This is a genomic window from Argonema antarcticum A004/B2, from assembly GCF_023333585.1.
Taxonomy (GTDB): domain Bacteria; phylum Cyanobacteriota; class Cyanobacteriia; order Cyanobacteriales; family Aerosakkonemataceae; genus Argonema; species Argonema antarcticum.
The window spans coordinates 71,373-127,657 of sequence record NZ_JAIQZN010000008.1; the positions used below are offsets into that span (position 1 = coordinate 71,373).

Annotated in this window: 64 protein-coding genes (1 of these 64 only partly in view); 30 read left to right on the forward strand and 34 right to left on the reverse strand. The window is 44.7% G+C overall.

The genetic code is table 11. From position 1 onward, the window contains the following. On the forward strand, positions 1–5,834 hold a 5,834-nt coding region (locus LAY57_RS05445), incomplete at its 5' end, for a Calx-beta domain-containing protein (protein ID WP_275993631.1). 102 nt (positions 5,835–5,936) lie between these two features. Here the strand turns inward: LAY57_RS05445 and LAY57_RS05450 are convergent. The 3 genes from LAY57_RS05450 to LAY57_RS05460 all read right to left on the reverse strand — a co-directional run bounded on the left by LAY57_RS05450 (position 5,937) and on the right by LAY57_RS05460 (position 7,723). Continuing rightward, positions 5,937–6,083 (reverse strand): YkvA family protein, encoded by a 147-nt coding sequence (locus tag LAY57_RS05450; RefSeq protein ID WP_249065309.1) that lies wholly within the window; start codon positions 6,081–6,083, stop codon positions 5,937–5,939. A gap of 80 nt (positions 6,084–6,163) precedes the next feature. Next, the gene (metK, locus tag LAY57_RS05455; RefSeq protein ID WP_249065310.1) at positions 6,164–7,426 is read right to left on the reverse strand and encodes a methionine adenosyltransferase; all 1,263 of its coding nucleotides are present in this window, start codon (positions 7,424–7,426) and stop codon (positions 6,164–6,166) included. 93 nt (positions 7,427–7,519) lie between these two features. Continuing rightward, positions 7,520–7,723, reverse strand: a complete 204-nt coding sequence (locus LAY57_RS05460) for a hypothetical protein (protein ID WP_249065311.1) — start codon at positions 7,721–7,723, stop codon at positions 7,520–7,522. Positions 7,724–7,942: 219 nt separating this feature from the next. On the opposite strand from LAY57_RS05460, the gene cbiT reads away from it, so the two are divergent. Beyond that, positions 7,943–8,545 carry a precorrin-6Y C5,15-methyltransferase subunit CbiT gene (gene cbiT, locus LAY57_RS05465; RefSeq protein WP_249065312.1) on the forward strand — a complete coding sequence of 201 codons (603 nt, stop codon included), beginning with the start codon at positions 7,943–7,945 and terminating at the stop codon, positions 8,543–8,545. A 65-nt stretch (positions 8,546–8,610) separates the two neighbouring features. Further along, positions 8,611–9,483 carry a phosphatidate cytidylyltransferase gene (locus tag LAY57_RS05470; protein ID WP_249065313.1) on the forward strand — a complete coding sequence of 291 codons (873 nt, stop codon included), beginning with the start codon at positions 8,611–8,613 and terminating at the stop codon, positions 9,481–9,483. Between the two features lie 83 nt (positions 9,484–9,566). Here the strand turns inward: LAY57_RS05470 and LAY57_RS05475 are convergent, their stop codons facing one another. Then, entirely contained in the window at positions 9,567–10,445 is an 879-nt protein-coding gene (locus tag LAY57_RS05475) for an LmeA family phospholipid-binding protein (RefSeq protein WP_249065314.1), read from the reverse strand. A gap of 601 nt (positions 10,446–11,046) precedes the next feature. Between LAY57_RS05475 and LAY57_RS05480 the strand changes: the two genes are divergently transcribed. From LAY57_RS05480 to LAY57_RS05490, 3 genes are all read left to right on the forward strand, one after another. Continuing rightward, a complete protein-coding gene (locus LAY57_RS05480; protein ID WP_249065315.1) occupies positions 11,047–12,615 on the forward strand; it encodes a reverse transcriptase domain-containing protein in 1,569 nt (522 codons plus the stop codon). 82 nt (positions 12,616–12,697) lie between these two features. Next, positions 12,698–13,477 (forward strand): pseudouridine synthase, encoded by a 780-nt coding sequence (locus LAY57_RS05485; protein WP_249065316.1) that lies wholly within the window; start codon positions 12,698–12,700, stop codon positions 13,475–13,477. Positions 13,478–13,598: 121 nt separating this feature from the next. After that, entirely contained in the window at positions 13,599–14,414 is an 816-nt protein-coding gene (locus LAY57_RS05490) for a helix-turn-helix domain-containing protein (protein ID WP_249065317.1), read from the forward strand. On the opposite strand, the gene malQ is transcribed toward LAY57_RS05490, so the two are convergent. Next, on the reverse strand, positions 14,411–16,015 hold the full coding sequence (malQ, locus tag LAY57_RS05495; RefSeq protein ID WP_275993633.1) for a 4-alpha-glucanotransferase: 1,605 nt from the start codon (positions 16,013–16,015) through the stop codon (positions 14,411–14,413). The two genes, LAY57_RS05490 and malQ, sit on opposite strands and share 4 nt — an antisense overlap. A gap of 49 nt (positions 16,016–16,064) precedes the next feature. Between malQ and LAY57_RS05500 the strand changes: the two genes are divergently transcribed. Beyond that, on the forward strand, positions 16,065–16,496 hold the full coding sequence (locus LAY57_RS05500; RefSeq protein ID WP_249065319.1) for an NUDIX domain-containing protein: 432 nt from the start codon (positions 16,065–16,067) through the stop codon (positions 16,494–16,496). 53 nt (positions 16,497–16,549) lie between these two features. Here LAY57_RS05500 and LAY57_RS05505 read toward each other — a convergent pair whose 3' ends face one another. Continuing rightward, complete coding sequence (locus tag LAY57_RS05505; RefSeq protein WP_249065320.1) at positions 16,550–18,970, reverse strand: diguanylate cyclase domain-containing protein; 2,421 nt, start codon at positions 18,968–18,970, stop codon at positions 16,550–16,552. Positions 18,971–19,278: 308 nt separating this feature from the next. Continuing rightward, positions 19,279–20,394, reverse strand: coding sequence for an EAL domain-containing protein (locus LAY57_RS05510; protein ID WP_249065321.1), 1,116 nt, complete (start codon positions 20,392–20,394; stop codon positions 19,279–19,281). Between the two features lie 94 nt (positions 20,395–20,488). Here LAY57_RS05510 and LAY57_RS05515 point away from each other — a divergent pair, with 94 nt between their 5' ends. After that, positions 20,489–20,641, forward strand: coding sequence for a Rid family hydrolase (locus tag LAY57_RS05515; protein ID WP_249065322.1), 153 nt, complete (start codon positions 20,489–20,491; stop codon positions 20,639–20,641). A gap of 151 nt (positions 20,642–20,792) precedes the next feature. Here the strand turns inward: LAY57_RS05515 and LAY57_RS05520 are convergent, their stop codons facing one another. Continuing rightward, positions 20,793–21,410, reverse strand: a complete 618-nt coding sequence (locus LAY57_RS05520; RefSeq protein WP_249065323.1) for a Uma2 family endonuclease — start codon at positions 21,408–21,410, stop codon at positions 20,793–20,795. Positions 21,411–21,728: 318 nt separating this feature from the next. On the opposite strand from LAY57_RS05520, the gene LAY57_RS05525 reads away from it, so the two are divergent. Both LAY57_RS05525 and LAY57_RS35720 read left to right on the forward strand, forming a co-directional pair. Further along, positions 21,729–22,667 (forward strand): pentapeptide repeat-containing protein, encoded by a 939-nt coding sequence (locus tag LAY57_RS05525; RefSeq protein ID WP_249065324.1) that lies wholly within the window; start codon positions 21,729–21,731, stop codon positions 22,665–22,667. 24 nt (positions 22,668–22,691) lie between these two features. Beyond that, positions 22,692–23,996, forward strand: a complete 1,305-nt coding sequence (locus tag LAY57_RS35720) for a Rid family detoxifying hydrolase (RefSeq protein WP_275993634.1) — start codon at positions 22,692–22,694, stop codon at positions 23,994–23,996. A gap of 295 nt (positions 23,997–24,291) precedes the next feature. Here the strand turns inward: LAY57_RS35720 and LAY57_RS05540 are convergent, their stop codons facing one another. The 4 genes from LAY57_RS05540 to LAY57_RS05555 all read right to left on the reverse strand — a co-directional run bounded on the left by LAY57_RS05540 (position 24,292) and on the right by LAY57_RS05555 (position 31,539). Then, positions 24,292–24,882 (reverse strand): pentapeptide repeat-containing protein, encoded by a 591-nt coding sequence (locus LAY57_RS05540; RefSeq protein ID WP_249065325.1) that lies wholly within the window; start codon positions 24,880–24,882, stop codon positions 24,292–24,294. Between the two features lie 211 nt (positions 24,883–25,093). Continuing rightward, positions 25,094–28,342 (reverse strand): efflux RND transporter permease subunit, encoded by a 3,249-nt coding sequence (locus LAY57_RS05545; protein ID WP_249065326.1) that lies wholly within the window; start codon positions 28,340–28,342, stop codon positions 25,094–25,096. Then, complete coding sequence (locus LAY57_RS05550) at positions 28,342–29,784, reverse strand: efflux RND transporter periplasmic adaptor subunit (RefSeq protein WP_249065327.1); 1,443 nt, start codon at positions 29,782–29,784, stop codon at positions 28,342–28,344. The genes LAY57_RS05545 and LAY57_RS05550 overlap by 1 nt, the downstream gene beginning before the upstream one ends. A 384-nt stretch (positions 29,785–30,168) precedes the next feature. After that, positions 30,169–31,539: an ATP-binding protein gene (locus LAY57_RS05555; RefSeq protein WP_249065328.1), complete on the reverse strand. Its 1,371-nt coding sequence runs from the start codon at positions 31,537–31,539 to the stop codon at positions 30,169–30,171. A 152-nt stretch (positions 31,540–31,691) separates the two neighbouring features. Here LAY57_RS05555 and LAY57_RS05560 point away from each other — a divergent pair, with 152 nt between their 5' ends. The 5 genes from LAY57_RS05560 (at position 31,692) to LAY57_RS05580 (ending at position 33,785) form a co-directional block, all read left to right on the forward strand. Then, positions 31,692–32,093, forward strand: coding sequence for a hypothetical protein (locus tag LAY57_RS05560; RefSeq protein ID WP_249065329.1), 402 nt, complete (start codon positions 31,692–31,694; stop codon positions 32,091–32,093). Positions 32,094–32,176: 83 nt separating this feature from the next. Beyond that, on the forward strand, positions 32,177–32,359 hold the full coding sequence (locus LAY57_RS05565) for a hypothetical protein (protein WP_249065330.1): 183 nt from the start codon (positions 32,177–32,179) through the stop codon (positions 32,357–32,359). Between the two features lie 145 nt (positions 32,360–32,504). After that, a complete protein-coding gene (locus LAY57_RS05570) occupies positions 32,505–33,212 on the forward strand; it encodes a GUN4 domain-containing protein (protein WP_249065331.1) in 708 nt (235 codons plus the stop codon). Between the two features lie 46 nt (positions 33,213–33,258). Then, positions 33,259–33,417, forward strand: a complete 159-nt coding sequence (locus LAY57_RS05575; protein WP_249065332.1) for a hypothetical protein — start codon at positions 33,259–33,261, stop codon at positions 33,415–33,417. Positions 33,418–33,467: 50 nt separating this feature from the next. Next, positions 33,468–33,785, forward strand: coding sequence for a hypothetical protein (locus LAY57_RS05580; RefSeq protein WP_249065333.1), 318 nt, complete (start codon positions 33,468–33,470; stop codon positions 33,783–33,785). Position 33,786: 1 nt separating this feature from the next. Here LAY57_RS05580 and LAY57_RS05585 read toward each other — a convergent pair whose 3' ends face one another. The 4 genes from LAY57_RS05585 to LAY57_RS05600 form a co-directional block, all read right to left on the reverse strand. Further along, positions 33,787–34,233 carry a hypothetical protein gene (locus tag LAY57_RS05585; protein WP_249065334.1) on the reverse strand — a complete coding sequence of 149 codons (447 nt, stop codon included), beginning with the start codon at positions 34,231–34,233 and terminating at the stop codon, positions 33,787–33,789. 182 nt (positions 34,234–34,415) lie between these two features. Continuing rightward, positions 34,416–34,703, reverse strand: a complete 288-nt coding sequence (locus LAY57_RS05590) for a hypothetical protein (protein ID WP_249065335.1) — start codon at positions 34,701–34,703, stop codon at positions 34,416–34,418. After that, positions 34,700–34,888 (reverse strand): hypothetical protein, encoded by a 189-nt coding sequence (locus LAY57_RS05595; RefSeq protein ID WP_249065336.1) that lies wholly within the window; start codon positions 34,886–34,888, stop codon positions 34,700–34,702. Before LAY57_RS05595 ends, LAY57_RS05590 begins: the two co-directional genes overlap by 4 nt. Positions 34,889–35,189: 301 nt before the next feature. After that, on the reverse strand, positions 35,190–35,471 hold the full coding sequence (locus tag LAY57_RS05600; RefSeq protein WP_249065337.1) for a hypothetical protein: 282 nt from the start codon (positions 35,469–35,471) through the stop codon (positions 35,190–35,192). Between the two features lie 367 nt (positions 35,472–35,838). Between LAY57_RS05600 and LAY57_RS05605 the strand changes: the two genes are divergently transcribed. Beyond that, positions 35,839–36,201 (forward strand): peptidoglycan-binding domain-containing protein, encoded by a 363-nt coding sequence (locus LAY57_RS05605; protein WP_249065338.1) that lies wholly within the window; start codon positions 35,839–35,841, stop codon positions 36,199–36,201. Positions 36,202–36,273: 72 nt separating this feature from the next. Here LAY57_RS05605 and LAY57_RS05610 read toward each other — a convergent pair whose 3' ends face one another. The 4 genes from LAY57_RS05610 to rpmI form a co-directional block, all read right to left on the reverse strand. After that, on the reverse strand, positions 36,274–36,804 hold the full coding sequence (locus LAY57_RS05610) for a tetratricopeptide repeat protein (protein WP_249065339.1): 531 nt from the start codon (positions 36,802–36,804) through the stop codon (positions 36,274–36,276). A 27-nt stretch (positions 36,805–36,831) separates the two neighbouring features. Beyond that, a complete protein-coding gene (locus LAY57_RS05615; protein ID WP_338022357.1) occupies positions 36,832–37,734 on the reverse strand; it encodes a transporter substrate-binding domain-containing protein in 903 nt (300 codons plus the stop codon). Beyond that, positions 37,731–38,084, reverse strand: a complete 354-nt coding sequence (rplT, locus tag LAY57_RS05620; protein WP_249065340.1) for a 50S ribosomal protein L20 — start codon at positions 38,082–38,084, stop codon at positions 37,731–37,733. Before rplT ends, LAY57_RS05615 begins: the two co-directional genes overlap by 4 nt. A 63-nt stretch (positions 38,085–38,147) precedes the next feature. After that, the gene (gene rpmI / locus LAY57_RS05625; protein ID WP_249065341.1) at positions 38,148–38,345 is read right to left on the reverse strand and encodes a 50S ribosomal protein L35; all 198 of its coding nucleotides are present in this window, start codon (positions 38,343–38,345) and stop codon (positions 38,148–38,150) included. A 102-nt stretch (positions 38,346–38,447) separates the two neighbouring features. On the opposite strand from rpmI, the gene LAY57_RS05630 reads away from it, so the two are divergent. The 3 genes from LAY57_RS05630 to LAY57_RS05640 all read left to right on the forward strand — a co-directional run bounded on the left by LAY57_RS05630 (position 38,448) and on the right by LAY57_RS05640 (position 40,240). Continuing rightward, positions 38,448–39,431, forward strand: coding sequence for a hypothetical protein (locus LAY57_RS05630; RefSeq protein ID WP_249065342.1), 984 nt, complete (start codon positions 38,448–38,450; stop codon positions 39,429–39,431). A gap of 114 nt (positions 39,432–39,545) precedes the next feature. Then, positions 39,546–39,869, forward strand: coding sequence for a hypothetical protein (locus LAY57_RS05635; protein WP_249065343.1), 324 nt, complete (start codon positions 39,546–39,548; stop codon positions 39,867–39,869). Continuing rightward, on the forward strand, positions 39,866–40,240 hold the full coding sequence (locus LAY57_RS05640; RefSeq protein ID WP_249065344.1) for an HNH endonuclease: 375 nt from the start codon (positions 39,866–39,868) through the stop codon (positions 40,238–40,240). The genes LAY57_RS05635 and LAY57_RS05640 overlap by 4 nt, the downstream gene beginning before the upstream one ends. 35 nt (positions 40,241–40,275) lie before the next feature. Here LAY57_RS05640 and LAY57_RS05645 read toward each other — a convergent pair whose 3' ends face one another. Then, positions 40,276–40,950, reverse strand: coding sequence for a cysteine hydrolase family protein (locus LAY57_RS05645; RefSeq protein WP_249065345.1), 675 nt, complete (start codon positions 40,948–40,950; stop codon positions 40,276–40,278). 4 nt (positions 40,951–40,954) lie between these two features. On the opposite strand from LAY57_RS05645, the gene LAY57_RS05650 reads away from it, so the two are divergent. From LAY57_RS05650 to LAY57_RS05675, 6 genes are all read left to right on the forward strand, one after another. Next, positions 40,955–41,350, forward strand: a complete 396-nt coding sequence (locus LAY57_RS05650; protein WP_249065346.1) for an allophanate hydrolase-related protein — start codon at positions 40,955–40,957, stop codon at positions 41,348–41,350. A gap of 142 nt (positions 41,351–41,492) precedes the next feature. Next, positions 41,493–42,701, forward strand: coding sequence for a BMP family ABC transporter substrate-binding protein (locus LAY57_RS05655; RefSeq protein WP_249065347.1), 1,209 nt, complete (start codon positions 41,493–41,495; stop codon positions 42,699–42,701). A gap of 138 nt (positions 42,702–42,839) precedes the next feature. Next, positions 42,840–43,931 (forward strand): ABC transporter permease, encoded by a 1,092-nt coding sequence (locus LAY57_RS05660; RefSeq protein ID WP_249065348.1) that lies wholly within the window; start codon positions 42,840–42,842, stop codon positions 43,929–43,931. 103 nt (positions 43,932–44,034) lie between these two features. Then, on the forward strand, positions 44,035–44,985 hold the full coding sequence (locus LAY57_RS05665; RefSeq protein ID WP_249065349.1) for an ABC transporter permease: 951 nt from the start codon (positions 44,035–44,037) through the stop codon (positions 44,983–44,985). A gap of 595 nt (positions 44,986–45,580) precedes the next feature. Next, positions 45,581–45,799, forward strand: coding sequence for a hypothetical protein (locus tag LAY57_RS05670; protein ID WP_249065350.1), 219 nt, complete (start codon positions 45,581–45,583; stop codon positions 45,797–45,799). 95 nt (positions 45,800–45,894) lie between these two features. Beyond that, positions 45,895–46,062, forward strand: a complete 168-nt coding sequence (locus tag LAY57_RS05675) for a hypothetical protein (protein ID WP_249065351.1) — start codon at positions 45,895–45,897, stop codon at positions 46,060–46,062. 5 nt (positions 46,063–46,067) lie between these two features. On the opposite strand, the gene LAY57_RS05680 is transcribed toward LAY57_RS05675, so the two are convergent. Both LAY57_RS05680 and LAY57_RS05685 read right to left on the reverse strand, forming a co-directional pair. Beyond that, complete coding sequence (locus LAY57_RS05680) at positions 46,068–46,247, reverse strand: hypothetical protein (protein ID WP_249065352.1); 180 nt, start codon at positions 46,245–46,247, stop codon at positions 46,068–46,070. 42 nt (positions 46,248–46,289) lie between these two features. Next, positions 46,290–46,535 (reverse strand): hypothetical protein, encoded by a 246-nt coding sequence (locus LAY57_RS05685; RefSeq protein WP_249065353.1) that lies wholly within the window; start codon positions 46,533–46,535, stop codon positions 46,290–46,292. 244 nt (positions 46,536–46,779) lie between these two features. Between LAY57_RS05685 and LAY57_RS05690 the strand changes: the two genes are divergently transcribed. Both LAY57_RS05690 and LAY57_RS05695 read left to right on the forward strand, forming a co-directional pair. Beyond that, entirely contained in the window at positions 46,780–47,043 is a 264-nt protein-coding gene (locus tag LAY57_RS05690) for an AbrB/MazE/SpoVT family DNA-binding domain-containing protein (protein ID WP_249065354.1), read from the forward strand. Next, positions 47,030–47,545, forward strand: a complete 516-nt coding sequence (locus tag LAY57_RS05695; protein ID WP_249065355.1) for a UPF0175 family protein — start codon at positions 47,030–47,032, stop codon at positions 47,543–47,545. The genes LAY57_RS05690 and LAY57_RS05695 overlap by 14 nt, the downstream gene beginning before the upstream one ends. 54 nt (positions 47,546–47,599) lie before the next feature. Here LAY57_RS05695 and LAY57_RS05700 read toward each other — a convergent pair whose 3' ends face one another. The 6 genes from LAY57_RS05700 to LAY57_RS05725 form a co-directional block, all read right to left on the reverse strand. After that, positions 47,600–48,007 carry a hypothetical protein gene (locus tag LAY57_RS05700; RefSeq protein ID WP_249065356.1) on the reverse strand — a complete coding sequence of 136 codons (408 nt, stop codon included), beginning with the start codon at positions 48,005–48,007 and terminating at the stop codon, positions 47,600–47,602. 9 nt (positions 48,008–48,016) lie between these two features. Beyond that, positions 48,017–48,226, reverse strand: a complete 210-nt coding sequence (locus tag LAY57_RS05705; RefSeq protein ID WP_249065357.1) for a hypothetical protein — start codon at positions 48,224–48,226, stop codon at positions 48,017–48,019. A gap of 96 nt (positions 48,227–48,322) precedes the next feature. Next, entirely contained in the window at positions 48,323–48,535 is a 213-nt protein-coding gene (locus LAY57_RS05710; RefSeq protein ID WP_249065358.1) for a transferase hexapeptide repeat containing protein, read from the reverse strand. Between the two features lie 94 nt (positions 48,536–48,629). Further along, complete coding sequence (locus LAY57_RS05715; RefSeq protein WP_249065359.1) at positions 48,630–49,109, reverse strand: hypothetical protein; 480 nt, start codon at positions 49,107–49,109, stop codon at positions 48,630–48,632. Between the two features lie 30 nt (positions 49,110–49,139). Continuing rightward, positions 49,140–49,490 carry a hypothetical protein gene (locus LAY57_RS05720; protein ID WP_249065360.1) on the reverse strand — a complete coding sequence of 117 codons (351 nt, stop codon included), beginning with the start codon at positions 49,488–49,490 and terminating at the stop codon, positions 49,140–49,142. A 564-nt stretch (positions 49,491–50,054) separates the two neighbouring features. After that, complete coding sequence (locus LAY57_RS05725; protein WP_249065361.1) at positions 50,055–50,297, reverse strand: hypothetical protein; 243 nt, start codon at positions 50,295–50,297, stop codon at positions 50,055–50,057. A 178-nt stretch (positions 50,298–50,475) separates the two neighbouring features. Here LAY57_RS05725 and LAY57_RS05730 point away from each other — a divergent pair, with 178 nt between their 5' ends. From LAY57_RS05730 to LAY57_RS05740, 3 genes are all read left to right on the forward strand, one after another. Next, positions 50,476–50,997 carry a helix-turn-helix domain-containing protein gene (locus LAY57_RS05730; RefSeq protein WP_249065362.1) on the forward strand — a complete coding sequence of 174 codons (522 nt, stop codon included), beginning with the start codon at positions 50,476–50,478 and terminating at the stop codon, positions 50,995–50,997. After that, positions 50,987–51,325 (forward strand): hypothetical protein, encoded by a 339-nt coding sequence (locus tag LAY57_RS36130; protein WP_338022358.1) that lies wholly within the window; start codon positions 50,987–50,989, stop codon positions 51,323–51,325. The genes LAY57_RS05730 and LAY57_RS36130 overlap by 11 nt, the downstream gene beginning before the upstream one ends. Positions 51,326–51,523: 198 nt before the next feature. After that, on the forward strand, positions 51,524–51,718 hold the full coding sequence (locus LAY57_RS05740; RefSeq protein WP_249065363.1) for a hypothetical protein: 195 nt from the start codon (positions 51,524–51,526) through the stop codon (positions 51,716–51,718). Between the two features lie 14 nt (positions 51,719–51,732). On the opposite strand, the gene LAY57_RS05745 is transcribed toward LAY57_RS05740, so the two are convergent. The 5 genes from LAY57_RS05745 to LAY57_RS05765 all read right to left on the reverse strand — a co-directional run. Beyond that, the gene (locus LAY57_RS05745; protein WP_249065364.1) at positions 51,733–51,957 is read right to left on the reverse strand and encodes a hypothetical protein; all 225 of its coding nucleotides are present in this window, start codon (positions 51,955–51,957) and stop codon (positions 51,733–51,735) included. 68 nt (positions 51,958–52,025) lie between these two features. Further along, positions 52,026–53,648: a GAF domain-containing sensor histidine kinase gene (locus tag LAY57_RS05750; RefSeq protein ID WP_249065365.1), complete on the reverse strand. Its 1,623-nt coding sequence runs from the start codon at positions 53,646–53,648 to the stop codon at positions 52,026–52,028. A 6-nt stretch (positions 53,649–53,654) separates the two neighbouring features. Then, positions 53,655–54,041 carry a hypothetical protein gene (locus tag LAY57_RS05755; RefSeq protein WP_249065366.1) on the reverse strand — a complete coding sequence of 129 codons (387 nt, stop codon included), beginning with the start codon at positions 54,039–54,041 and terminating at the stop codon, positions 53,655–53,657. Positions 54,042–54,691: 650 nt separating this feature from the next. After that, on the reverse strand, positions 54,692–55,375 hold the full coding sequence (gene biuH / locus LAY57_RS05760; RefSeq protein ID WP_249065367.1) for a biuret amidohydrolase: 684 nt from the start codon (positions 55,373–55,375) through the stop codon (positions 54,692–54,694). 75 nt (positions 55,376–55,450) lie between these two features. Further along, positions 55,451–56,285: the 3' portion of a hybrid sensor histidine kinase/response regulator gene (locus LAY57_RS05765; protein WP_249065368.1), read on the reverse strand. The gene runs 554 nt beyond the window's last position; only the last 835 of its 1,389 coding nucleotides appear in the window; the start codon falls outside the window, past its right edge — the gene reads right to left on this strand; the stop codon is at positions 55,451–55,453.

The following is a 56,285-nucleotide window of genomic DNA, read 5'->3' on the forward strand; positions in this document are numbered from 1 at the left end:
ACTCCAACGACGTCAGCGTGCTATTAGGGACAGGGACGGGCAATTTTGGCGCTGCTACCAACTTTGCTGTGGGGGCTTATCCCGCTTCCGTCACCGTAGGAGACTTCAACGGCGATGGGAAAACCGACATCGCGGCGGCGAACCGTAGCTCCAACAACGTCAGCGTGCTGCTCAATAACAACCAACCCACTGCAACGCTCACCATCATTGATAATGACCCAGTAAGCGTTGAGTTTTCTGCGGCTACCTATCAAGTTAATGAAAATGGTACGGTAGTTGGTGTTGCAGTTACTATCAATCGCACTGGCGATGCACTCAGTCCCGGTAGTGTAGATGTGCAGTTTACTGATGGAACTGCTACGGGTGGAACTGATTTTACTAATACCACTCAAACTATCAACTTTCTTAGCAACGAAACAACTAAAACTGTTGTCGTTCCCATCACTGACGATAACTTAGTGGAAGGGAATGAAAATCTTACCCTGACTTTAATTAATCCTTCGGCCAATTTCGTTTTAGGTACGCAGAAAACTTCAACTCTAACTATTGTCGATAACGATAACCTCACCGCCACCATCGCCGCTGGTGCTACACCCACCGAAAGTGGCCCCACCAACGGCACATTTGTCATTACCTTAGATAGCCCAGCCCCAGCAGGTGGTTTAACCGTCAACTTCGCCCTCGCCGGAACCGCTACCACCACCACTGACTACAGCATCGCCGCCGGAAGCAACATTAGCGCCGTCACCGCCACCAGTTTTACTATTGCCGCCGGAACTACTAGCGCAGTACTAAATGTTGCTCCCGTTGACGATAATATAGTTGACGCTAACGAAACAGTCGGAATTACTCTAGCAGCAGGTACAGGTTATAACGTCGGTGCAGCAAATAACGCCAGTCTTACCATCACCGACAACGACCCGATAATTAATATCACAGCGGGTACAGATCCCAGCGAATCCGGCCCGACTAACGGCACATTTAATATTACTCTTAACGGTGCTACTCCATCCCCAATTACCGTCAACTTCAACACCACTGGCAGCGTTGCCACTCTTACCACCGACTACACATTTGACTTAGCCAGTAGCACTAATATTACTGCGATTACCGCTACCAGCTTCACCATCGCAGCGGGAGTCACCAGCGCCATCTTAGTCGCAAAACCCGTAGACGATGCCGTAATTGAGGCAGGTGGGGAAACAGTAAAAGTCAACCTCGACCTTGGAACTGGTTACAGTCTCGGTGTTGGGAATACTGCTGTGGCTCAGTTTACCCCCGCTACCAACTTTTCTGTGGGGACTCAACCCTTTTCCGTCACCGTGGGAGACTTCAACTCTGACGGGAAATCCGACATCGCCACAGCGAACGTTGGCACCAGCAACGTCTCAGTGCTGTTGGGTAATGGGACAGGCAGTTTTGCCCCTGCTACCAACTTTGCCGTGGGGACTGAACCCCGTTCCGTCATCGTAGGAGACTTCAACGGCGACGGCAAATCCGACATCGCCACAGCGAACCGTACCACCAACAACGTCTCAGTGCTGTTAGGGACGGGGACGGGCGGTTTTGGCGCTGCTACCAACTTTGCCGTGGGGTTTGGTTCCCGTTCCGTCACCGTAGGAGACTTCAACTCTGATGGGAAATCCGACATCGCCACAGCGAACGACTTCGCCAAAAACGTCTCAGTCCTGTTGGGGGATGGGACAGGCGGTTTTGGCGCTGCTACCAACTTTTCTGTGGGGAGTAGTCCCCTTTCCGTCACCGTGGGAGACTTCAACGGCGACGGCAAATCCGACATCGCCACAGCGAACGTTACCTCCAGCAACGTCTCAGTGCTGTTAGGGGATGGGACGGGCAGTTTTGGCGCTGCTACCAACTTTTCTGTGGGGACTGCTCCCTATTCCGTCACCGTAGGAGACTTCAACTCTGACGGGAAATCCGACATCGCAACGGCGAACGGTGCCACCAGCAACGTCTCATTGCTGTTAGGGGATGGGACGGGCAGTTTTGCCGCTGCTACCAACTTTGCCGTGGGGATTAGTCCCCTTTCCGTCACCGTGGGAGACTTCAACGGTGACGGCAAATCCGATATCGCGGCGGCGAACGTTACCTCCAGCAAGGTCTCAGTGCTGTTAGGGGATGGGACGGGCAGTTTTGCCGCTGCTACCAACTTTGCTGCGGGTAATGGTCCGGCTTCCGTCACCGTAGGAGACTTCAACGGCGACGGCAAATTCGACATCGCAGCGGCGAACTATAACTCCTTCAACGTCTCAGTTCTGCTAAACAACAACCAACCCACATCAACTCTCACCATTGCCGATAACGACCCAGTAAGCGTTGAATTCTCAGCCGCCACCTATCAAATCAACGAAGATGGCACGATAGTTGGTGTCGCAATTACTATCAATCGCATCGGTGATGCACTCAGTCCGGGTAGCGTTGACGTTCAGTTAACCAATGGAACTGCTACAGGTGGAACTGATTTTACTAATACTACTCAAACTATCAACTTTCTTAGCAACGAAACAACTAAAACTGTTGTCGTTCCTATCACTGATGATGCTTTAGCCGAAGGGAATGAAAATCTTACCCTGACTTTAGTAAATCCTTCTGCCAATTTCGTTTTAGGTACGCAGAAAACTTCAACTCTAACTATTGTCGATAACGATACTGATGTTACTCTCGCCATTTCACCAAGTTCGCTAACAGAAGATGGTGCAGCCAATTTAGTTTATACTTTCACCCGTGCTGGTGATACTACTACTGCTTTAACTGTCAACTTTAATGTTGGTGGTGATGCAACTTACAACACCGACTACGCCGTTATTGGTGCAGATACTTTTAGTGGAAGTACTGGTACTGTCACTTTTGCGGCTAATTCTACAACTGCTACTGTTGCGATTGACCCGACTGCTGATTCTACTATTGAATTAGATGAAACAGTTGATTTAACTTTAGCTGCTGGTAGTAATTATAATGTTGTCACTACCAGTGCTGTCACGGGAACTATTACTAATGATGATGCCGCAGTAGAATTCTCCCAAGCTAACTATCAAGTCAACGAAGATGGTACAGTTGTCGGTGCAACTGTTACGATTAATCGCACAGGTTTAACCAATAGTCCCGGTAGTGTAGATGTGAAGTTCGCCAATGGAAGTGCAACAGGCGGAACAGATTTCACTAATACCACCCAAACGATTAACTTTGCTAGTGGCGATACGAGTAAAACCGTCACCATTCCCATCAATGACGATAACTTAGTTGAAGGAACAGAAAACTTTACTATCTCGTTAGCCAATCCCAGTGCTGGAATTTCGATTGCTACTCAAAATTCTGCCACTGTGCAAATAATTGATAATGACGTACCTCCCACTCTTTCCATCAGCGATATCGCTCAATCAGAAGGAAATAGTGGTACAACTAACTTAAACTTTACGGTTAGCTTAAATACAGCAGCGGGTCAAACTGTCACCGTCAACTACGCCACCCAAGACAATACCGCGACTACAGCAGATAGCGACTACACCAGCGCTTCTGGTAGTCTCACTTTCAATCCTGGGGAAACGCAAAAAACTGTCTCTGTTGTCGTTAATGGCGATACTAAATACGAAACTGACGAAACCTTCAATCTGAATCTCTCCAATTCCATCAACGCGACTAGCACTAATTCTGTCGGTGTCGGAACTATCCAAAATGATGATGCGATTCCGACAATTGCCATAGCTGATGTTAGTCAAAATGAAGGTCAATCGGGTACTACCAATTTTATCTTCCCCGTTACTTTATTGAATCCCAGCTATCAAACTGTCACGGTTAATTACGCGACTTCTGACGGAATTTCTACTGCTGGTGTTGATTACAATAGTGCATCGGGAACTCTGACTTTCAATCCGGGAGAAACTCAGAAAAATATCACTGTTGCTGTCAACGGTAATACAACTGTAGAAACAAATAAAAACTTCCTGGTCAATCTTTCTAATGCCAGTAATGCGACGATAGTTGATAATCAAGCGGTTGGTACAATCGTTAATGATGATGCTGTTCCAACGGTTAGCAATATCGCCAAAACTGGTGATGAAGATACCACTATCGCCTTCGCTGCTGCTGACTTTACCAGCAAATTTACTGACCCGAATGGTGATAGTCTAAGTAAGATTAAAGTGCTTTCTCTTCCAAATAACGGTATATTGCAACTGAATAGTAGCAATGTCACTGTTAATCAAGAGATTTTGGCGAATGATTTAGGGAATCTTCGCTTTATTGCTGTGGCGGATTGGAATGGGAATACGAGTTTCAATTGGAGTGCTTCTGATGGGGCAAATTATGCTCCAAATGCTGCTGCTGTTAGCTTGACAATTAACCCGGTTAATGATGCGCCTTTTGTCAATGCAGCAATTCCATTTCAAACGACTAACGCCAATAATTTGTTCAATTTTACTTTCGCTACTGATACTTTCAAGGATATCGATGTTGGCGATACTTTAACTTATAGCACCACACTCGCTAATGGTAATGCTTTGCCGAATTGGTTGTTCTTTAATCCTTTCACTCGCAATTTAGTTGGTATTCCCACGAGTAGTGATGTGGGGACGATTGTGCTGTCTGTGAAAGCGACAGATTCAGCTAATGCTAGTGCTAATACATCTTTTGCTTTAATAGTCAATGGTGCTACTGTATCGCCAGATGCAGATTGTTTTTGCGAGTCGATTGTTCGTCCAGATATTAACAATCTTCCTGGTGTTTCGGTGGCGCTGAATCTAGTTGATATAACTCAATTTGGGAATAATAGCAACGATAGCATTACTGGTAATAATGGGAATGATGGACTTTATGGATTGGGTGGTGATGATTTTATTTTTGGGAAAGGAGGTAACGATAATTTAATTGGTGATAAGGGTAATGATACTGCTTTTGGTGGGATTGGGAAGGATTGGATTGCAGGTAATCAAGGTAATGACGTTATAAATGGTAATGAAGGCGATGACGTTATAAATGGTAATGAAGGTAATGATACTGTTCGCGGTGGTCAAGATAATGATTTGGTGCGTGGTGGTCAAAATGATGACTTGATTTATGGCGATAAAGGTAATGATACCCTGGGTGGAGATAAGGGTAACGATACCATTTTTGGCGATAATAATGATTTAGATAGTAGCAATAACTCTGGACGTGATTTAATTTTTGGTGGTAGCGGCGATGATGTGATTAATGGTAATGCTGGTAATGATTCTATCTTTGGGGAAGATGGTAATGATATTGTGCGTGGTGGTAAAAATGATGACATTGTGTGTGGGGATGCTGGCGATGATATTTTGTATGGAGAGTTAGGTAATGATAGTTTGTGCGGTGATGATGGAAATGATACGATGTATGGGGGTAATGGTAGTCTGAATCCGATCGGTGCTAATGGCGAACGGGATGAATTATGTGGTGGTGCTGGTAATGATTTGCTGTTTGGTAATGAAGGAGATGATAAGCTGAATGGGGAAGATGGGGATGATACCCTCGTCGGTGGGAAAGATAATGATACGCTGATTGGTGGTGCTGGTAATGATGTGCTGATTGGCGATTTAGGTAATGACTTGTTGACTGGTGGTAGCGATCGCGATACATTTATCTTGACATCTGGTAAAGGAAGTGATATAATAACAGACTTCCAAGATGGTCAAGATTTAATGAGTTTGGGTGGTGGTTTGAGTTTTGGGCAATTGGCGATCGGGCAAAGCAGCAACAACACTATCATCACCGTAAAAAGCAGCAACGAACTGTTAGCTACTTTCAATGGAATACAAGCCAGCTTAATTAACCAGCAAGATTTTGTTTTAGTCTCCTAACTCATGCTTACACCATTCTCAATCAGGCTGAAGAAACGACCTTATTATCAGCGAGGTCGAAGAGCCGAAAAGCTTATTCAGTCTACGTTTGAGCTATAGTTGTCACCCCTTCAGGGGACTGAAGGCATAGGCAACTACACCAGCGGCAAATAATCTTGCATACCAAGGAACTCTAGGATCTTTACAAGCTAGATAAATAGCATAAGTTTCTTTTTTAAGTTGCCTCGCCTTTTGTTTCCACGTTTCCATAAGTCCTATACTAACCAGTGGCAAAGTGTAAGGTGGGCAATGCCACCCTACACCGCCAAGAGAGGAAGTTGTGCCTATATCTAAGAGAGGGCAGGAGCAGCTTTAGCAGCTACTGCTTCTTTTAACAACGCTACCTTATCTGTTTGCTCCCAAGGCACGTCTATATCTGTGCGTCCCATGTGACCGTAAGCGGCGACATTCTGATAGAAACGACCGCCGCGATCGGCTGGAAGATGACGCAATTTAAAAGCCTCGATAATACCTGCCGGACGCAGTTCAAAATGCTCTTTGACTAAATCCAGCAATAGATCGTCGTCTACCTTGCCAGTACCAAAGGTTTCTACCATGATGCTGACAGGTCGAGCGACGCCGATCGCATAACTTAGCTGAACTTCGCACTTTTCTGCCAGACCCGCAGCCACAATATTTTTAGCCGCATAACGACAAGCATAGGCAGCCGAACGGTCTACTTTCGTGGGGTCTTTGCCGGAAAAGGCTCCGCCGCCGTGACGGGAGTAGCCGCCATAGGTATCCACAATGATTTTCCGTCCGGTGAGGCCAGAATCTCCTTGCGGGCCACCAATAACAAATTTGCCGGTGGGGTTGACAAGAAAGCGAGTTTGTGCATCAGGCTTGACATCAATGTCTGCAAAAACTGGTTCTACCACCGCTGTCCAAAGGTCTTCTTTAATTTTGGCTTGAACAGCGGCTGTTTCGGTGATGTCGCCAATGGTGGCATTATGCTGGGTGGAAATGAGGATGGTATCGATGCCAACGGGTTTGCCGTCTTCGTAGGCGATCGTAACTTGACTTTTGCCATCCGGGCGCAGATAAGGCAAATCCCCTGTTTTTCTTACCGCTGCCAATCTGCGGCAAATTCGGTGAGCTAAACTGATCGGCAATGGCATCAGTTCTGGGGTTTCGTTGCAGGCGAAACCAAACATCAAACCTTGATCGCCAGCCCCAACGGCGTCAAATGCCTCATCGCTGGACATCTCGCGAGTCTCAGCCGCCGCATTAACCCCTTGGGCAATATCGGGAGATTGTTCGTCTAAGGCAACCAGAACTGCACAACTGTTGGCCGAGAAGCCATTGTCGGCGTCGGTGTAGCCAATTTCAGCTATTTTGTTCCTGGCTATATTAACGTAGTTAACTTGGGCTTTGGTGGTAATTTCGCCGGTAATCAGCACTAAGCCTGTGTTGACGACAACTTCTGCGGCTACGCGGCTATAGGGGTCTTGGGTGAGTAGTGCATCTAGAATAGTGTCGGAAATTTGATCGCAGATTTTATCTGGATGACCTTCGGTAACCGATTCGGAACTAAACAGGTAGCGACGAGACAATGGAATCTCCTCCTGGGATGAAGCTTTTGGAAGACTGGGTGTTTGGGCTAAGTTGAGCCACTGTAACCAGCCATCATAACAAGATTTCTACCTTTAGGCTGAAATTTGACTTTCTAGAGACACATCTTCATACAGTGCGGCGATCGCTGTGCGAAAATCTAGGCTAGCCAGGTGAACTTCTTCTCCGGCGGTATAGGGGTAGAGTACCCAGCGTCCCTCGGAATTGCAGCGGAAGCAATCTACGCGAACTTTATCAGAGCTAATTAGCACGTATTCGCCATTACTACTAAAAACCAATTTAAACGCGATGCCTCAAGAGCGTCGCCCCACGTCCTAAAAGACTCCTGGGTAACATAACTGAAGTTTTGTCAACAGCTTTACCAGCCAATGGATTGCGACGGGTAACCGATAGACTTGAGTTATCCTGCCTGGTGCTACTCCCAGTCTGGTAACATCAGCACAAAGCGTGGGCTTGGATAGGGCATTATATCCAGTATGCTCCTCTCAAGGATTTCTATGTCTTCCCAACTTTGGCCCTATATTACCCCTGGCATCCCCGACGAGCTATTCGATCGATTGCCCGGTATTCCCCTCAGCAAGCGAGAAGTCCGACTGCTGTTGATCTCCCATTTGCGATTGTTGCCAGATACTGTGTTGTGGGATATTGGAGCAGGCACAGGCACAATCCCTGTGGAAGCCGGATTGCTTTGCCCCAAAGGCAAGATAATCGCGGTAGAACGGGATGAAGAAGTGGCAAGTCTGATCCGCCGCAATTGCGATCGCTTTGATGTCCGCAATGTGGAAATCATCGAAGGTAGCGCCCCGGAGTGTCTCAAAGATTTATCCCAGACACCCGATCGCGTTTGCATCGAAGGGGGACGCCCCATCAAAGAAATCCTCAAAGAAGTCTGGCACTATTTGAAACCCTCTGGCAGAATAGTCGCCACCGCTAGCAATCTAGAGAATCTTTACGCCATCTCCGAAAGCTTTTCCCAGTTGCAAGTTCGGAATATTGAAGTCGTACAGTCCGCCGTCAACCGCCTGGAAACGCGAGGCACCCATCAAACTTTTGCAGCTGTCAGCCCCGTTTTTATCCTCAGCGGCGAAAAGCTAAACTGAATCAAATATATAGTTAGATCTTAGATTTTCAATTCAATCTAAAATCTAAAATCCAAAATAGCCTCATGCCTTGGTCTCGTATACTTAGCGGAATTGTTGCAATTATCCTTGCTTTGGGGATGACTCTCTTGGGAGGGTGGTACTTCACCCTCTGCTTTGGCATTATTGTCTATCTTGGTCAGTTGGAATATTTTCAGCTGGCGCGAGCCAAGGGAATTGAACCGGCTGGGAAAACAACTCTAGTTGTTAGCCAGATCTTGTTAGTGGTAGCTACAGTTTCCTCGGATCTAGCTGACGCAGTATTTCCAGTAGCGGGGACGTTTATTTGTTTCTATCTCCTGTTTCAGCCGAAATTTGCCTCCATAGCCGATATTTCCACCTCAATTTTGGGGCTGTTTTATGGCGGCTATTTGCCTAGCTATTGGGTAAGATTGCGATCGCTAGAAAGTACCCAAACCAGCAACTTACCTTTAGGAGGCTACTGGCCTGAAACTTGGACAAATCTGCAAGCTCTCCCCCAAGGTCTTACACTCACCTTGCTGGCTTTCGTCTGCATCTGGGCAGCTGATATTGGAGCTTACATTATTGGCAAATTTTTTGGGAAAACTCGTCTTTCCGACATCAGCCCCAAAAAAACAGTAGAAGGAGCAGCTTTTGGCGTCAGTGCCAGCGTAGCCGTAGGTGTAGCCGGAGCTTGGTATCTCAATTGGCCTGGTTGGCCTCTCACCGGCGTTGCCTTGGGTCTGCTAATTGGCATCGCCAGTCTCCTGGGAGACCTCACCGAATCAATGATGAAGCGAGATGCTGGTGTCAAAGACTCCGGGCAACTTATCCCCGGTCACGGTGGCATTTTAGACCGCGCCGACAGCTACGTTTTTACCGCACCCCTCGTTTACTACTTTGTGACTTTGCTTCTGCCACTGTTACACAGAGGCTAAGGAAGAGAGGGGCTAGGGGCAGAGGGGCAGAGGGGCAAATCTTCCCCCTCTTCCCTAGCCCCTAGCCCCTAGCCCCTAGCCCCTTAATCAGTTCTGACCAAAATGCCACCGCGACAAAAGAGTTGATTTGGACTTAACGTTAGTTCCTGAAGATCGACTTCTGGGCCTAAGTCCAGCTGGAAAGTATCTAAAGAAGGAAAATTTAGATCGAGATCGACCTCAATCTGGGGATCGATAAATCGCAGTTCGTGGCAGCTAGCTAGCTCTACACCAGTGCAAATCATTATTTTAGAGTAGGAATTTTGTTTGCGAGAGTGTGTGATATCAAATCCGTCGGTGTCGGAATTGTTTGTTTTTCCCCTCTGCTCCTCTGCTCGTCTGCCCCTCTGCGGCACTAATGATTCAGACACAAGGGGAAACGATCCGATCGTTCCGGTCAGTTTGATTTTTCCAGAGTCGATCGCCATATTCTCCCAAGTAATGTGCCGATTTTGAAGAAGTTCGGTCGGATTCTGGCAGCCACCAGCTTTCAGCAGGGCGATCGCAAACTCAGTCAAAGCATTAGGTAGCAAAGTCCCTTGGAGGGAAGCATTCAGGTCTACTTCTTCCACCAGCAGCTCCCCAGTAACCGGAAGAGGTTCTAGCAAGCGCAGCGGCTTACCTTTTAAAACCTGGCCGAGATTAATCCTGATAGTTTCTGCGACCAACTGAATTTGTCTGAGATGCAACCCTTGATAGACGGCTCGGCGAGCCGAGAGGGATACCTTGGGAATATGGCCGGTGAGGAGAAGACGATCTCCCGCCTGGATGTTGATCTGGAGGTCTTCCACTTGCTCCAAGAGCGATCGCAGCCACAGTCGCACAGCAGGAGTCACTACCTTGGTGATAATGCCACTTTGTTTAAGCGCTTGGCGGCTTAAGCTTTCTGGATAATTATCGTCCTTCGAGGGAGCATGGGACATAAAGATAAATCAAGAGTAATGCTTTATTCAGGTAATATTTGTACATAGTTTACCTGTGTGCGATTCGTTGCTGTCGAATCAGTGGCCAAAACCACGAAATAACACAGCCCACAACCATTAAAGGTTTGTGGAACTCTCTAGATGATAGAGGTGCAAGTCCTCTCTGCCAAGTACGGGCATGACTCCCAACCTACCCACAGTGACTCGACTCGGAATTCGAGAGGCTGAAGCTGGGAATAGGGCGCAATCAGAGGTTGACCGATACCACACTGGCGCTAGGGGAGTCCCTACGGTGAAAACAGAACCTCAAAAAGCAACCCAGACTTAAGCAGGACGGAAAAGATTAACCCCCCTGACTTCATTAGAGATAACACCCGCTAGACCTACAGGTAGTACTAGCCGTACTAAGGGTATCTAATGGTTGAATTGGTTCCACCTAAAGGGACAAGACAATCACTTGAGGGAACGAAGAAAAACGAATCTAAGGTCTTTGGGAGGTCGAACCCAAGGTAGACGCGACGAGGCGAGTAACCCTTTAGATTCGGGTAGGATTCGGCGTAACTGCCGAAAGGCAATCAGAACACATAACTTGGAGTAGAGAATGATTAGGCACGGCCTTAGCGCTAGTGAATTCTGGAACAAATTACCTTGGAAGCAATTCCGTAGGAATCTGTTTCGCCTACAAAAACGACTGTGGAAAGCTATTCGAGCCAATGACCTGCGTAAAGCCAAGTCATTACAGAAGCTAATTCTGAAGTCCCGCGCAGCAAGACTACTGGCAATCCGTCAAGTCACACAGCTAAATGCAGGTAAGAAAACACCGGGTATCGACAGCAAAGCGTCCCTGACCCATCAGGAACGCTTAGATTTGAGCGTACTACTCAAATCGAATGTTAACACTTGGACGCATCAAGGGCTGAGAGAAATTCCCATACCCAAAAAAGATGGGTCAACCCGACTATTAAAAGTGCCAACAATGTATGACAGAGCGTGGCAATGCTTAGTCAAATACGCCATAGAACCTGCACACGAAGCAACATTCCAAGAACGGAGTTACGGATTTAGACCGGGTAGAGCGGCGCATGACGCCCAAAAACACCTATTCGACAACCTAAAATCCAATGTCAATGGAATAACCAAGCGCGTCATCGAATTGGATATCGAAAAATGCTTTGACAGAATAAGTCATACTGCCATTATGGACAGACTCATCGCCCCATTGGGGATCAAAAACGGAATCTTCCGTTGTCTCAAAACAGGAGTAAGCCCTGAATTCCCTGAACAAGGGACACCGCAAGGTGGAGTAGTTAGCCCACTTCTGGCAAACATAGCACTAAACGGTATCGAAACTATACACTCATCGGTAAGATATGCCGATGACATGGTTTTCTTTCTCAAGCCTAAAGATGACGCTCAAAAGATACTTGACCAAATCCGCCAGTTTCTCGCAAAAAGAGGGATGAATGTTAGTGAAAGAAAGACAAAAATAACCGCAGCGACAGATGGATTTGACTTTCTAGGATGGCACTTTAAGGTGCAGAAAAACGGAAAGTTTCGGAGTCAGCCCTCAGTGGATAACTTCCAAAAGTTCCGAGAAAAAGTCAAGAAAATCGTCAACAACTCGAATTATGGGGCAAGGGTAAAGGCAAAAAAGCTAGCACCTATTGTCAGAGGATGGAGAAACTACCACCAGTTCTGTAAGTTAGACGGCTCACGATTTCGTTTATGGCACATCAACAAGAGAACGTGGAAAGTATTCAACAAAGAAAGTAAGCTAACCCGCTATCACGTCAATCACCTGATAGACAAAGCATTCCCGGCCATCCCCTACCACGAAAACAGGTTCGTGATGGTAAAAGGAGACAAGTCACCTTTCGATGGAGATATCCTCTACTGGGCAAAACGCAACAGTGCGTTATACGACGGTAGAACCTCTAAACTGCTCAAAAAGCAGAACCATACCTGTGGATACTGTAGTCATCTTCTCATAGGAGAAGAACGGGTGCATTTGCACCACAAAGACGGCAATCATCACAATTGCAAGGATAAAAACCTGATGGTTGTCCACGAAAGCTGTCACGACCTCATCCATAAGAGCAAATCAGATTGTCGGGAGCCGGGTGCAACGAAAGTCGCACGCCCGGATCTAACCGAGAGATGCGGGGAGTAATATCCCCCATCGACTCAAACAGTTCTACCAAGATTAAGCTTGAACCTAAAAGACTAACAAGTGGGTTCGCGCAGTCCCTACTATGCAAGAAAGGCTGCAAAAGATACTATCCCAATGGGGCATTGCCTCGCGCCGTCAAGCAGAACAATTGATTCTCGCGGGGCGCGTGAGCGTCAATGGCACCCCCGCTTATGTGGGTCAAAAAGCCGATTTCCAGAGCGATCGCATTGAAGTCGATGGCAAACCTCTCAAAGGAGCCGATCGTCCCAAGCTGATTTATCTCCTGCTCCACAAACCCCCTGGAGTTGTTTCCACCTGTAGCGACCCGCAAGGACGCCCCACCGTTCTCGATCTGCTGCCCGCCGAACTCCGTCTCAAATCAGGAATACACCCCGTTGGTCGCTTGGATGCCGAAACTACCGGGGCATTATTGCTGACGAACGACGGAAACCTAACGTTCCGCCTGGTTCATCCCAGCCACAAAGTTTCTAAGACTTATCATGTATGGGTGCAAGGTCAGCCCCCCGAAAAGGTGCTGCAAATCTGGCGTCAGGGAATTGTTCTAGCAGGCAAAAAAACTTTACCCGCTCAGGTCAAAATAATTAAAACCCGGCCAAACGGTGACAAAACCCTCTTAGAAATAGTTTTGAAAGAGGGCCGAAACCGGCAAATTCGACGAGTGGCGGAAACTCTGGGATACCCAGTAATTCACATTCATCGCACTGCGATTGGCCCTATTCAATTGCAAACACCCAAGGAGTCACTATTGCCAGGTCACTACCGTTCGCTCAAAGATGATGAAGTTGATTTTTTACAAGGCGCAGGATCGAATTTAACAGACAAGCCAGCCGATAACAGATAATTTTGCTAAACTCCTCCGGGAGGATTTAACAGACAAGGCTGTTGGATAACAGATAATTTGGTTAAACCCATCCCTAACACTCATCAGTAGATGTGCCAGCAGATGTCAAGGAACGCAACGTATGAAGAGGAATAAGAAGGAGAATCTACTTCCTTATCTTGAAAAACAAAGAGCCGAAAAACTAGCAGAGATGGGAAGTTACCTGCGCCATTTGCGGGAGGAACAGAGTCTGTCCCTAGAGGAAGTTGCAGCTAAGACCAAAGTTCAGGCGCGTCTGCTGAATGCGATCGAAGAAGGAAATCTAGAGCCACTGCCCGAACCCATATACATCCAGGGTTTTATCAAGCGATACGCAGATGCGCTAGGCTTGGACGGAGCCGAATTCGCCAGCGTCTTCCCCACAGGACAAAGCTTTCAATTCCTTAAAGCTTCCTGGCGGGGTTTGCCCACAGCACCTCAATTGAAACCGATTCACCTTTACTTGGTTTACATATTGTTGATTATCGTCACCGGGAACAGTTTATCTCACCTACTGAAAAACTCCACTATGCAAGCCAGCAACCAGGAAACGGAGAAAAACGAGCCGAAAAAAGCGATCGCACCTCCGCCCAAGTCGGATAATAAACCCAAGCCAGACAGCTTAGCGCTCCTGAGCTCGAATTCCAGCAGCAATATCCCTAAATCCGACAAGCCGTTGCGAGTGGGCGTCACCCTCAAAGAAGAGTCTTGGATTCGCGTTGTCGCCGACGGGAAAACCCAGTTTGAAGGAACTCTGCCTTCAGGCACTCAACGCGCCTGGGAGGCAAAGGAAGAACTGATTATCCGAGCTGGCAATGCTGGCGGAGTGCTAGTGACTTTTAATGAGAAGCAAGCCGAGCCATTGGGAGTTTCAGGTCAGCCGGAAACAAAGCGTTTCAAAGCCGGCCCTCAATCTTAAACAGGCATGGGAGATCGGCCATATATTTCGGTCAAAGTCTTGAGGAATTCACGATCTTCCCACCTCAAAGCATCCCATCGATAGCGCCACTCCCAGTTGCCCTCTCCAATCCCAGGTGTATTCATTCGAGCTTCGGTACCTAATCCCAAGACATCTTGAAGAGGAGTAATGACCTGATTCGCCACAGAGCTTAAAACCAACCGGATTAAATCCCAATGAATTCCATCAGCACTGGTACAACCCAAGTAACGCAGGACGCTATTTTTTTCCTCATCCGACAATTTATTAAACCACCCCACCGTTGTATCGTTATCGTGGGTGCCTGTGTAAGCTAGGCAGTTGCGATCGTAATTAAACGGCAAATAAGGATTGCCGGGGTCAGAACCAAAAGCAAACTGCAAAATTTTCATGCCTGGGAACTCAAACCTGTCTCGCAGCGCCTCTACCTCCGGCGTAATTACACCTAAATCCTCAGCCACAATAGGTAGATTGCCCAACTTCTCCTTCACTACCTCAAACAAAGCAGTTCCAGGCGCGTCCACCCACTCACCGTTCACAGCCGTTTCTTCGCCCTGCTTAACAGCCCAAAAAGACTCGAATCCCCGGAAGTGATCGACACGAATAATATCTACATAATCCAGCATCGACTGGAAGCGCTGCACCCACCAATGAAAATTATCTTTCTCCAATTCCTCCCAGTTATAGACCGGGTTGCCCCACAATTGACCAGTTTCGCTGAAATAATCTGGCGGTACGCCTGCCATCAGTGCCGGTTCGCCCGTTTCTTCATCCAGGCAAAAGATTTGCGGATTAGCCCAAACATCAGCACTATTGTGAGCCACATAAATAGGAATATCGCCAATAATTTGGATACCCCGCATATTGGCGTAGCGCTTCAGTTCCGACCACTGGCGAAAGAACTGGAACTGAACGAATTTATGAAAAATAATCTCAGCGTTTAGCCTGCGCCCCAACTGATCCATAGTGCCCGGTTCGCGCTTGGCTAGTTCCGGTGACCAAGTATGCCAGCTGGCACCTTCATGAGTATCCAGAAATGTCATAAATAAAGCATAGTCATCCAGCCAGTAAGCCTTGCTCTGACAAAAACCCGCAAATTCTTTTTGCAGGAACTCTGAAGCTCTGGTTTTAAAGTTCTCGCAGGCTTTCTGGAGCAGAGGTATTTTGGTTTTGATTGCTAGCTCGTAATCTACCTTATCAGCTGGAAATTCGGGCAGATTGGCAAAATCCTCCTCATTTAACAACCCATCATCTCGCAGTTTCTCCGGGCTAATCAGCAGCGGGTTGCCAGCCATCGCTGAAAAACACATATAAGGGGAATTGCCATACCCTGTTGGCCCCAAAGGCAAGATCTGCCAAAATTGCTGTTTGCTTTCTGTTAAAAAATCTACAAAGCGATAGGCTTCTAAGCCCAACTCTCCTACGCCAAAGCGACTCGGAAAAGAGGTGGGGTGCAGCAAAATGCCACTGGATCTGGGAAACGGCATATATAACCTATAATCAAAATAAGAAGCAGACGTTACGACATTATCACGGTAGGGGGCTTGCGCGTACTTATACCGGCTTGGCGGTAAAAAATTCAAAAACTTATTTGAGCCTTACCCCGATCGTAAACTTCAGATTTTTTGGCTCGTGACTTACCGAAATCCTACTCCTACTGTCGATATCATCATTGAATTGATCGATCGATCGCATCGACCGATAGTACTAATTGAACGCCAGAATCTACCCCTCGGTTGGGCTATTCCTGGTGGTTTTGTTGACTATGGGGAAACTGTCGAAACCGCAGCGCGGCGGGAAGCCCAGGAAGAGACGGGTTTAAATGTGGAGTTGATTGAGCAATTCCACGTTTATTCTGACCCGAATCGCGACCCGCGTCAGCATACGATGAGCGTTGTGTTTATTGCAACGGCGACGGGGGAACCAAAGGCTGGGGATGATGCTAAGGGTATGGATGTTTTTGAATCTTGGCGGATGCCGAATAATCTCTGTTTCGATCACGATCGCATTTTGCAGGATTATTGGCGTTATCGGCATTATAGAATTCGCCCTCGTTTATTTTAAAGGCAAATGTTTTCGCATTCGTCCGCAGTAACATTACGCTTACTCATATCCGCTCAGCACCTCGGTGGAGAAGAGTGAACTGTTACCTGATTGCGCCCCCGCTTCTTCGCCTGATACATTGCTTCATCAGCCAGTGCAATCAACATTGCGATCGAAGAAGTCGAGGCAGGCATGGTACTCGCAACCCCCAAACTGAGGGTAACGTATTCCCCGACGCCAGAAGTAGCATGAACAATCTTCAGCGCCTCAACTTCAGCGCGAATCTTCTCTGCAACCTTAACTGCCCCTTCTGCTGTGGTACTGATAAGAATCACAGCAAATTCTTCCCCGCCATAGCGAGCGACTAAATCCGTTGGGCGTTGAGCTGCACAGCTAATCGCTTTCGCCACCTGTTGGATGCAATGGTCACCTGCTTGGTGCCCGTAAGTATCGTTGTAAAGCTTGAAATAATCAATGTCGCACAGAATTAGCGACAATGGCTGGCTCTCCCGTCCCATTTGCACCCAGGCTCGATCGAGATACTCATCAAACCGACGACGGTTCGCTACCCCAGTTAAACTATCCAACTTAGCTAAATGTTGCAATTCTTGATTAGCTCCTTGAAGCCGATCGTATAGTTCGGCTTGCTGAATTGCGATCGCCAATTGGGTCGATAATGAAGCGAGCAAGTTAATCTCAAATGGTTGCCAAGCTCTTGGTTGGCAACAATGATGGGCAACGAGCAGACCCCAAAGGTTATCTCCTTGCATAAGTGACACTACAAGTTTTGCCTTTACCTGCAACTCATGCAAAAAGTCAACGAGACAGGGGGTGATGGCCGAAGTTTCCACATTTGCGATCGCACGAATGCGTCCTTGTTTGTAAAGATCGTGGTACTCAGTGGGAAAAACTTCAGCTGGGAAAGTACGCCCCAAAATGGGTGACCAACTGGGTGTAAGTGCCTCCGTTACAGCACTTCCTGTCCCATCTGTCCAGAGGCGGTAAATTAACACGCGATCGCACTTCAGAAATTGGCGTACTTCTGTCACAGTTGTACTGAGAATATCCGACAATTTTAGCGATCGGCGAATGCGTTGAGCGATTTGAGCAACAAGTTGCTCCCGTTCGGCTTGCTGTCCAAAAGTTTCCTCGGCTTGCTTACGCTCCGTAATGTCTCGTTGAATCGCTATCCAATGGGTATACCACCCCATTTCATCAGCAACTGGTGCAATATTCAGCTCAACCCAAAACTCAGACCCATCCTTGCAGTAGTTAATAATTTCCACTCGAACTGGTTGCCACGCCTTCAGTGCCATCCGAATCTTGTCACGGGTTGCCCGGTCAGTTTTGAGCCCTTGGAGAATGCGCGGGGTCTTGCCTAATACCTCCTGGGGACTGTAGCCAGTCATCTCGGTGAAGGCTTTGTTTACATATAAAATTCGGGGGCCGGAATCGGTAATCGGCTCAGCTTCAGTAATCACAACGGCATCATTTGCATTCACAACGACTGATTCGAGCAAACGTAACTGGTGTTCTGCTTGCTTGCGCTTAGTTATATCGCTTAACGAACCAACAATGCGCTCAATCTTGCCATCGGTTCCTCGCTTAGCCAGTCCTCGAACCAGCACCCAACCGTAGGTGTCGTCTTTGTGCTGGATCTGATGCTCGCTGATAAAGTATTCGCTGACATCATGCAACGCTTGTTGTGCAAGGTAGTCAGTCATTTGAGTTTTGATTTGTTCTTGCGCTTGAGGATGTACCCGATTCGACCACTCTTCAATGCTAGAGCCAATCTCAGACTCCTCATACCCCAGCAGGGCTTTCCAGCGGGGCGAAAAGTACACTCGATCGGTTCTGAGATCCCAATCCCAAAGACCATCGTTGGTTGCTTGCATAGCAAGGGCATATCGCTCTTCACTCAGCCGTAATGCTTCGAGCCGTTCGGCTTGAGCGACAGCAATGCTAAAGTTGTCAGCTACTTGTTGGAGGAGTTCGATCTCAAACGTTGACCACTGTCGCGATTCCCGACACTGATGAGCCACGAATAGCCCCCAAAGTTCTGACTCGAACAGAATTGGTACGACCAGCTTTGCCTGGACTTTAAACTGTTGGAGAAATTCGATTAGGCAGCTCGATATCGAAGCTTTTTTGATATCTCCAATCACTTTAATCTTTCCGTGGCAGTACTCCTGATGAATTTCGACTGGAAAAACCTCAGACGGAAACGTTTGTCCCAAAACCGCTGGATAGTCGGGATCGACAGACTCTGCCACGGCACTACCAGTCCCATCTCCCCACAATCGATAGACCAATAACCGATCGCACGCTAAGAGTTGACGCACCTCGGTAACCGTAGTCTGGAGAATGTCTTCCAGATTCAACGATTGGCGAATTTTAAGGGTGACATCTCCTAGCAATTTTAGGGATTGATTTTGGCGTTTTAAATTTTGCTCAACTTGTTGATATTTCGAGTTCTTAAAAAACTGTTTAAACATGATCGATCGCTTTTTGGTATATCAATCCTACTTCATACTACTCACGCAGTCTTGAAGAGGCATTACTCCTGCTTCCAGCAAGGGGATCGGCCCTTTCGGGTCAAATATGCTGATGCAGGGCACGGCATAATTAAAATTTTCATATAAGTAGGTGGGCATAATTAAACGTAAAACTGCCAGGCCCTAGAAACCCGGTAACTCCTGCGAAACCGGGTTTCTCTTAGTTCAGTTTATTTACGCCCACCTACTTACTACAAAAATATTCATTATGAACATTAGCAACAATAATTCCGAAAGACCTTGACGACTTACCCAACTTCCAGAGAGCTTGTGGTAATTTGAGGGGGAGTTATCAGCGGAAAAGTCGTCGGGTGGCTAATGAGATAGCCCTGAACAAAAGTTGCTCCCCGCTGTCTGACCCAATGCAGCTCTTCAAGCGATTCGATGCCTTCAGCGATCGTCTGGATGTTCAAGTGGCTTGCAATCTCTAAAATCTTCTCAGTTACGAATGCCTTATAAGGGTCTGCCTGCACATTGCGAATCAGGCTCATATCAAGCTTAATGAAATCAGGACGGAGTTGGTGGAGCAAGTTGAGATTAGAACCTCCTTCGCCAAAATCATCTAACGCCATGCGAAAACCCGCTTCCCGGTAGACATTGAGAATGTCTTTGAGATGTTCGGTATCTTGAGGCTGATTAGACTCAACAACCTCGAAAACGATCTGTTCGTGAGAAATACCCGCTTCATCAATCGCCTGCATTGTGGAGCGCAAGCAGGAAGTAGGATCGTAAATGGAAGTGGGAGAAAAGTTGATAAAAATGTGTTCTTTGATTTGGTGTCTCATGGTTTCGCGAATTGCTGTGCGCCTAGCGATGAGATCGAGCTGAACCAATATGCCTGCTTCTGTCGCCAACGAGAAAATTTGACCGGGAGGAATAAAGCTACCATTAGGAGCAATTCCACGGAATAAGGCTTCTTGAGCAAAAATCACCGAGGTATCTTGAGTAGAGACGATCGGCTGAAATTGACAGGTGACGCGATCGGCTGCTAGCAAGTCCAGCAACCAACCCGACTGATTAAGGTGAGTCAGACGAGCCAAAGTCGTCGTGCGAGCGCAATCGCGAAGTTGGGGCGCGTTCGCGTGAGTCATGAACAATGCCTGCGTATTTTTTAACTCGTTGTGGGTCAGTATCCCAGCTAAGGTGTTGACGCAAGTTTCGGTTTGGACTTCCTCCAACTGAATAGCAAGACACTGCCCCTCCTCCTTGAGTTCGTAGTCCAGCTCGGCTTTTCGCAGGTAATGGAGGACTTTCGTCAGACTGTGACCGGAGGGAAACCACAGGTATAATCTGCCCTTTCCCTCAATTTTGGTGGGTAAGGTTTCACAGCGGGCACAAAGGCTAGGAGGTTGAGTATGGTTCATACGCTAGTTCGATCGGGGTTAACTAACAATCTTAGTATTCCCTGCCACACCTAAATAGTACGGATCGCGGTAGTCATTAGAAAAAGTGACATCCATGACTCGCAAAATTATTCGCACAGACGCAGCACCCGCACCAGTCGGGCCATACAATCAAACTATTGTCGCCAGCGGCGAAATGGTTTTTGTAGCTGGACAATTTTCGATCGATCCCAGAGTCGGTCATCTTGTCTATACCGATCGGTTTTGAGTTAAGATTATTTTCGCAATGCTTCGCCCCTAGCCCCCTCCCCAGATTTATGGCTTAACCGACTCATCGGTTGCTATACATAGTCTTCCACAACCGTTGGGAGTAAGTGCGATCGCAAATTACCTCGGTTAAACCAACTCTCGAACAGTTTTTATCTTGCTGCTTTAAAAAGTTGCCATGCTGTTAAGTTTAATTCGGGAAATGTCAGGGATTCTATGAGCGAATTTTCCCGAAACTGTTTGACAATATATTCACCATCAATTAGTTGATATATGCTGAGGGTGGGTTGTTTTGGGTTGCCAATAAAACGTCTTCCTCCTAGTCCAAGATAATCTACGACCCAATATTCGGGAATTCCCAGTGCTTCGTATTCTTCAAGTTTTAAACCATAATCATCGCTCCAATTGGTTGAGACAACTTCGATAATTAAGCGGACAGAAGTGCCTTTAGTGATGATAGATTCTCTTTCCCATCGCGGGTCTTCTCCAATAGTTTGTTCATCGAGGACAATCACATCTGGTTCGTAGCCCGATTCGTTGCGTTTAGATTTGATGACGCATTCTTTCGGAATGAAGTAGGGTAGGTTAAGACGGTCAATTTCAATCCCTAACTTTAGCGCACCAAAACCCGCTACTTTAGAATGTTTTCCTGTTGGTTTTGGCATTTCAACGATTACTCCGTTGTGTAGTTCGTAGTGGTTTCCTGCCTTTTCTGGATACCAGGCGATGAATTCGTCGAAGGTGAGTAATTGCGTTATGGCTTGAATCATAGCGTTTACCCTTTGAGGATGGGAAAAATTATTGGATATTCAGATAATTTTATAATAACTCAAGTTGCTAGTTACTTGCGTTCTGGGTACGTTGTTGCGATGCCGCGCTCTTATCCCAGTTGTAATAATAGCGCTAAAGCGCAACAACGTACCGAACACCAGCCTCAACTATATAACTAGCAACTTGCGTTAATATTTTTGGCTCGATTCGGTAAGTTTTTCAAGGAACTGCTAAGAGAAGAAAGTTTTTTTGAGTTACTTTGCGTGAAAAAAAGCACTTTGGTGGTATAGTGATTTAGGGACATCGAAGGGTAGATTATGGACGCTGAAGAACTTTTAGCAAAATACACAGAAGGACAACGGAAGTTTAGTTCGGCAAAGCTGAGCGGGGTAAACATCCAAGGTGCAGACCTAAGTGAGATAGACCTAAGCAGTGCTGATTTTACTGGGGCGGACTTGAGTGAGGCCAAATTAACTAAGGCGGTGCTTACCAGTACTAACTTTAGTAGTGCATTGCTCAGTGGCACAAATTTGAATGGGGTACTGGGAAACTACATAAATCTGAGTTGGGCAGACCTCAGCGGTGCTGACTTAAGTAGTGCCAAGTTGAACAGTCAATCCAACTTGAGTAATGCTAACTTGAGTGGCGCTAATCTGAGTGGTGCTGATTTGAGTGGTGCTAACTTCAATAATGCCAACTTGAGCGGTGCTAACCTGAGTGGCGCTAATCTGAGTGGTGCTGACTTAAGTAATGCCAGCCTGGACAAAACAAACTTGAATGGTGCGAATTTAAGTGCAGCAAAATGTAATCGAGCTTTCTTTCGGGAAGCTAACCTAAGTAGAGCCAATTTGAAAACTACAAATTTGGCAGGGGCAAACTTAGCTGGTGCAGATTTGAGTCGCGCAAGCTTAGTTGGGGCAACCATTACAGATGTTAATTTCCAAGGGGTTAAGCTTCACGCAGTAAATCTAGAGGGATTTGATTTGTCAGGCATGAATCTTGCTCAAGCGGATTTGATGGGCGCAGACTTAAGAGAAAAAAACCTCAGAAAAACCTCCCTGCAAGGAGCGAATTTAGAGGGAGCGAATCTCCGAGGCGCAGATTTGATTAGAGCAAATTTAAAGGGAGCGAACCTTAAAAGAGCAGACTTGACTGATGCAAGAACTTATGGGGTAAACATCAAAGATATAGACCTCGCTGGTGCGATAATGCCCGATGGAGAAATTTACAAACCTGAAACATCAAAGAAAGATTGATATCAATGACTCGCAATTTTAACCATGAATAGTGACGAACTTATTGAAAAATACGCACAAGGCGAACGGAAATTTCAGAAAGCAAACCTAAGTGGGATAGACCTCAAAGGTGCAGATTTGAGTGGGATAAACCTAGAGAGTGCAGATTTGACCGGATCTGAGTTAGATGAAGTAAATCTGACTAATGCCAATCTCACTTCAGCAAACTTTAGTAGAGCATCTCTGATCAAAGCCAATTTGAGCGAGGTGCAGGGTTCTTCAGTAAATTTCAGTTTAGCGGAACTCAGCGGTGCAAATTTGAGTAAAGCAAATCTGAGTAGTGCTAACTTTACTAATGCTAACTTGAACAAGGGTACAAATTTGTGTGGCGCAAATCTGAGTTGTGTAAACTTCAGTAATGCTAACTTGGACAATGCCAACCTGAGTGATACAAACCTAAACTATGTAAATTTAACCAAAGCTTCTTTGATTGAAACAAATCTAGTCAGATCGGATATTAGTAGTGGAAATATAACTGGGGCAAACTTGGCTGGATCTGATTTAAGTCGGGCAACTCTAACTGCTGTTACTCTTAAAGATACGAATCTCCCTAGATCTAGACTTCGGGGTGTAAAACTGATAAACTATGATTTATCAGGCATGAATTTGGCTGATGTGGATTTGGGGGCAGCAGATTTAACAAATACAAAGTTTAGAAAAGCGTTTTTGCAAGGGATAAATCTAGAAAGAGCAGGTCTGCAAAACACAGATTTCATGAAGGCAAATCTTAAAGGTGCAAATCTGAGGAAAGCAGATTTAACTAAGGCTAACATTTATGGAGCAAATCTTCAAGATGCAGACTTCACTGGTGCGATAATGCCTGATGGAGAAGTCTATAAACCAGAAGATTTTGAGGTAGAATTTACTAAGCAAAAAGTTTCGTTAGAAAAACAGATATCTATGACTCGCAAAGTTATTCGCACGGACGCAGCACCCGCACCAGTCGGCCCATACAATCAAGCCATCGTCGCTAGTGGCGAAATGGTTTTTGTAGCAGGACAAATCGCCATTGATCCTAGAGTTGGTCATGTTGTCTATACCGATGATATTACCAAGCAAACTGAATGCGTGATGGCTAATCTTGAAGCTATCCTAAAAGCTGCTGGTGCTAATTGGTCAGATGTGGTAAAAACCAACGTTTTCTTAACAGATATGAACGACTTTGCCGCGATGAATGCGGTGTATGCTAAATATTTTGATGAAGCAACAGCCCCGGCGCGTGCTTGCGTACAAGTATCCCGTCTGCCAAAAGACGTTTTGGTAGAAATTGACTCCATCGCTGTAATTTAGGCTTTGGCTTACTCCCTTCGGGCTAGAAGATTATCTATTTCACGCAAGTTGCTAGTTACTTGCTTTCTGGGTATGTTGTTGCGCTTTAGCGCTCTTATCCCAGTCGCTAAAGCGAATAACATACCTAATATTACTGGCTCTTTCGGAGTTGCTATGCTTTTGTTCACTTAAGAACATTTTTATTTCTTTTCTCCTCTAAAATATCGACTTTTTGAGCCATAACCATAAGTTTCTTAACAAATTTAAATGTAAAAAATGAATAAACAATCTTTTTGAGAACACATCCTTAACGAGTTTAACGGCTTCGGACTGTTAACTCATCAGGCAACAATGCGCCCTCAAGCTTAGCTTGATATACGTCTGCCCCAGTCAGGTTTGCTCGATTTAAGTTTGCTCCCGTAAAATCTGCAAACAGAAGACTAGCCTCACGCAAGTCTGCCCCAGTTAAGTCGGCAAACTTCAAATTAGCACAGATCATGTCTGCTTTAGTTAAATTTGCGTAGCGTAGGTCGGCTCTAGTGAGGTTGCTTCTCATCAGATTGGCTTCCGTTAAGTTGGCTAACCTTAGATCTGCTCTAATTAGAAATGCTTCATTAAAATCTACTTTAGCTACGGTTGCTCTGATCAAAATTACGCCATTCAGGATTGCTCCATTTAGGTTTGTCCCAGTTAAGTCCGATCTCCATAAAGTAGCCCCTGTTAAGTCTGCTTCATTCAGTTTTGCGCCCCGCAGGTTGGCATTATTCAAGTTGGCTTCTGCTAGGTTTGCTCTCCAGAAGATTGCCCCAGACAGGTTGGCATTACTCAGGTTTATTCCTTGTAGATTGAGAAAGCGAAAATCTCTTTCTCCTTCTGCATATAGGCGATTAAGTTCGTCAGCATCCATTTTGTATCTGCGAGCTTGTGGCTCATTGAGCTTGTTAATTTATATAAATTATTGTAACATTTATTTTGAATACTTCGTAACAATCATGTTATTTCCTACAATAGTTCTGCTTTACTAAGCTATAAGGTTTAGTTATGAAGTTTCCGTTTTTTCTACCCCCTCTCCCTACCTCCTAAGTTGGTGCGATCGCAACCAACTATATCTATATTTATTACCTCTCAATTGGTACTTTTGGGGGCAATTTAGTTTTTTTGGGTAATTTTTTGGCGCGGGGGGGAAACATCTTACCTGCAAATAAATCGTGGAGCAGGGTATAGAAGCAGGGGATAATAAACAAAGTCAGAAGTGTTGCTAAGGATAGACCGGAAAATACGACGACACCTAAAGGTTGCAGAAATTCCGATCCTTCTCCAATCCCTAATGCTAGGGGAAATAAGCCTAAAACTGTAGTGATGGTAGTCATCAAAATCGCTCGCAGGCGTAGGGGTGCTGCTTTTAACATCGCAGTTGTGCGATCGATATATTCTCGCTCCTGGATCTGATTTGCCAATTCCACCATGATAATGGCGTTATTAACCACAATACCCACAAGCAGCACTGCACCGACTAAAACGGTGGCACCGATCGCAGTTTCCGTGATGTAAAGTCCGAAAATTCCCCCAGCCATGGCTAGCGGCACGGTAAGAATAATCACCAGCGGATCGATTAGGGAGTTGTATTGTACAGCCATCACTACAAAAACTAAAAATGTCGCCAATGCCCCTAAGATTTTTAGGGAGTTTTGCAACTGTTGATTAGTTTCTGTGGCAGAACTGGGTACAATCGAAACGCCTTCGGGTAATTCTAAATCTCCTAGCACAGCGTCTACCTGCTTTATCGCATCGCTGAGGTTAGCCCCCTTACTCAAACTACCAGCGATGATGAAAACTTGTCGCTGGTTAATCCGTTGAACTTCACCCGGTGCTTGACCTTCTTCAATTCGGGCGACATCTCCCAAACGAATGAGATAATTGTTATTTACAAATAGAGGAATCTGCTTTAATTGGGAAGCTTGCCTGATCGATTCTTTATTGATTTGAACTCGCACATCCACCAAGCGATCGCCCCTTTGTAACTGAGTCGGTATCGAACCCTCGATCGCTGTTAAAATAGTCTGGCCAATATCCCCTGTTGTCAATCCTAGCTCCGCAACCCGTTCCCAATCAGGACGAATCTGGATTTCCGGTTGTCGGGGGTCTGCATTGGGTCGGAAAGTAGCCAGAGTAACACTTTCATCCATAGCAGCCAATACTTGCCGTCCAGCTTGTTGGAGGATTTGCTCATTTTCTCCCTGAAGGATGATGTCAACATCTGCGCCTCGAACTGGGGAATTAGTTAAGATGATACCGCGCACTTGACCGGGAGAGAGACGCAAGCGAATGCCAACGAGATTTAGTTTTTCAAACTCCTTACTGACTCGTTCTACATAGGCTTCAATATCAGTACCGGGTTTAAGGCTAATCGTACCGGAACCGCGTAGGGGATTGGCAGTAGTGTTGCTGCCAAATAGAAAACCGCCTACTGTTGAAAAGACATACTCTGTTTCTGGCTGTTGGCGAATAATTTCATCAACAGCAGTCATAACTTTGCGGTTGGTTTCCAGATTAGTACCCGGTGGAAACTGAGCAGAAAGGTTTGCTTGACCAGTGTTAATCCGGGGGAGAATTTCTTGGGGAATTTGACCGACCAGCCAAAAACTGCCACCGCCTAAAATCAGGAATGTTGTTAATATTACGAATATCCGATAGCGCAGCACTCCAGCTAAGAAACGTCCGTAGCCACCCATTGACGCTTCAAAGCTACGGTTAAACTGCCGCATAGGCCAAAATTCGCTCAGGCGACTTGAAAAGCGGATACCTAACAGCCGAGAGCTTAGCACTGGAACAACTGTCAGCGCTACTAAAAGTGAGGCGGCTACGGAAAAAGTGATCGTGAGAATTAATTCGTTGAACAACAGGGAGAAAAAGCCACCAATTAGTAGAAACGGCAATACAGATACTAAGTTGGTGGTTGTAGAGGCGATTAGAGCCGATTCTACCTCCTGACTGCTGCTTTCGGCGCGATCGAGCAATTCTTCAGATCTCAAGCGACTCCGAGAATCTTTGCCGGGAGTCATACCAACACCTTCGGCAATAGTCTCCATCATCACGATCGAGTTATCTACTACGATACCGACGCCCAAAGCTAAACCGCCTAAGCTGAAAACGTTGATGGAAAGGCCAAATAGCTGCATTAAGATGATTGCTGCTACTGTGGCGAGGGGAATCGCTATAACGATAATTAGAGTTTGACGTATAGAACCTAAGAATAAGAGAACTGCGATCGCAGCTAAGCCAGTACCGAAGAGTCCAGAACTCGTCACATTGGAAATCGCGTTGTTGATAAATCTCGATTCATCCAAAGTTGGTAATATTTCCATATCTTCTGGAATTAAACCGGCTTTTCGCAGTTCTTCCAGACGATCTTTGACGGCTTCTACTACTGAGATTGTGTTAGCGTCAGGCTGCTTTTGGACGCTGAGTTTAACTGCTGGTTCTCCATTAAGAAAAACAAATACTCGCTGTTCTTCGGTGCCATCAATAACTTCGGCAAAGTCGCGCAGATAAACGCGACGTTTGGTGACAGGGGATGGGGAATTAGCGATCGCGGAAGAGTTAACATCAAATGAGAGATTGCGAAGCTCATCGGCATTCCGAAAACGTCCTACCGTGCGAGTTAGCGGTTCTGAGTCCTCCCCGCGCAACCTTCCGCCGGAGACATCTTGATTCCGTTCTCTAAAGGTATTTAATACATCTGTTAAACTAACTCCCTGCGCCTGTAAGCGATTGAGGTCAATGTTAATTCGCACTTCTTCCTGTACGCCACCCGCAACGTCTATTCCCGCAACACCGGGGACAACGCCGAGTTCGCGAGAGAGTTCCTCATCGGCAAATACGCGCAAAGCCACATCTTGGAGGGAGGGCGATCGCAGTGCAAATTCGTAGACTGGCTGTTGAGAAGGGTCAACTTTAAACAAACGCGGCTCTTCGATGATATCGGGGAGCGTGCTGCGAGCGCGGTTAAAGGCAGCGGTGGCGTCGTTCAAAGCTTGGTCGATATTTCCCCCCGGTTCAAAAAATAAATCTAAACTTACCTGTCCTTCGCGGGTTTGGGAATAAACTTGCACTACACCTTCCGTAGCGCTTAAAGCTTCTTCCAAAGGTTTGGTAATTTCATCTACTCCTACCTCTGGTGAAACTCCTGGGGCGTTGACTCGCACGCCAATCCGGGGATAGGTGATGGAAGGCAATAAATCGACTTGCAGTTGGGTAAAGAAGAAGACTCCTAACACCAGCACCGCTAATGTGAGCATGAAGGTGCCGATGTGCTGGCGGATGGAAAGTCCACTGAGGCTAAAGCCAGTTGTCTTAGCGTTCTGCATTACGGCTGTTTCCTTTGCTCGCTTGTCTCTGAGAGAATACTCAATAGCACCGTCTCGCCATTTTTTAATGGTTTGCTACTTTTGACTGCGTAGCGTTCCCCTTGGTTCAATCCTGAGAGAATTTCTACTTTGCCATTCGCGCTAGAGCCCACCTGCACCTGACGAGCCTCTACCTTAACTTCCTTCCCCTCTCCCTTCACGACAAACAGAGTGCTGAGTCCTGAGTCCTGAGTCCTGAGTGTTGAATCTGCCCTGCTCCCCTGCTCCCCTGCCCCTCCGCTCCTCTGCCCCCCCGCTCCCCTGCCCCCCCGCTCCCCCGCTCCCCCGCTCCCCTGCCCCCCCGCTCCCCCGCTCCCCCGCTCCCCCGCTCCCAACACGGCTGTTTGCGGTACGATTACTTTTGGTCTGCTAAGTTGGGAAAAACTTACCCGTGCCAGCAATCCGCTGCCTATCTTATCGTTGCTGTTGGGAATGGTAATTTCCACTGGCACTTGACGAGCGGTTGCATCAGCAGCGGGGGAAATGCGGCTGACTGCGCCTGAGAAAGTTTCGTTTGCAAAGGCATCTAGACGCACTTGCACCAATTGCCCAACTCTAATATTTGAGAGTTCTAGTTCTGAAACGGGAACCACCACTTTTACGCGGCTAAAATCTCCCAATTTGAGGACTTCGCCTCCTGGTTGTACCAGATTTCCAGGTTCCGTCACCCGTTCCAAAACTACGCCTTTGATGGGTGAGATTACCCTGGCGTAAGACTGGCGCTCTTTTGCTTGAGCTATGATTGCTTGTTGGACGCGGACTCTGCCTTGGGCTGCTGCTACCGCTTGCTGTTCAGTACGAATTTGTTCTTCTGCTGCACGCAGAACCTGTTCGCCGCTTTGGGCTGCTGTTTGTGCCAATTCTGCATCTTGTTTGGAGATGGCACCCTCCTGCTGGAGGTATTGCCTGCGTCTGGAGTTTGTCTTCGCCTGCTGAAGTTCTACTTTTGCTTGTTGGGCTCTTGCTCTGGCGTTGCTAACTTGAGTTTGGGCGCGTGCTACTTCCGATTCGCGTGCTGCTAGTTCGGCTTGGGCTTGCGTCACGGCTGTAAGTAACAATGAGTCATCGAGGATTGCGAGGATCTGACCCCGCGCTATGCGATCGCCGATATTTACAGCTAAGTTTAGCAGGCGTCCTTCTACCTGGGAGCGCAGGGAGATTTCCCGCACTGGTCTGGTGGTGCCGATGTATTGTGTAGGTTCCTGGAGAACTCCTGTGCGTGCTAGAGCTGCATCGACCGTCGTGGGTCGCTGTTGTGCCCTTTGTTGGCTCTGAGGTGGCCCAGATTGAGCTTCTGCTTCTACTTTGCCCGCTATGCCACACCCGGTCAAAGCGATCGGCAAAAGCGTTCCCAAACAGAGCCAAGGAACGAGGTCAAAAGGCAAAAGAAAGAGATTTTTCACGTTAGCCTTTTTCCTTTCAACGTAAGAATGTGTAACGGGCTTTTTCGAGTACTTAGGTGTCATGCTTACAAACGTTATAAAGCTTGACATCTTAATAGCATAGACGCGAAACTAGCTTCTCTATGTATTCCTCAAGTAATGTTCGCCGCTAAGAGTGCAAGTATCGCACAGCTTGGGACTTGCATTTTTGTGCGATCGCTATGAGTTTTGATAGTGCGATCGAGCTTTTATTTCAGCCAGATCGCTGCATATCAATGATTATACATATTTACGATCGGCCAGCGGTTGTATATAATATCCGTAACCCGATCTGAATTCAGCTGTATGTTAGCCGATCGACACAAATCTTCTACCTGTCCAAGCTGGAACTATGTCTCTCTTCAATTACCTCATATAACGATTTTTGACATACTCTTTCATCACGGTATTCAAACTAAAAAATGTTGTTTTTCCCTCCTCTTTTACCTCGACTAATAACCGGATTACTAGAGAGCGTATGGCATTCACTAAATTCGATACCGATAATTGCAATATCTTTAAAATATCCGGCAAAGCAACAGGTTCGCTTTCCTTCGCCAACTGAATCATTACTGCTAACTCTTGCTGTGTTAAACGCTGAAACTGTTGGTCTAATTGCGCTTGCAAAGATTCATCTAAGATTGGCGCATCGCATTGCAAAAAGTCAGAGACGCTACCGCCAAATAAGTCTTGAATCGTGCTGGCGGTCAATTCTAGCCACAGAGGATTACCTTGATAGGTATCAATCAAAGTTTCCCAAGCCTCTTCGTCTGATAATTTACGATCTTTCAGTATTTCTTTTGCTGCTAATCCTAAACTGCCTAAAACCAATGTTCGCACGTAGTTATTATTTACTTCTAATTTGGCAATTTCTCTCGGTTTCTCCCAACTATTGATAAACAAACAACTATTGTGATTGACTTCTGCAATTAGTTTGAAAAATAACTGATAATCTTCATATCCAGTTTTATATTGACCTGCGAGTTGTCCGCTGCAAAAAAGCATTTGCACGTCATCGATAATAATCAAACAGCGATATTGGCGTAAGTAGTTGAGGAGTTGGGATATTTGCGTTTCGATGTTTTGGGGGATGTCTGCTTGCTGGGGGAAGATTTGCAACAGATTGGTGAGAGTTGCATTGAGAGTTGGGGAAAAGCGGAGACTGCGATAGATTATGTAATCGAAATGGGTTTTTATTTGTTCTATTAGTCGTAATGAAAGTGTAGTTTTGCCGATTCCGCTAATTCCCAGAAGTGCGATGAGGCGAGTGCGATCGCATATTATCCAGTTTTCGAGGGTGGTGAGTTGGGAAGTGCGATCGTAAAATCTGAAGATTTCCGGTGCATCGCCTAAGTCGATGTGCGGTTGCGTTGAGGTTTCTTGAGGTTGTTGGGTAACTTGTGGAGATTGAGGAGTTTGTGGACAGATGTTGACGTTATTAATTGTTAAATTATCATTACCTATAGTTGAAAAGTTATAAAATTTTGCTCTTTCTAATATATAGCGAACATTTGCTTTACTAACATTTTCTTCCAACACATCCGAAAGTATTTTCCATAATTCGCAAGCAACATCTCTAATATGACCCTCGCTTAAATGGAAGTCTTCTGCAATTTGCGAGTATTTCTGACCTTGTATCGTACCCCGGAGTATAGCTTCTTCCAAATATTCTAAGTGTTTCCCTGTTTTAGCGAAAACTAGCTCGTCAGCGAGTTTCAGGACTGCTTGAACGTCCATAAGTTACGGATTTGCTATGGTTTCCCGTATTTTACCCGATCTTTCCGACATTTTCCGATCTTGTCGGATGGTAAAGTCCCGACATTTCCGACTGTTGCCAAAATTACTATTTTCCTATAATTGACCGTAATAAACTTTGTCACCGATAAGGTATGAGCATATTAGAGCGCCTTCACCCCCTGCAATTTAACGAATTGCCAGACATTAATGATGTTCCATCAGTGTCTTCCGAAGATGAAGCTTGCCTGGAAGAAATTAAGGCAGTTTTAGAAAAGCACAATTGCACGTCCAAATTCGGCCTTGCTTTGCTACATAATCACTTCATGTTGGAAGACGATGAGGTTTTGATGGAGTATTGTGATTTTCAAAACCGTTTGCTAATTTCTAAACCTATAAAGCATACTACTTTGTTGGGTAAACAGGCTATAGAAACATTGTGGCGTTTTGATACCCAAGTAGATGATAATGCCAAAAAGTGGTGTGAAAAGTATTGTCCAAGGGATCAAAACAACAAACACCACGGATACAAAGATCATCTTCCAGGCGAAGATTAGTAATCAGACTCGAAAGACCTGCTGATTACAGTTTAGTTAATACTGGGATTTAGTTTAATCATACAAAAACTAAGGGAGTAGTTATGGCTAAAAAGCAGATGGGTGAAGTTAAAACGCCAACAGGTTCTGCATACCCTTATTATTGGGACGAGGATACCGGCGAAGTAACTGTTGGCAATGAACCTGCTGGTACAGCCTCTTCCGCTGATGAAGCTTGGCGTAAAGCAAATTTCTACGCAACTACGAGTCAGAAATGGAAGAATTGATTTAAAAAAGTTGCGATTGTTCGCTCGAATCTACTATGCGGTAGTGGAAAGAATGGGAGAGGTTAAGAGAGCGCGATCGCTTTAGATCAATCTCTTAGTACATCTGTATATATATGAATCAAATGTTTGAGGAAGCGAGGGATTAATGATGGTACTTTTTATAGTGTTTATATTGATTGTAATAGGGGCTGTCATTACTTATTTTGTAATGTCTAACAACTTAAGCTTAATCGATTTAATCGATCTCTTAAGTGACAGCCTGAAAGAAAGTTCGAGTAATACTGGTAATCAAAACAAATATATTGAAGTTGATGAAAATCAACTGAATGATGATTTAAGTTCAGCAATAGGAATAGATTATCGGAAACTGCGTAATTTGCTAGCTGGTGGAAATTTTAATTCAGCTAATCAAGAAACTAAATCTATTATGCTAGAGTTCTTTTTTGGTGGTACATATATTGATTCTTCTCAGAACTATGAAAGTAGGATCAATAATATTGCGTGTACAGATATTCGTACCCTAGATGAGCTATGGTTGAAATACAGCAGTGGTCGTTTTGGGTTTAGCGTGCAACATGAAATTTATCTTGAAACTTGGAGGAAATGTCGCAGTGATACGATAGAATTTGCTAAATGTGAAAGAATTGAGATGAATGAGAATAAAGCTGATGTAGAAGCTACTATTAAGGCTTCGACACCTTTTTATGAAAAGGTAAGATGGAGGACAAATGATTCGCTAAATTATAGTATTTCAGCCCCCAGAGGTCATTTACCATACATATTTGGAACTTCTGGAGGTCAGCACGGGATTATGCTTTCATTTTTTATGCGAGTCAGAAGATGTCTTGAGTAGAGCTATGTTCTTGAATTTGAAATCGTTCAGATTAAAGAAAAGGAAAATGAGCTCGCACTCCCATCTTCCCTGCAAATGCGATCGCACTTCTATCTTTCCCCAAATGCGATCGCACTTTCATCTTTGCCCAAAATGCGTTGGCGTAGCCTGCCTAACGGCATTCGCACCCCCATCTTTTGCAGAATGCGATCGCACCAATAACTAAGCAAAAGTATGTTAAAATCTAGGCAGTATTAAGTCACAAGATTTAACTCCATGACTCAATCAGTGCCAAAAAAAAGCCCACCTCGCGGCAGAATATTCCCAGAACGCACCTTATCGCCCGAAGCACTAGCTCGACGCAAAGCTGAACGCGAAGTATTTCACAAGCGTTGTCGGGCAATTTTTGAGCAAGTCCGCCCCGATCTAATCACAGAACACTATGGCTGGTATATTGCAATTGAGCCTGACAGCGGCGATTATTTCATTGACAAAGATCAAGAAGTAGCTAGTCAAAAAGCACGTCATAAACACCCTGACGCTGTACACTGTATGTTTTGCTTAAATGAAAGTGGAGCTACTGGCAAAATATGATTCAGGGTACTTTTGGAAGCAGGGGTGAACTGTTTTTTGAAATTGATTTGATTGCTGCTGATGGCTTAAATCTAACTGTGGAGGCAATGCTAGATACTGGATTTACAGAATTTATAGCAATTAATAAACAAGATTTAGATGCTCTTGATTGGCAATTCATCCGGCAAAATGAAATGATAACAGCACGAGGATTCTGAGACATTTGGGCAGTAGAAGAGATTCCAGCAACTTCATTCTCCCATTGCTTCGCAAGGGCATAAAACTTATCTACTATCTCAAGATCGAGTTCGGCATTTTTGGTTGTATGTGGGGTGGAAGTTTCTCGCTGTGCAAGCAAGTTTTCCAGGCTGATTAAGAGCAACTCTTCTATCGATACGTTTAGGTCAGCGGCGACTTTTTGTAACTTCACCAGACGCTCATCTGAAATGGCAATTGTGATAGTATTCATTCGGTTTACAAACAAATATTATTGATTTTTATAGTAGCATATAAATTATTCTTTTGTGTCTTGTCTGTCCGCAGCTACAGTGTTTAGAACAATGCGATCGCACTCCCATCTTCCCCAAACTGCGTTGGCGTAACGTGCCTTCTGCATATCGCACTCTTAACTAAACAGCTAAAAACAAATGATTATCCTTCCTGTTTAATTTCCCCTTTAAGTGAGGTTAAAGACCCTGCTGTGTTCTGGAATAATCCAGATTTTTTGACGTACATTTCTTTAGCCGATGTGTCAAACATTTGCCGCAATAATGCCTTAGCTTCTGACCGTTCCTCATCCGTCAAATAATCCTGACCCCTTACCCCTGGATGATAACCTTTGGCATTACCTACAGCATTAATATAACGCTGCTTGCCTAGATTAAAAATTTCTGTATATCTCTGATACTGTTGCTTTTGTTGTTCAGTTTGCTCTCTCATTCTGTTTGCCTCCAATTAGTCGGAACTATAGACCCATCTTGTAAAATAATTGCGTAAGGTAAAACAGGACTAGGCGTTTGAATATACCAATCTCCCGTATCTTCATCATAAAAATTTGACCCCAGTAAGTCAAGAGTATCCAAAGCATTGATAATGAGGTACTGCTCCTCTGTAGGTTCTATCATTAACATCCCTATAAATTTACTTTAACAATTTTACAGTAAATAAGGTAAAATTCGTTAATGAAGTGTAAGGCATCATCTTGGTTTACCGCTTCTGCAACATATAGCTAGGGACTAGAGTCAGAAGGGTTTAGAATCCGCCAACGTTTCAGGAATTCACAATGTCCTAACCGCCAAGGCGGTTGCTATAATAACAGAAGCGATCGCACTCCCATCTTGCCCCAACTGCGTAGGCTACGCCTACCGTAGGCATTCGCACTTCCATCTGACCCCCAAAATGCGATCGCCCTACTTTCTTATTTAGTTAAGCCGTTGGATTATCCCCCTGATTACGCTGATTTATCAAAATGTCAAGTATCCGACGATTCTCAGTTTGGAGTCCGCGAATCTCTTCTTGTTGTTGGACAATAATTGTTTGTTGTTGTGCCATATTTGCTTGCTGTTGATCCATCCTTTGAAATAACTGCTCTCGCTCTTCTCTTGCCTCTGCTGCCACATTAGCTAGAGCTTGAATGACGCGAGCATTACTGTCTACCATGTTAGCTAAGCGGTCTAGTCTATCATCATCCCAACGCTCTGTAGTCATAGATTTTTATCCTTTACTTTGCTTTTCAGAATAACTTCAATTTTAGTTCCTTTGCGTACATCCCGCGATCGCTTTTATCTGACCCAAAATGCTTTGGCATAGCCCGCTGTAGGCATTCACACCCTCATCTTTGCCAGAATGCGTCGGGTATCAAATCCGACTCAATACGGCTAGGATAAGCGTATTTGTGGTCTGTAGAGCGAAGCATAGACCGCAAAATCTTCACAACTTAGACATAACTTAGACACGAAATAGTCATAAGTAGTCTCTAAACTACGCTCATAAATGCAAAAGAAAGAGAGTTCTCCTCTCATTTCTAGCAAAAAGGTAGTTCATTTGTTCGGCTTTTTGTAAGGAGATTTTAATTATGGTTCCTAAAATTTTTAAGTCCAATCCTTTAGCACTTGGAGTTCTCGCTGCTATTTCCATAACGCCGCTACTGATTGGGGGTACTCCTGCTTTCGCGGCTAAAATGGATCGCGCTCAATTAAAGACTGCTAAAGTCAGCCACGCTTCGCGCAGCAATGCAAATACGATACTTAGATTGGGTAGCCAAGGAGAAAGCGTTCGCCAACTGCAAGCTGCTTTAAAGAAAGACGGTTTCTACAAAGGGTCGATAAATGGTATGTTCGATCGCCAGACTCGTTCTGCTGTTATGGTGTTCCAGCGCTCGCACCACATCAAGGCAGATGGGGTTGTTGGAGCTAAAACCAGATCTGCTATAAGCTAGGGGCGATCGCGCAACCAATACAGAATAGAAATGCGATCGTAATCGTGTGGGCAAATGCCCACCCTACAGTCGTTAACTGGATGGCACTAATCGTCGGCGTAGGGATTCGGCACGTCGTTTAGAAATAGAGTTGTTTGGCTCTATTTTCAAAGCTTCGTCATAAGTTTGCAATGCTTGAGAAGTTAACTTCTTTTTCTCATAGGCATGACCCAGATTATTCATAGCTGTGACGTAACCAGGATCTCGCTTCAAAGCTTCTTTGTAGTTACGAATTGCCAAGTCGAACTGCTCTTGGGCAAAGTAGGCAAAACCCAATCCGTTGTAAATGAGGGCAACATTTTCTTCGGTTTCTTCTTCGGCTGCTTTAACTGCCCTTTGGAACACGGGGATAGACTGCGAGTACAGCTTTTTATCGAGATAAATGCTAGCCAATTCGTAATACTCTTGAGCGTTGCCTTTCTCGTTTTTCAGCTTATTTTGCAACCGCGTGAGCGCATTTTCAACTTTGCGAGTTTTGAAGATCTGGCGAAAAATTGCCACGGCGGCTACAGATAGCAGTGCCAGCAATATAGAGAGATAAAAAACTGGAAGTAAGCTTTGCATAACTTTTTAAAGGGGCAAATTTCAACATTATTTTAAATTATCCCAAGGCAGTCCCCAATAGACAGCCCGTTGCTGCAACCAACCGTCGGTTTTCCAACGATCGATCACCTCATTTACCCTGCGCCGTAAATCATCATACTGCACTCCCTTGGGCATAACCACAGACAGGGGTTCGGCAGAAAGCAGGGTTGGCACTATCCGGTACTGGGGATATTCTTGCACCCAGCCGCTGAGGACGCTGACATCGGCGGCAAAGGCAGTTGCGCCACCGGATTCGAGGAGCGATCGGGCCTCTTGATATGATGCCACACCAATGAGCCTAGCTGTCGGTAACTGATACCGCACTTTGGCAATTGTGCTGGAACCGTACAGCAAGGCAATTTTCCCTTGCTGTATATCGCTGAGTCGTTGTACAGTAGCATCTTTGGTTACGAAAGCGATGCCATCCATATAATACGGTGTGCTAAAACTAACTAACCTGCTACGGGATTCGGTTGCCGTTACCCTGGCAATGGCGAGATCGACTTTTCCTGCCAATACAGCGTTGAGGCGATCGCGATTTGCCACCGCCTCCAATCTAACTGCATCGGGACGCCCCAACAATTCTGACCCCAAACGTCGCGCCAAGTCAATTTCTAAGCCTTGCAAATTGCCTGTCCCATCCCGAAATCCCAGCGGACGCAGATTATCCTTAACTGCAACAATCAGGTAGCCCCGTTCCTGAATTTCCTTCAGTTCGGCTGCCATACTAGGAGCGGGCAAAATCATTCCCAGGCTGAGCCAGGGAATGAGGTAAAAAGGTAAAAGAAAGAGAGCGCTTCGCAAAGTAAAAAGTAAAAAGTAAAAAGGCAAAAGAAAGAGCAGATTATTCAATTCTTTTTTTTGACTTTTGACTTTTGACTTTTGCCTTTTACCTTTTACCTCAATCATTTAGCGTTGTTTGCCAATTCGACAACTTTGCCGAAACTGTCCGGATCGAGAATCGCGAGTTGGGCCAGCATTTTGCGATTGATTTCGATGTTGGCTTTTTTCATGTTGCCCATCAGTCTGCTGTAGCTGACCCCATGCAGGTGCGCGGCGGCGTTAATGCGTGCTATCCAGAGGCGGCGGAAGTCGCGCTTCCGCTTTTTGCGATCGCGATACGCATTCCGCAGCGCCTTCATCACCTGTTGATTGGCGGTACGAAACAGCGTCGAGTGAGAACCGCGAAATCCTTTCGCTAGTTTGAGAATTTTCTTGCGGCGTTTGCGAGCAACGTTACCGCGTTTTACCCTTGTCATATCGATTTTGGATTTTGGATTTTAGATTTTGGATTAGTCGAGCCGGTGCCAGATTTGGCGCTTTTACAGGTAGGGGAGCATCAGGCGCACGTTTTCTGCGTCCCGCTCATCCACAACTGCTGGGTTGGAGAGATGACGCTTCCGCTTGGGGCTCTTGTGCTGTAGCAAGTGGTTTTTGAAAGCGTGGCGGCGCATAATCTTACCGCTGCCCGTTTTTCTGAACCGCTTCGCCGCAGATCTGCGAGTTTTCAGTTTTGGCATGGACTTACTTTAATTGGACACAATCTACAATGATACCATAAGTACACTCAGTTATCAATACTGTTGCGGTAAAGTTACAAGGTGATAGGAGGCTGACCAAAAATGAATATACCTACAATTCTTAATGTCGCCATAAGTTTAATTTTTATTTTCCTGATTTTGAGCTTGTTGACTTCGGAGATTCAGGAAGCGATCGCTACATTTCGCCAATGGAGAGCCAAACATCTCAAAAATTCTATCATAACTCTTTTGACTAAAGAGCTTACAGATCGACTTTACTCTAACGACCTCATACAATCTCTTAATCAAACAGGTAAAAACCGAGCTTCTGTCGGCCCATCTTATATTCCTTCAGACATTTTTGCATCGGCTTTGATAGACATTCTCAAATTGTACATCAGTGACTCCCAAGGCATCGACACCCTGGAAACAAAAATCAATAATTCGGCATTGCCAACAAAATTAAAAGATATTCTGCTTACTTTTGTTAAAACGATTCAAAGTCAAGATCGTCAAATCGAGACAGCAGTTAAAGATTTACATCATCAAATCGCGACTTGGTTTGATGAATCTATGCAACGCTCGTCCGGCGTCTACAAACGTAATGCAAAGGGAATGTCTTTTTTGCTTGGTTTGGCAGTCGCCGTAATTGCTAATGCCGATACTGTTTACTTGGTGCAAAGATTGCACAAAGAAGAGATTTTGCGTTCTACAGTGGCTCAAATTAGTGAAGAAATACTGGCCAGAAATTCTGATGTGATAATCAAATGTTTGAATACTGCTAAAGACCAAGCAAGTAAGGATAAATGTTTAACACCACTCAGGGAAAATCTCAATACAGCTTTAAATGATATCTCTTCGCTGCCTATTGGATGGGATCTTTCTAATCCCTTAAAACAATTGCAAGAACAGCAATCTATTTCGTCGGTGGGCAAATGGGATTTGCGAGGTATAATTAAAGTTATTTTTGGTTGGTTTTTAAGCGCTGTGGCTATTTCTATGGGCGCACCCTTTTGGTTTCAAGCGCTGAATAAGATAATTAATGTTCGGAATGCGGGTAAGAAGCCTAATTCTACTGCTGAGTAAGAGAGCGATCGCATATTCCCATGCAATCTTTATCAACGAGTTAGCCTAATTTCGTTGAAAATATAGTAGCATGGATTAAAATATGTACAAGCACAATGCAGGTATGATGAGACTATGGCAGAGCCTCAATTAATGATCCTACCATCCTTATTAATGCGATCGGGACTTCAGATTCGCCAAGTCGATGACATTATTCTTTTCAAGTTTACAGAGGAGTTACATTCTCGGCTGGAAGAACTGTTAGAGAAAAGCAAAGCTGGATTCCTGACTCAGTATGAAGCTGCTGAACTCGCTGGAATAAAAGAATTAGACAGAATTTTTACCTTAGTTAATTCCAAACTAGCTGCCCGATCGAAATGGTCTCAAAACAAACTCGAAGCCTTGTCCGACAAAGAGCGGGAAACCGATGTGAATACTGCCACTCTCCTGAATTTGTGAGTGCATCTCCATTGACAATCGATCATTTACTACCTCAGTCGTTGGGTGGTTCAGATGACCCCGATAACCTAGCATTGGCTTGTCATCGCTGCAATGAACGGCGCTACAACTTCACAACCGGGATCGATCCGGAAACTCAACTGGAAACTCCCTTATTTAATCCTAGACAGCAGCAGTGGGCCGAGCATTTTATTTGGACAGCAGATGGACTGAGAATTTTGGGCATGACTCCTACAGGTCGATCCACTTGCAGTCGTCTTGACCTCAATGATGACTTTCACGACGATGGTTTCATTCAGGAGTCTCGTCAATATTGGGTAGAGGTAGGCTGGCATCCTCCCCGTAATGACCCGCGACGATCGGTGAATTAATCTTTTCTAGCCCATCGCTTAATTAAATATACCCATTAACCAATCTTTTTCAACCCTTGCAAAACTAGATCGGCAGTTGTAGTCCAACCCACAATCCCACCTTGAGCGCGAATCATTTCAATTGTCGCTTGTTTGAATTCTGGAAAATAACTTTCTGTAGCATCTTCTATTAACAAACATTCAAATCCTCGATCGTTTGCTTCGCGCATGGTTGTCTGCACGCAAACTTCAGTAGTTACTCCAGCAAACATGAGATGGGTGATGGCTTTATCGTGTAAAATAGATTCCAAATTGGTATGATAAAAAGCGCCCTTACCTGGTTTCGTAATTACAATTTCATCAGATAGCGGTGCTAGTTCGGGTATAATTGCATTACCGGGTTCGCCCAAAACCAAAATACGTCCCAAAGGAGCAACATCGCCGATTTTCAAGTTGCCTTTGCCCCGGTTAAGCTTGGCGGGGGGACAGTCGGAAAGGTCTGGTTTGTGACCTTCGAGGGTGTGGATAATGGGGAGATGACGATCGCGAAAAGCATCCAACAGCCGTTTCAGTGTTGGTACGATCGCTTGCAGCCTAGTAACATCATTACCCAAAGCCTCTCCAAAACCCCCAGGTTCTAAAAAATCTCGCTGCATATCGATGACAACCAGCGCCACCTTAGTGGCATCTGGCAGTTCATAATCATAAGGTTGGGCAGAAATTAAAACCATAACGATGGAAACCGTACATTTGGCTGTAAATGGGACACTAATGCGAGGATTGGAACTCAATCCTAATTTATTGGCTGTTGGTGCTACCTTTGTGCGAGAAGCCTTGACAGAACCAACTTATCGGTTGTGGTCAATAGACGATCGCCATCCAGCTACGATACGGGTAAGTACAGGTGGAAATGCGATCGCCGTAGAAATCTGGGCTGTTCCCACATCTGGAATTTGCACAATTTTATTGCAAGAACCGCCTGGATTGTGCATCGGCAAAATTCGTCTAGCAGATGGCGAAGAAGTACTTGGTGTTTTAGGCGAATCAGTTCTTTGCGAAGGTAAGCCCGAAATCACCCATTGGGGAGGCTGGCGTGCCTATATTGCCGACTCCGCTAAGCATAAAATATAACCCATGCGCCAAATGTATTGCAAAATACAAAACTCTATGCTAAGCAATGCTTAAATCATTTCGTTATCCAGCCTCTGTCATCTGTCTTAAAGCAGAAATTAATATAAGTTTACCTTCACCCCTTTCAAAGGAAGCCTAGAAAGTGAGTACTAGACACCCCTTGCATCTAAATCGCCGTCAAATAATACGCGGGATTTTAGCTACCACAGCTTTTGGAGTCAGTTCGCGTCTTTGGACTGGATGTACGCCCAATACACCACCAAGTGCAACAACCCCAGCAACCCCAACTAATTCAGCTTCAACAGGGGCAGTCAAGCCAATCACAATGGGATTCATCTATGTCGGCCCCAAAGACGATTATGGCTACAATCAAGCCCACGCACTAGGAAAAGAAGGTGTATCAAAATTACCTTGGGTAAAAACCGTAGAGCAAGCTAACGTTCCTGAAACCACAGAAGTACAGGAAGCAATGCGGAATATGATCGAGCAAGACGGTGCAACTGTTCTGTTTCCTACATCTTTTGGTTACTTCGATCCGCATATTTTGAAACTTGCCCAAGAGTATCCCGAAGTGCAATTTTTCCACTGCGGTGGACTTTACGTAGATGGCAAACACCCGAAAAATGTTGGTAGCTACTATGGCTATATTGACGAAGCTCAATACATAGCAGGAATTGTGGCGGCGCATACTACTAAGACAGGCAAACTAGGATTCGTCGCCGCCAAACCAATCCCTCAACTAATCCGCAATATCAACAGTTTTACTTTAGGCGCACGCAGCGTTAATCCCAAGATTACCACTCAAGTTATCTTCACAGGTGACTGGTCTTTACCAGTTAAAGAAGCAGAAGCTGCCAATAGCATGATCGACCAAGGAGTGGATGTGCTTACCTGTCACGTTGACAGCCCTAAAGTTGTGATGGAAACTGCCGAAAAACGAGGTGTTTTCTGTAGTGGCTATCATGCGAATCAAGCAATCCTAGCTCCTAAAGGTTATATCACAGGCGCAGAGTGGGACTGGACAAATGTTTATTCCAGATATGCGGAAATGATTCGAGATGGCAAAACGTTAATGAACGGAGGAATCTCGCATTTGGTGCGCGGTGGTTTGAAGGATGGTTTTTGTAAACTATCCAACTATGGGTCAGTTGTTGGCGAAGCGGCAAAGAAGGATGCTGATGCCGCAAAAGCTAAGTTTATAGATGGCAGCATGGTGATTTACAAAGGAGAACTGAAAGATAATACTGGCAAAACTGTAGTCGCGTCGGCTAAGGAATACAAACAGGAAGACCCTGAACTAGAAAAGATGAATTGGTTGGTAGAAGGTGTGCTTGGTAGTGCTACAAGCTAAAAATAGTTTTGAATTTTGAGTTTGTAGGGGCGGGTTTTTTGGAGAGATCTGGCTTCCCACAGGTATTCAGATAAACCAGCCCGGACTGAGTTTTGAGTTTTGAATTAGGAATTAATAAGTGTTTTATCAAGATGAGTTATGATTTTCACAGAAAAGTGGCGGACAACGCTGGAAAAAATTTGCATTCCAATAGCAGCACTAGCTGTTTCATTGGTAATATTCGGCGTGTTTTGTGCGGCGGCGGGTGCTAATCCTTTTGCTGTATATGCCTCGATTTATAAGGCAGCTTTTGGCAGTTGGTTTTCATTCCAGAACACGCTGATTCGCGCTGCACCTTTGATGCTGGCTTCTCTTTGTACGGCTTTACCTGCTCGTTTGGGTTTGGTAATTATCGGCAATGAAGGTGCTATTGTAATCGGCGGTTTGAGCGCTGTAGCGGCTGGGCTCTCCGTGCAGGGTGCTGGGCCTTTTGTGGTGCAGTTAGCAATGGCTCTAGCAGGTATTGTGAGTGGTGGTGTGTGGATTGCTGCCGTCGGGGCGCTGCGCCATTACCGAGGCGTTAATGAGACTATCAGCAGCTTGTTATTGAATTATATTGCGATCGCACTCCTTAACCACATGGTTGGTGGCCCAATGCGCGACCCCACCAGTCTTAACAAGCCCTCCAGCTACCCAATTCCCGACGCGGATATGTTGGGAAATATCCCCGGAACTCGCGTTCACTTTGGCTTAATCTACGGCATAATAGCTTGCTTAATTGCTTATTTCCTGATTCAACGTACCACTTTCGGATTTGCAGCTAGAACCGTTGGTGGAAATATCCGCGCTGCTAAAATCGCCGGATTGCCAGTCGGAAAGCTAACTTTAATAATTTGTTTCCTAGCTGGTTCTTGTGCGGGTTTGGCAGGCATGGTGGAAGTAGCGGCAGTCCACGGTCGGGCTAATGAGTCGCTGAATGCGAGTTATGGCTATAGCAGTATTTTGGTAGCGTTTATTGCCCGACAAAATCCCGTCGCAGCAGTATTTGTTTCAATTATATTGGGGGGAATTCTTGCTAGTGGTGGCATCCTGCAAAGGGCTCATCAATTGCCCGATGCAACTGTTTTAGTATTCCAAGGAATAGTATTTCTGGTCATTCTTTTTAGCGAGTCTCTGTACGGACGCTTGGCAATCTTTAAAGAAGGTGTCAAACCTCAAATGCCAGGGCAAAATCTCAAACCTCAAACCTAATTGGTCATTAGTCATTGGTCATTGGTAATAAAAAAGACCAATGGCTAATGTCAACAATAAATCTAAAATCCAAAATCTAAAATCCAAAATCTAAAATCAAATTATGGCAACGGAATCTATAGGCTGGTGGGGAGTGCCGCTGGCGATCGCAGCAGGAACAATCCGAGGTAGTGCGCCCTTTCTATTCGTTAGTTTGGGCGAGTGTCTCACAGAAAAAAGCGGCAAGATAAATCTCGGTTTGGAAGGCACTCTCTTGATGGGAGCCATGAGTGCCTATGCAATATCTTACCTTAGCAGTTCAAACGGAATTCCGACCTGGCTTGCACCGTGGCTTGGTGTTTTTACTGCTGGCGTTGCGGGAATGCTACTGGGTACAATCCACGGATGGCTGTCACAACAACCAAAAGTCAACGATGTTGCGGTTGGAATCGCCATGATCATCTTTGGCAGCGGTATTGCCTTTTTCTTTGGCAAAGCGTTTATTCAACCTGTAGCACCCCAATTACCGGCCTTTGAGCTAGGGAATTGGAGCGATATCCCTTCAATTAAAGCCGCACTGAAAATTAGCCCGCTTTTTCTTATTGGTGTGGCGATCGCACCCATTATGCAGTGGTTTTTCAAATCAACTCGTTGGGGCTTATACATCCGCGCTGTTGGCGATAGCCCCGAAGCAGCCAAAGCAATGGGAATTTCCGTCTACAAAGTGCGAATGTTCAGCATCATCGCCGGAAGTTTTCTTGCAGGTATCGGCGGTGCTTATCTATCTCTTTATTATCCCGGTAGTTGGTCAGAGAGGATCTCCAGCGGACAAGGGTTGATGGCAGTTGCACTCGTCATTTTCGCTCGGTGGAATCCCGTCCAGTGCCTATATGCGGCTTTGCTGTTTGGAGGGGCACAGGCGATCGGCCCAGCCTTGCAATCGGTCGGCGTCAATTCCTATTACTATCTGTTCAACGCTTCCCCCTACATCTTCACATTGGCAATCATGATTATCACTTGTTCGCCAAAACGGACATTGAGCGGTTCACCAGGGGCATTGGGAACCGAAAATTAGTCGGCAAATCTCACCCCCCCCCAACCCCCCTTCTCCGACCGAGGAGAGGGCAGGTTGGTTTAATACAAAAGATGAGTGTATGGATCGTAAACTAGCGAGAGAGTTTGTTGGTTACGAAATAAAAACAGTTCCACATTCCCATCAAAGAGATGCTATGTATCCAACAAGTCGTCTAACATAACTTCCCTCAATAATAAGCTAACACGCATCTAATTCGGATATTTCTAATCCGGCAATCAAACCTTCAATTCCTCTCCCACTCCCCCACTCCCCCACTCTCCCACTCCCGCTAAACATACAAATTAAATGCGTAGCAGCTTATCACCCTTGCCAGACAGCGATCGAATTTTACGTCCGGTGTCGCCTAGTTTTAGACCAAGTAGTAACTTCCTGCAATTTACTAAATTTTACTCTACTCTGGCTTTCGACGGCTAGACGACTTCAAAAGAGCTAAGGAGTTAACGCGGTGTGAGGTGAAGGAACTTTTATAAATGAATTTTCTATGTTTCCGTGGAAAAATGCTAAAATAGATGGAAGACGAAAAGCTTACAATAGATCGAATCCAATTTGTTCAGCTACTAGCTTAGGAGATTGTATGCCTCTTACTGAACTTCTACCTCTTGTGAAACAACTATCTCACTCCGATCGGCTCCTACTCCTTCATTTTTTGACATCTGAACTTCTCAAAGATGCAAGTCTAATCCCATTGGGCAATCAAGATAGAGTATCTATTCCTAACTTGCATGACTCTTTTGAAGCAGCTGCTGTTTTAGCGAAGGCATTGGCAGAGGAAAAAGCTGCGATTCATGGTTGATAAAGTTAGATTTACTTTTACTGAACTCAACAGAGAGATGGGTGCTTTTAGTACACTACTAATATTGGGACACATGAATTTTTTTGAGGAATTCGATGTATGCTTTTATCGAGCAGAGTTGGCGTTTGAAATTAGCCCCAGAAGAATGTCAAAGGGTTAAGAATTGGCATACTAAAGAGAGCGATCGGCCCGAAAAGAGGAACAAATACAGCGAAACTAGGTTAAACTTGGTAGCGATCGCATCTTGTTTCCTCACCAGTTAGTGTTTTTAGAGAGTGCGAATCTCCTTGCTGAAATAATCATTTTCTCGCGCCAGAGAACAACGTTTTGGCATCTGTGATAAAGACGCGATCGCTTTTAAGAGTCCTGCATACCACTGACTTGCTTGTTCAAGCGATGTGACTTGAGACATCCGCAAAAAAGCACTATCTGCTTCAACCTCAGCCACACTTGAAATCTCTACATGATACTTCATTGTTTAGCTGATAGATTATGGTAGTTTATATTTACGACGCTGTTCTTCTGCAAATGCCTCAAATGAGCGGGATTTACCTACTGCAAAGTCGTCTAACCCGCGTTGGATACCTGCGATCGCTTCTGCATAGTCTTGTGCTTCCCACTCCAAAATTTTCACTAATAATTTAGCAGCAACAATAGAAACATCTTTTCCCTGTCTGGCAGCTTCTTCAAAGAGCTTTGCTTCTGCTTCTGGACTAAGTGTTACGGTAATACTCATAGATCGCTACTGGTGAAAGGCTTTAACGTAAGTCTAGCGTAACTCAAGTAGAGGTTGCGGCACGATTCGCTAGGTCTGTCAGCGTAAATAATATGTTTTTATGACCAGAATCATCGAACGCGATATCCCTCCCAACGCTTGCGCGATCGCATCCTGTTCGCTCACCAGGTAATGTTTTTAGAGGGTGCGACGCTATTCATGCTAAAATTATTACAAATTTATTACTGGTTGAGATGTCTTTTAAATGGAATTAACACACTTGTCAAGTACGGGTCAAGTTATTATTCCCAAAGCTTTGCGAGATGCTCATCGCTGGGAAGCAGGGCAAGAACTAATCGCAATTGACATGGGTGATGGTATTCTTCTAAAACCCAAAAAACCTTTTTTACAAACTAAGTTAGAGAATGTGGCGGGCTGCCTGAAATATCAAGGAAAACCTAAAAGTATCGATGAATTAGAAGATGCTATTCGTCAGGGTGTAGAGGAGCAGTGGGATGATTGCAGTTGATACAAATATTGTGGTACGACTTCTGACGCAAGACGATGAACAACAATATAATAAAAGTCTGAAACTGTTTCAGGACGAAGACATATTTATTCCAGACACCGTAATTCTTGAAACTGAGTGGGTACTGCGTTTTGCCTACAAGTTTAAGCCAGTCGAGATTTGTACAGCATTTAAAAATCTTTTTGGTTTACCGAATGTTCATATCTCTAATGCAAGTTTAATGGCAGAAGTTCTGCAATGGCATGAGAATGGGTTAGATTTTGCCGATGCTTTGCATCTGGCACAAAGTCAAAATTGTTCGGCGCTATATACGTTTGACGACAAGTTTGTGAAAATGCAACTATACGCCCAAAATATTTTTACCTTTGGTCAAGCACGTAACTTAGCTAATTTATCTGTATGGGAATTTCAACAAATTTTGGGAGAACAAAATATCGATCGCCATTATAATGAAACAGACTTAGCTGAAGATATTAGCACAATTCAAACAGGTGCTTGGTAGTGACAGTCATTTCTAATACTACACCTCTGATAAATTTTGCTGCCATCAATCAGCTTATTCCTGCTTTGGTTGGATCTCAAACTCTAGTTTGGAACGGTAGAAACACACATCAAATTCTAGAAAAAAGTTAGTCTGCCCAAGAATCAATGGTACTTCGGGTTTTCTCACCCAAGCAAATGCTAACTGAACTGGATCGAACTCACCTATCTCAGCATTGGCAAAGAATGGTATTGCTAGCTGATTGCCCAGGTTTCCTGCTAATTGAATAATCGCTTTGCTATCGTCCCAAGTAGCACCCAACTGAATACCAATCTCGTAGGGTAAGACGCTTACAGTTGCACCACTATCTACAAGTCCCACAGCTTGAATGACTCGATTTCCTCGTCGAAGAGTAAGGGGAATCCGTGGTAAACTATCAAACTCGTTTTGGGATGGGTCAGTGGTTGAGTATTTGAATCGCATCTGCTTATATTAGGTTGGATCTGCCAATTTCAGCGCTTGCATGAGAGATTCGCCAGCACCAAACGAATTGTAGGGAGTTGCCAAATAATAGGTCTTAAATGGTTCTAAAGGCGAAATATCTTCGTTGGTATCCAATTCCTCTGCCAGAATGCGGATTAGCTTGAGTTTATCTGATGCAGAAAGTTGCCGAACGGCAGGAAGTAAGTCGGTGAGTGTCATATTTTGCGATCTATTTGTCAACTAGGCTCATTTACAGCTTACCCGATCGCCGTTGTAGAAAGCTAATGTGGTCAGTATCCTCCAAGTATTTCAAGGCTACTCCGACGCTTCATCTATAGGTTCCTCAGCGTAGCGCAATAACTTTCCGTACTCCAAAGCTTCCAGAAAAGCTGGCTCATCAGAAATTGAACCGATAACTTTATCAAGCCAGTTATTGTCAGTAGGAGTACTGTCAATTCGGCGTTTAAGTTCAGCAACTGTATGCTCGATAGTTGCTAAACGCTGTTCGATTCTTGTTTCGTCTAACATAACTTCCCCCAATAATATTACCCTTGCTTAACAGCGATCGAATTTTACGTCCGTTGTCGCCTAGTTTTAAGCAGCTAACTTTCGTATGCAACAGTTATTCCAAAAAAGATTTAATCGCAGATGCAATATCGGTAACTACATCTTTATAACTCAGGTATTTCAGTTCGTTCTCTAGAGCGTTTAAGTGTTCCTTTCGAGATTTTAATTCTGAGTTTTTACGTTTATATCTATCTCTGAGTGCCTTGATAGCCTCTGCTTTGCCATCAAACCCCCTTCTCATAGACTCAAGTTGCACTTGGAGCATCAGCATCTCGTCTTCTATTATCTTTTCTGAATTTAGAAGTAGTTCCGTATATAAGTTTGTTGGCAGGTAGAAAAACAGAATGCTCCCCAACTCGCTTTTCAACTTTTCAACTTCGACTTCAACTGGAATCATCTGAGTCTTAACATCAGAAATTTCCCTACTAATTTCAGCTTTCCTTTTGCTGGCAGATGCAAGGTTGGTGATGTTTATATCACCAACCGAGTTATACTGCTCGTTGACATTTTGACTATTTTGGTCGTAGTGAGTCATTGCGCTAACTTGTGCTGGTTTTGTCAAAAATTAAAACAACATACCTACTGCCTTAGCTGCTTCAGACAAACCTGTTACAAGACCTGCTGCCGATGCTATGCCCGCAAGCAATTTCTTCGCTTGCTCAAGATAGTCTTGTATTGTTTTCTTGTCTGGATTAGGTTTTTGTGATTGAACTGTAGCCTTTTTGAGGTTGGATTCAACATCGATAGCTATCTCTTCATCTAAAGCACCAGATTGAACAGCTTTTCTGACTTCTTCCTGAATCTTTTGGATCTCACTAATAACATCAACTTTGCTTTGAACACTACCAAAGTTAATATTCCCAGCAGCATTATATTGATAGTCAACCTGTTGACCACTCTGATCGAACACTGGCATAATTACTTATCCTTATACTAAAATTTGAAATTTGAAGAACTTACTAATCACGAGATTAAACCGATTTTTGACGGTTAGACCACTTCAACAAAAATATGTCGCGAATTGCTCCTCTAAATGATGATTCATGTCCTTTACCTGCAAGCCTCGATCCAGTATAAGTTCCCAACCAAGCTATTAGAACAACCACGCAAAAAATTAAGAAATTTCCTGAGTTTTCCATTGCAATCCACCTTTACAAAAGTAATGATAATAAATCTGCGCTTAGAGCAAGCTACCTCAAGATATAATAGTAGCTATACTCTGAAATTAAGGAGCGGACTACACATTCTTAAAAAACGAAATTACAGCAAAAATCACGAAAATAGCTACTAACAACAGCACGATAGCGCTCATAGAAAAGTCCCTGAGAATTTGGTTTGTCCATTTTTACTATGCTGTGCTAGCACAAGCTAATGTGCTAGCAGCAGTCGCGGGGGAAGCAAGGGAATAAGTATAAAATATTTTTAAGTAACATTTTATACTTATCACTATATAGACCATATCTTAAATACCCTTGCTACACTAATCATTGATTGAGTTCAGAGCTTGAGAGCTTGTACTTTCGGCTAGGTGGGAAACAGTTTCAACTGTATGGACTGCGTGTGTTACCTCCATTGCCGCGTGTAATGTATTCTTTACCAACTTTTTACTTGCTTCCTTATGACTCTTACCTGCAAGACGAGCGCCTACATAAGTACCAGCAGTAGCCGCCGCTGTCATGCCAGCCAAGATTGCCGCTAAAGGCCCAGCGTTATTGTGAGTCATATATTCATTCCAACTTTTTGTCTATACTAGACCGATCGCACCCAAACTGAAAAGACGCAAAAAGGCGGAAAAAGGCGGATCTTTCTAAAATTTTTCTAAAATTGGGATGCAAGGCGGAAAAAGGTGGATAAGGGCGGATTAAGTCGGCTATAATAACCCCAGTTCTCTCACATCCCTAATGATGGACAATCACGAGGTATTGCAATTTGTAGATGAAGTCTTTTACACGAAAACAGGCAAACGTCTAAATGACTTGCAGCGGGGAATTATTGAGGGAACACTGAAACACCAAAAGTATTCTGATATTGCAAAAAATTATAATTGTACGACGGGTCATACTAAGGAAGTAGGTTACGAGCTTTGGCGAATGTTATCTGATATTTTTGGTGAAACGGTTGATAAAAAACATCTTAAATCTATTTTAGAAAGGCAATCAAATCGAAATATTATTTTTGCTGAGGGAAACGATAATAACAACATAATTGGTTTTGGCTGCATCATTAAGAATTCCGATCGGCCCAATCCTACCTCAGATAAAAGTTCGCCTGCAACTCCCGACTTTCCGCAGCAGACCAACAACAATCAAACAAAGATGGAAAAAATTGATAAATTACGGCAGTATGGCTTAAACGATGAACAAATAGCAGAAGTGCTAGAGCTTCCTTTGGAGGTAGTTAAGCAGGTAGATTTTGAGGATTGAACCTGGTATTATCCAATCCAAAGTGTTTAAAATGATAATCATGGAGCGACAAGAGAACAGTTATAAAATTTATCTAGATGTTTGCTGTTTGAATCGTCCTTTTGATGATTGGAATCAGGAGCGAGTTCGTTGGGAGGGAGAAGCCGTACTCAGCATTATGGAGCATATTTACGATCGCAAATGGCAGCTTATTTCTAGTGAGGCTATAGAAGTCGAACTAGAAAGAATGCGTGATTTGGAAAAGTTAGAGAATGTATTAAAGCTATTGGAGTTTGCCACGATTAAAGTCAATCTTAATGATGATACGATCGAAGATCCCAGCAACTAGAAAGTCTAGGCTTTGGTCTTTATGACTCGTTTCATATTGCTTGTGCAGAAATGGCTCAAGCAGATGTTTTACTTTCTACTGATGACCGTTTACTGAGAAATGCGTCACGTCATCAAGGTGTAATAGGAATTGTTGTTGATAATCCTGTTACCTGGTTAATGAACGTTTTGCAAGCTTAATGAGGAAGGAGAAGTAAAAATGACACCTGTAGAATTACAAAAAAAGGGTTATCAAGTTTTAGTAGAGCATTTGGGACAGGTTGATGCCATTCGTTTTTTACAACAGTTTGGCTGGGGACGTGGGGACTATACCAAAGAACGAGAGGAATCTTTAGCACAAGTAACGAGAGAGGAGTTTTGGCAAGATCTTCAGCGAATTCGAGCCAGAAAGTAGCTTTATAAAGATATTTATCTTTTGGGAATTGCAGATAAAATAGTACGAAGTGCATGATTGACTGCTTCTGATGTTGTAAAAACTTCCGCCACATCAGCATCTAAAGTAACTGTTACGGGAAACTGACTCTTTTCGGCAGCAAAACGGTTAGGACGAGCTTGACGATAATCAAAGTTATATTCTGGAAGCAAGTCATCTTCCTCTGAGTTTTGGTAGTTAGAATTTGGGGTATTGCTCATAATCTTTTCGTTCCTTGTGAGTTGCAAGACGAGCGCTGATGATACGAATGACAATCTACTATCTGAAATCATTTTACTGGTAAAGTAAACCAGTATGTCGAACCTTCTCCAGGTTTACTAATAACGCCGATTTGACCGCCGTGAGCTGTAATAATTTGTCGGCAAAGATATAATTTTAGACCGATTCCGGTCGAGCATCTCGCTTGTGGGTCGCGGACGTAGAGATCGAAGATGCGATCGCACTCCACTTGACCGATCCCCACCCCGTTATCCTGAATATGGCAGCGAATCATCCCGGCTTCCACCGTCGCACTCAACGTCAGACTCAATCCAGGGGGGTTATGTTTCAAGGTATGGGCCAATAAGCTTTCAAAAACTCGCTGTATCTGAGTCGGATCGAGCATTACCAACGGTAAATCTTCGGGGACAAGATTTATGAGGGTGGCTTGATTTTGCGCCAGCATTGGCTGTAAGTCTTTGATGATTGAGGGTAGCACAGTGCTGAATTGGATAAACTCGCGATGGATAATAGTTCCCTGTGCTTCGCTGGCGTTGGTTTCCAGCACAGAGTCGATCGTCTTTAGTTGGCGATCGGACCCTGACACCATTCGCTCTAATAATTTGCGAGGGATAGATATATTTTCTCCTGGCAGATTCAGCCAATTCTTTAATATCATTAATGTTCCCATAACCGATGTGCGAAGATCGTGGGAAACTGTATGTAACAAAACATCTTTAATTCGGTTCAATTCTTGGAGATCTCTATTTCTTTGCTGTAGCTGAACAGTACGTTCTTCTACTTGGTATTCTAACTTTGTATTAAGGGTTTGTACTTGTTTATAAAGTTGTGCTTGCTGAATAGCGATCGCTACTTGCGTTGCCAATTTCTCCAGCAAGTCAATCTCAAATGGCTGCCAACATCGAGGGCTAGAGCATTGATTGGCAACCAATACCCCAAAAAACTCTTCCCCCACAATAATCGGTACGCCAAGGCCAGCTTTTACCTGATATCGGGTGTAATATTCACTTAGAAATGGAGTTTTTTCTATTTTATTTGTATCGTTAATAACTCGCGGATGGCGATGTTCGTAGAAAGATTTAATTTCACGCACATAGTTCTCATCAAGTCTCCATCCCTTTATAGACTGGCAGTTATGGGCTACCGATTCTGCCAGGATTTCCCCATTACTGCGCTCATCAATACAACCGATGAAAACCCTGTCTGCTTGCAGGAATTGTCGAACTTCCTCCACCGTGGTGTTGAGAATGCGATCGAGGTTGAGCGACTTGCGAATTCGCAAAGCCATTTCGCCCAACAAGCGAGTGCTGCACAACGCTGGTTGGGAAACCAGCGGGTGAGGAAATGGGCGATCGCAAAATAGCGATCGCATCCACACTTGAACCCCCTTGCGTTCCACAATATTTATTGTGTTACAACCAATGATGTCTTCCTCATACCCGCTAATACGAGTTATTGCCTTTAGCGAATCAGACTCCAGACAGTTCTGTTTGGGGAACTGGCATATAATGTCTGGTAAAGATGAAGCATTTGTGCTGAAGTTTGAATCTAAAGATCCCAAAAGTAGTTCAAATGCTTCGTCTCTCACCGCCGCAGCCAAGATATGTTTGAGCCGTTCAAAGGCAGCTTCGTCCCGGCAACAGTCTCGTATAGCTTGTAGATAGTCAGGCATCAGGAATCACGTCGCTCTCACAATTTGAAAAATTTGTAGGGCTTGAGACTTTTTTGAGTTTAACAACTCATTAACTATTGCACATACACTGTGCGATAGAGAGCGAACGCTTTCCTGGGAGTTCTGTACCTTTTGAGGGGAAGTTGACTTTCTGAGGCTATCTTGATATAGAAATGCAAAAAACTCGATTTCTTTTCGGGCACTATACCGCAGCTTTGGCGAAAGTGTCTGCGCTAAAACTACATAGGTTTGTGCGACTTCTTCAAGCAGCTCCAAAATTTCTTCTGGGGGGGCATCGTGATATTGCAATGCCTGTTTAGCTAGCACATCTATCGGTGTTAAGTCAAAACCTAGTTGGGCTAAGGCTTCTAAATCTGTGAATTGTACGGTCATGTTGCAAATCCCCTGATGAATACAAAAGGTAGTAGGCGACTGTTGATGAGACAGTCCCATCTCCCCTGGATTCAGCGTTCTAACTTAAAGTTACGGTTGTAATCGCCGATCGCGCTTCATTCAGTCGATTCACCCAACAGGGTGATTGTCGGATGACCTTGCCGAGGCGTATATAAACTAGACGGTTTCCCCGGCTTCGAGATTGGTCGCGATCGCAATTTGACTGGTACGATCTGTAAGAGTTAGGCTGAATCCAGGCGAGCTACAGTTCCATATCGTTGTAGATGACGATTAAAGCCACTATCTGCCCTAACTCACGTTCTCGCAGTGACCAGTTGTAGAAATATGTGCGATCGTTATCACAATTTTAGATAAGTAACAGACCAGGTTTGTTCAAGAAACCTCAATACTGTTCGGTTCAGGGTATTTGTGGGCGCAGAAACCCTCTTTCTTCTCTGCTGCCGATCCGAACAGTCTGAGAAGAAGCTTGGTCTTTCTACTATCAGTATATTAACGTAATATTCCCTATTGTGGCGCTTGAACAAACAGTGAAATTACTTATATATCGGCATCGGTCGTGGCAAATCGAAGCGATACAGCGGTTTTCACATGGATAAGTTACATCGATTCTCTTCCTTGTCCCCCTAGTTCTATTTTTCGATCGCTTTAATAAACGCCTCAGAATGGGCTACTGCCCCAAATACACCACCTTGCATCTTAATCATTTTCAGTGCCGCCAGATAGTTGCCATAGTCAGTTGCAGCCGTGCAGTCAGATAGCAGCAAGCATTCGTAACCGCGATCGTTCGCTTCCCGCATAGTTGTATGGACGCAGACATCTGTCGTAATTCCGCCCAAAACAATATTTTGGATGCCTTTACATTTCAGTATCAAATCCAGATCGGTTGCATAAAATGAACCTTTACCCGGTTTATCAATTATTGTTTCTCCTGGGTTAGGCGCAAGTTCTGGAATAATTTCCCATCCAGGTTCCCCGCGTACTAAAATTCTGCCGCAAGGGCCAGGATCGCCAATTCCAGCACCGATCTGACGGCTGCGCCACTGCTTATTTTCCGGCAAATCGGACAGATCCGATCGATGTCCCTCGCGAGTATGAATCACATGAAAACCTTGGGCGCGAACTACCTCTAAAACCCGCTTAATTGGCCCGATCGGGGCGCGAGTCAGGGATAAATCATACCCCATCTTGTCAACATAACCGCCAACGCCGCAGAAATCGGTCTGCATATCAATTATCAGCACAACCGTATTTTCTGGACGCAAATCCCCATTGAATGGGTACAGATAAGGCTCGGCTTCCACAAAACATTCCATATTCACCAACCTTTAAACTTAAATAATATTTACCAAAAATATGCCACTTCAGAGAGTATCAAAAATAACTTTTTTTTAGCTATTTATTGGCAAGGTAATTATAAACTCTGTCCCTTTTCCAGGTGCAGAAACACAAGTCATCTCCCCACCGTGTTTTTCCACCACAATCTGATTACTGATAGACAACCCCAAACCAGTACCTTTTCCGACTGCTTTAGTTGTAAACAACGGTTCAAATATGCGCTCTCTCACTTCTGCCGACATCCCTATTCCATTGTCCTCAATCCGAATTATGACTCTATCTTTGCTCTCTGAAAATTCAGTACGAATAGTAATAGTATTGGCACGAGTCTTGTTCTCCTCATAAGAATGCCCTTGACTGCACTCTTCAAGGGCATCAATAGCATTGGCAATGATATTCATAAACACCTGATTAAGCTGTCCGGCGTAGCACTCAACTAGAGGCAATTCTCCATATTCTTTAATAATTTCAATAGCGGGGCACTTATCCTTGGCTTTAAGTCGGTGCTTCAAAATTAAAAGAGTGCTATCGATACCTTCGTGAATATTAACTGCAACTTTAGATGAAGTATCAGATCGGGAAAATGTTCTTAAAGAGACACTAATTTGGTTGATGCGCTCAGTTCCCGTTTTCATTGATGAAATTAGCTTAAGCAAGTCTTCTGTAAAATAATCTAACTCAATCTCTTCTGCATGATCCTCAATTTCCGCCCCCGGATTAGGAAATTTTTGCTGATAAAGCTTTAAGTGGTCGAGTAGGTCTTGAATGTATGTCTCAGCATGGCTAATATTGCCAGCAATAAAACTGACAGGATTATTAATTTCGTGGGCGACACCCGCAACCAATTGACCAAGAGCGGACATTTTTTCTTTTTGCACCAGGTAAATT

Coding starts and splice junctions, on each gene's coding strand:
- LAY57_RS05450 (WP_249065309.1), bottom strand. CDS start 6,083: ATGGAAACGTGGAAACAAAAGGCGAGGCAACTTAAAAAAGAAACTTAT.
- cbiT (WP_249065312.1), top strand. CDS start 7,943: ATGTCTTCCCAACTTTGGCCCTATATTACCCCTGGCATCCCCGACGAG.
- LAY57_RS05470 (WP_249065313.1), top strand. CDS start 8,611: ATGCCTTGGTCTCGTATACTTAGCGGAATTGTTGCAATTATCCTTGCT.
- LAY57_RS05475 (WP_249065314.1), bottom strand. CDS start 10,445: ATGTCCCATGCTCCCTCGAAGGACGATAATTATCCAGAAAGCTTAAGC.
- LAY57_RS05480 (WP_249065315.1), top strand. CDS start 11,047: ATGATTAGGCACGGCCTTAGCGCTAGTGAATTCTGGAACAAATTACCT.
- LAY57_RS05485 (WP_249065316.1), top strand. CDS start 12,698: ATGCAAGAAAGGCTGCAAAAGATACTATCCCAATGGGGCATTGCCTCG.
- LAY57_RS05490 (WP_249065317.1), top strand. CDS start 13,599: ATGAAGAGGAATAAGAAGGAGAATCTACTTCCTTATCTTGAAAAACAA.
- LAY57_RS05505 (WP_249065320.1), bottom strand. CDS start 18,970: ATGTTTAAACAGTTTTTTAAGAACTCGAAATATCAACAAGTTGAGCAA.
- LAY57_RS05510 (WP_249065321.1), bottom strand. CDS start 20,394: ATGAACCATACTCAACCTCCTAGCCTTTGTGCCCGCTGTGAAACCTTA.
- LAY57_RS05515 (WP_249065322.1), top strand. CDS start 20,489: ATGACTCGCAAAATTATTCGCACAGACGCAGCACCCGCACCAGTCGGG.
- LAY57_RS05520 (WP_249065323.1), bottom strand. CDS start 21,410: ATGATTCAAGCCATAACGCAATTACTCACCTTCGACGAATTCATCGCC.
- LAY57_RS05525 (WP_249065324.1), top strand. CDS start 21,729: ATGGACGCTGAAGAACTTTTAGCAAAATACACAGAAGGACAACGGAAG.
- LAY57_RS35720 (WP_275993634.1), top strand. CDS start 22,692: ATGAATAGTGACGAACTTATTGAAAAATACGCACAAGGCGAACGGAAA.
- LAY57_RS05540 (WP_249065325.1), bottom strand. CDS start 24,882: ATGGATGCTGACGAACTTAATCGCCTATATGCAGAAGGAGAAAGAGAT.
- LAY57_RS05545 (WP_249065326.1), bottom strand. CDS start 28,342: ATGCAGAACGCTAAGACAACTGGCTTTAGCCTCAGTGGACTTTCCATC.
- LAY57_RS05555 (WP_249065328.1), bottom strand. CDS start 31,539: ATGGACGTTCAAGCAGTCCTGAAACTCGCTGACGAGCTAGTTTTCGCT.
- LAY57_RS05560 (WP_249065329.1), top strand. CDS start 31,692: ATGAGCATATTAGAGCGCCTTCACCCCCTGCAATTTAACGAATTGCCA.
- LAY57_RS05565 (WP_249065330.1), top strand. CDS start 32,177: ATGGCTAAAAAGCAGATGGGTGAAGTTAAAACGCCAACAGGTTCTGCA.
- LAY57_RS05570 (WP_249065331.1), top strand. CDS start 32,505: ATGATGGTACTTTTTATAGTGTTTATATTGATTGTAATAGGGGCTGTC.
- LAY57_RS05575 (WP_249065332.1), top strand. CDS start 33,259: ATGAGCTCGCACTCCCATCTTCCCTGCAAATGCGATCGCACTTCTATC.
- LAY57_RS05580 (WP_249065333.1), top strand. CDS start 33,468: ATGACTCAATCAGTGCCAAAAAAAAGCCCACCTCGCGGCAGAATATTC.
- LAY57_RS05585 (WP_249065334.1), bottom strand. CDS start 34,233: ATGAATACTATCACAATTGCCATTTCAGATGAGCGTCTGGTGAAGTTA.
- LAY57_RS05590 (WP_249065335.1), bottom strand. CDS start 34,703: ATGAGAGAGCAAACTGAACAACAAAAGCAACAGTATCAGAGATATACA.
- LAY57_RS05595 (WP_249065336.1), bottom strand. CDS start 34,888: ATGATAGAACCTACAGAGGAGCAGTACCTCATTATCAATGCTTTGGAT.
- LAY57_RS05600 (WP_249065337.1), bottom strand. CDS start 35,471: ATGACTACAGAGCGTTGGGATGATGATAGACTAGACCGCTTAGCTAAC.
- LAY57_RS05605 (WP_249065338.1), top strand. CDS start 35,839: ATGGTTCCTAAAATTTTTAAGTCCAATCCTTTAGCACTTGGAGTTCTC.
- LAY57_RS05610 (WP_249065339.1), bottom strand. CDS start 36,804: ATGCAAAGCTTACTTCCAGTTTTTTATCTCTCTATATTGCTGGCACTG.
- LAY57_RS05615 (WP_338022357.1), bottom strand. CDS start 37,734: ATGATTGAGGTAAAAGGTAAAAGGCAAAAGTCAAAAGTCAAAAGTCAA.
- rplT (WP_249065340.1), bottom strand. CDS start 38,084: ATGACAAGGGTAAAACGCGGTAACGTTGCTCGCAAACGCCGCAAGAAA.
- rpmI (WP_249065341.1), bottom strand. CDS start 38,345: ATGCCAAAACTGAAAACTCGCAGATCTGCGGCGAAGCGGTTCAGAAAA.
- LAY57_RS05630 (WP_249065342.1), top strand. CDS start 38,448: ATGAATATACCTACAATTCTTAATGTCGCCATAAGTTTAATTTTTATT.
- LAY57_RS05635 (WP_249065343.1), top strand. CDS start 39,546: ATGGCAGAGCCTCAATTAATGATCCTACCATCCTTATTAATGCGATCG.
- LAY57_RS05645 (WP_249065345.1), bottom strand. CDS start 40,950: ATGGTTTTAATTTCTGCCCAACCTTATGATTATGAACTGCCAGATGCC.
- LAY57_RS05650 (WP_249065346.1), top strand. CDS start 40,955: ATGGAAACCGTACATTTGGCTGTAAATGGGACACTAATGCGAGGATTG.
- LAY57_RS05660 (WP_249065348.1), top strand. CDS start 42,840: ATGATTTTCACAGAAAAGTGGCGGACAACGCTGGAAAAAATTTGCATT.
- LAY57_RS05665 (WP_249065349.1), top strand. CDS start 44,035: ATGGCAACGGAATCTATAGGCTGGTGGGGAGTGCCGCTGGCGATCGCA.
- LAY57_RS05670 (WP_249065350.1), top strand. CDS start 45,581: ATGCCTCTTACTGAACTTCTACCTCTTGTGAAACAACTATCTCACTCC.
- LAY57_RS05675 (WP_249065351.1), top strand. CDS start 45,895: ATGTATGCTTTTATCGAGCAGAGTTGGCGTTTGAAATTAGCCCCAGAA.
- LAY57_RS05685 (WP_249065353.1), bottom strand. CDS start 46,535: ATGAGTATTACCGTAACACTTAGTCCAGAAGCAGAAGCAAAGCTCTTT.
- LAY57_RS05690 (WP_249065354.1), top strand. CDS start 46,780: ATGGAATTAACACACTTGTCAAGTACGGGTCAAGTTATTATTCCCAAA.
- LAY57_RS05695 (WP_249065355.1), top strand. CDS start 47,030: ATGATTGCAGTTGATACAAATATTGTGGTACGACTTCTGACGCAAGAC.
- LAY57_RS05700 (WP_249065356.1), bottom strand. CDS start 48,007: ATGCGATTCAAATACTCAACCACTGACCCATCCCAAAACGAGTTTGAT.
- LAY57_RS05705 (WP_249065357.1), bottom strand. CDS start 48,226: ATGACACTCACCGACTTACTTCCTGCCGTTCGGCAACTTTCTGCATCA.
- LAY57_RS05710 (WP_249065358.1), bottom strand. CDS start 48,535: ATGTTAGACGAAACAAGAATCGAACAGCGTTTAGCAACTATCGAGCAT.
- LAY57_RS05715 (WP_249065359.1), bottom strand. CDS start 49,109: ATGACTCACTACGACCAAAATAGTCAAAATGTCAACGAGCAGTATAAC.
- LAY57_RS05720 (WP_249065360.1), bottom strand. CDS start 49,490: ATGCCAGTGTTCGATCAGAGTGGTCAACAGGTTGACTATCAATATAAT.
- LAY57_RS05725 (WP_249065361.1), bottom strand. CDS start 50,297: ATGACTCACAATAACGCTGGGCCTTTAGCGGCAATCTTGGCTGGCATG.
- LAY57_RS05730 (WP_249065362.1), top strand. CDS start 50,476: ATGATGGACAATCACGAGGTATTGCAATTTGTAGATGAAGTCTTTTAC.
- LAY57_RS05740 (WP_249065363.1), top strand. CDS start 51,524: ATGACACCTGTAGAATTACAAAAAAAGGGTTATCAAGTTTTAGTAGAG.
- LAY57_RS05745 (WP_249065364.1), bottom strand. CDS start 51,957: ATGAGCAATACCCCAAATTCTAACTACCAAAACTCAGAGGAAGATGAC.
- LAY57_RS05750 (WP_249065365.1), bottom strand. CDS start 53,648: ATGCCTGACTATCTACAAGCTATACGAGACTGTTGCCGGGACGAAGCT.
- LAY57_RS05755 (WP_249065366.1), bottom strand. CDS start 54,041: ATGACCGTACAATTCACAGATTTAGAAGCCTTAGCCCAACTAGGTTTT.
- biuH (WP_249065367.1), bottom strand. CDS start 55,375: ATGGAATGTTTTGTGGAAGCCGAGCCTTATCTGTACCCATTCAATGGG.